The organism is Pseudomonas fluorescens (assembly GCF_902497995.1).
GTDB classification, from domain to species: domain Bacteria; phylum Pseudomonadota; class Gammaproteobacteria; order Pseudomonadales; family Pseudomonadaceae; genus Aquipseudomonas; species Aquipseudomonas fluorescens_BK.
Genome location: NZ_CABVII010000001.1, coordinates 1 through 56649, shown reverse-complemented (window position 1 = coordinate 56649; position 56649 = coordinate 1). Strand labels below are relative to the sequence as shown.

Annotated in this window: 48 protein-coding genes and 9 pseudogenes; 20 read left to right on the top strand and 37 right to left on the bottom strand. The window is 57.4% G+C overall.

The features are described from left to right. Nucleotides 1-357: 357 nt before the first annotated feature. From acuI to F8N80_RS00285, 3 genes are all read right to left on the bottom strand, one after another. Nucleotides 358-1341, bottom strand: coding sequence for an acrylyl-CoA reductase (NADPH) (gene acuI, locus F8N80_RS00295; RefSeq protein ID WP_150782923.1), 984 nt, complete (start codon nt 1339-1341; stop codon nt 358-360). Nucleotides 1342-1388: 47 nt separating this feature from the next. Next, on the bottom strand, nt 1389-2015 hold the full coding sequence (gene acuR, locus F8N80_RS00290; protein ID WP_128871409.1) for an acrylate utilization transcriptional regulator AcuR: 627 nt from the start codon (nt 2013-2015) through the stop codon (nt 1389-1391). Nucleotides 2016-2079: 64 nt separating this feature from the next. After that, complete coding sequence (locus F8N80_RS00285; protein WP_150782922.1) at nt 2080-3030, bottom strand: LysR family transcriptional regulator; 951 nt, start codon at nt 3028-3030, stop codon at nt 2080-2082. Between the two features lie 132 nt (nt 3031-3162). On the opposite strand from F8N80_RS00285, the gene F8N80_RS00280 reads away from it, so the two are divergent. Together F8N80_RS00280 and F8N80_RS00275 are read left to right on the top strand one after the other, a co-directional pair. Further along, nucleotides 3163-4401, top strand: coding sequence for a CaiB/BaiF CoA transferase family protein (locus tag F8N80_RS00280; protein WP_150782921.1), 1239 nt, complete (start codon nt 3163-3165; stop codon nt 4399-4401). A gap of 85 nt (nt 4402-4486) precedes the next feature. Beyond that, on the top strand, nt 4487-5821 hold the full coding sequence (locus F8N80_RS00275; RefSeq protein ID WP_150782920.1) for an MFS transporter: 1335 nt from the start codon (nt 4487-4489) through the stop codon (nt 5819-5821). An 85-nt stretch (nt 5822-5906) separates the two neighbouring features. Here the strand turns inward: F8N80_RS00275 and F8N80_RS00270 are convergent, their stop codons facing one another. Next, a complete protein-coding gene (locus F8N80_RS00270) occupies nt 5907-6794 on the bottom strand; it encodes an IclR family transcriptional regulator (RefSeq protein WP_224790610.1) in 888 nt (295 codons plus the stop codon). A 153-nt stretch (nt 6795-6947) separates the two neighbouring features. On the opposite strand from F8N80_RS00270, the gene F8N80_RS00265 reads away from it, so the two are divergent. The 6 genes from F8N80_RS00265 (at nt 6948) to F8N80_RS00240 (ending at nt 14065) form a co-directional block, all read left to right on the top strand. Beyond that, on the top strand, nt 6948-8102 hold the full coding sequence (locus F8N80_RS00265; protein ID WP_150782919.1) for an acyl-CoA dehydrogenase family protein: 1155 nt from the start codon (nt 6948-6950) through the stop codon (nt 8100-8102). 40 nt (nt 8103-8142) lie between these two features. Then, nucleotides 8143-10320 (top strand): acetate--CoA ligase family protein, encoded by a 2178-nt coding sequence (locus F8N80_RS00260; protein ID WP_191632831.1) that lies wholly within the window; start codon nt 8143-8145, stop codon nt 10318-10320. 86 nt (nt 10321-10406) lie between these two features. Further along, complete coding sequence (locus F8N80_RS00255; RefSeq protein ID WP_150782917.1) at nt 10407-11738, top strand: MFS transporter; 1332 nt, start codon at nt 10407-10409, stop codon at nt 11736-11738. A gap of 85 nt (nt 11739-11823) precedes the next feature. After that, nucleotides 11824-12183, top strand: a complete 360-nt coding sequence (locus F8N80_RS00250) for a YidH family protein (RefSeq protein WP_150782916.1) — start codon at nt 11824-11826, stop codon at nt 12181-12183. Beyond that, nucleotides 12180-12515 carry a DUF202 domain-containing protein gene (locus F8N80_RS00245; RefSeq protein WP_150782915.1) on the top strand — a complete coding sequence of 112 codons (336 nt, stop codon included), beginning with the start codon at nt 12180-12182 and terminating at the stop codon, nt 12513-12515. Before F8N80_RS00250 ends, F8N80_RS00245 begins: the two co-directional genes overlap by 4 nt. Nucleotides 12516-12739: 224 nt before the next feature. Further along, on the top strand, nt 12740-14065 hold the full coding sequence (locus F8N80_RS00240) for an OprD family porin (RefSeq protein ID WP_150782914.1): 1326 nt from the start codon (nt 12740-12742) through the stop codon (nt 14063-14065). Between the two features lie 469 nt (nt 14066-14534). Here the strand turns inward: F8N80_RS00240 and F8N80_RS00235 are convergent, their stop codons facing one another. Next, complete coding sequence (locus tag F8N80_RS00235) at nt 14535-14798, bottom strand: hypothetical protein (protein WP_150782913.1); 264 nt, start codon at nt 14796-14798, stop codon at nt 14535-14537. A gap of 351 nt (nt 14799-15149) precedes the next feature. Between F8N80_RS00235 and F8N80_RS00230 the strand changes: the two genes are divergently transcribed. Beyond that, nucleotides 15150-16172, top strand: a complete 1023-nt coding sequence (locus F8N80_RS00230; protein ID WP_191632830.1) for a DUF4238 domain-containing protein — start codon at nt 15150-15152, stop codon at nt 16170-16172. Between the two features lie 201 nt (nt 16173-16373). Here the strand turns inward: F8N80_RS00230 and F8N80_RS00220 are convergent. Continuing rightward, nucleotides 16374-16595, bottom strand: a pseudogene (locus tag F8N80_RS00220) (transposase domain-containing protein); the annotation flags it as partial. Between the two features lie 104 nt (nt 16596-16699). Further along, nucleotides 16700-17638, bottom strand: a complete 939-nt coding sequence (locus tag F8N80_RS00215; protein WP_263596938.1) for a group II intron reverse transcriptase — start codon at nt 17636-17638, stop codon at nt 16700-16702. Between F8N80_RS00215 and F8N80_RS00210 the strand changes: the two genes are divergently transcribed. Both F8N80_RS00210 and F8N80_RS00205 read left to right on the top strand, forming a co-directional pair. Then, the gene (locus F8N80_RS00210; protein WP_150782910.1) at nt 17637-18356 is read left to right on the top strand and encodes a reverse transcriptase domain-containing protein; all 720 of its coding nucleotides are present in this window, start codon (nt 17637-17639) and stop codon (nt 18354-18356) included. The two genes, F8N80_RS00215 and F8N80_RS00210, sit on opposite strands and share 2 nt — an antisense overlap. Before the next feature lie 110 nt (nt 18357-18466). Beyond that, entirely contained in the window at nt 18467-19495 is a 1029-nt protein-coding gene (locus tag F8N80_RS00205; RefSeq protein ID WP_150782909.1) for an IS110 family transposase, read from the top strand. A 735-nt stretch (nt 19496-20230) separates the two neighbouring features. Here the strand turns inward: F8N80_RS00205 and mobH are convergent. Then, complete coding sequence (gene mobH, locus F8N80_RS00200) at nt 20231-21958, bottom strand: MobH family relaxase (RefSeq protein ID WP_150782908.1); 1728 nt, start codon at nt 21956-21958, stop codon at nt 20231-20233. A 225-nt stretch (nt 21959-22183) separates the two neighbouring features. Between mobH and F8N80_RS00195 the strand changes: the two genes are divergently transcribed. After that, nucleotides 22184-22378, top strand: a complete 195-nt coding sequence (locus tag F8N80_RS00195; protein ID WP_150782907.1) for a DUF7740 domain-containing protein — start codon at nt 22184-22186, stop codon at nt 22376-22378. A gap of 128 nt (nt 22379-22506) precedes the next feature. Here the strand turns inward: F8N80_RS00195 and F8N80_RS00190 are convergent. Continuing rightward, nucleotides 22507-23468 (bottom strand): annotated as a pseudogene (locus tag F8N80_RS00190) (ArdC family protein). A gap of 536 nt (nt 23469-24004) precedes the next feature. Between F8N80_RS00190 and F8N80_RS00185 the strand changes: the two are divergent. After that, complete coding sequence (locus tag F8N80_RS00185; protein ID WP_150782906.1) at nt 24005-24388, top strand: DUF3742 family protein; 384 nt, start codon at nt 24005-24007, stop codon at nt 24386-24388. Nucleotides 24389-24397: 9 nt separating this feature from the next. Here F8N80_RS00185 and F8N80_RS00180 read toward each other — a convergent pair whose 3' ends face one another. The 19 genes and pseudogenes from F8N80_RS00180 to F8N80_RS00090 form a co-directional block, all read right to left on the bottom strand. Beyond that, the gene (locus F8N80_RS00180) at nt 24398-25942 is read right to left on the bottom strand and encodes a conjugal transfer protein TraG N-terminal domain-containing protein (protein ID WP_150782905.1); all 1545 of its coding nucleotides are present in this window, start codon (nt 25940-25942) and stop codon (nt 24398-24400) included. Nucleotides 25943-25952: 10 nt separating this feature from the next. Further along, nucleotides 25953-26261 (bottom strand): hypothetical protein, encoded by a 309-nt coding sequence (locus F8N80_RS00175; RefSeq protein ID WP_150782904.1) that lies wholly within the window; start codon nt 26259-26261, stop codon nt 25953-25955. After that, nucleotides 26258-26641: pseudogene (locus F8N80_RS00170) on the bottom strand (integrating conjugative element protein); the annotation flags it as partial. The gene F8N80_RS00175 and the pseudogene F8N80_RS00170, both read right to left, overlap by 4 nt. Next, nucleotides 26622-26852 (bottom strand): annotated as a pseudogene (locus tag F8N80_RS00165) (TIGR03752 family integrating conjugative element protein); the annotation flags it as partial. The pseudogenes F8N80_RS00165 and F8N80_RS00170, both read right to left, overlap by 20 nt. Beyond that, nucleotides 26842-27657 carry a TIGR03749 family integrating conjugative element protein gene (locus tag F8N80_RS00160; RefSeq protein WP_150782903.1) on the bottom strand — a complete coding sequence of 272 codons (816 nt, stop codon included), beginning with the start codon at nt 27655-27657 and terminating at the stop codon, nt 26842-26844. The gene F8N80_RS00160 and the pseudogene F8N80_RS00165, both read right to left, overlap by 11 nt. Further along, nucleotides 27654-28091, bottom strand: a pseudogene (locus F8N80_RS00155) (PFL_4703 family integrating conjugative element protein); the annotation flags it as partial. The gene F8N80_RS00160 and the pseudogene F8N80_RS00155, both read right to left, overlap by 4 nt. Beyond that, a pseudogene (locus F8N80_RS31325) lies at nt 28088-28183 on the bottom strand (TIGR03745 family integrating conjugative element membrane protein); the annotation flags it as partial. The pseudogenes F8N80_RS31325 and F8N80_RS00155, both read right to left, overlap by 4 nt. 17 nt (nt 28184-28200) lie before the next feature. Beyond that, entirely contained in the window at nt 28201-28440 is a 240-nt protein-coding gene (locus F8N80_RS00145) for a TIGR03758 family integrating conjugative element protein (RefSeq protein ID WP_150782902.1), read from the bottom strand. Next, nucleotides 28437-28772 carry an RAQPRD family integrative conjugative element protein gene (locus F8N80_RS00140; protein WP_150782901.1) on the bottom strand — a complete coding sequence of 112 codons (336 nt, stop codon included), beginning with the start codon at nt 28770-28772 and terminating at the stop codon, nt 28437-28439. Before F8N80_RS00140 ends, F8N80_RS00145 begins: the two co-directional genes overlap by 4 nt. 506 nt (nt 28773-29278) lie before the next feature. Further along, on the bottom strand, nt 29279-29611 hold the full coding sequence (locus F8N80_RS00135; RefSeq protein ID WP_150782900.1) for a hypothetical protein: 333 nt from the start codon (nt 29609-29611) through the stop codon (nt 29279-29281). 974 nt (nt 29612-30585) lie between these two features. Continuing rightward, nucleotides 30586-31155 (bottom strand): annotated as a pseudogene (locus F8N80_RS00130) (transposase); the annotation flags it as partial. Nucleotides 31156-31287: 132 nt separating this feature from the next. Further along, a complete protein-coding gene (locus tag F8N80_RS00125; protein WP_150782899.1) occupies nt 31288-32415 on the bottom strand; it encodes a sensor histidine kinase in 1128 nt (375 codons plus the stop codon). A gap of 145 nt (nt 32416-32560) precedes the next feature. Next, complete coding sequence (locus F8N80_RS00120) at nt 32561-32818, bottom strand: DUF1652 domain-containing protein (RefSeq protein WP_150782898.1); 258 nt, start codon at nt 32816-32818, stop codon at nt 32561-32563. A 493-nt stretch (nt 32819-33311) separates the two neighbouring features. After that, nucleotides 33312-33701 carry a DUF1850 domain-containing protein gene (locus F8N80_RS00115; protein ID WP_150782897.1) on the bottom strand — a complete coding sequence of 130 codons (390 nt, stop codon included), beginning with the start codon at nt 33699-33701 and terminating at the stop codon, nt 33312-33314. Beyond that, the gene (locus F8N80_RS00110) at nt 33698-35725 is read right to left on the bottom strand and encodes a TRAP transporter permease (RefSeq protein WP_150782896.1); all 2028 of its coding nucleotides are present in this window, start codon (nt 35723-35725) and stop codon (nt 33698-33700) included. The genes F8N80_RS00115 and F8N80_RS00110 overlap by 4 nt, the downstream gene beginning before the upstream one ends. An 84-nt stretch (nt 35726-35809) precedes the next feature. Beyond that, nucleotides 35810-36760: a TAXI family TRAP transporter solute-binding subunit gene (locus F8N80_RS00105; protein WP_150782895.1), complete on the bottom strand. Its 951-nt coding sequence runs from the start codon at nt 36758-36760 to the stop codon at nt 35810-35812. 85 nt (nt 36761-36845) lie between these two features. After that, complete coding sequence (gene dctM, locus F8N80_RS00100) at nt 36846-38129, bottom strand: C4-dicarboxylate TRAP transporter large permease protein DctM (RefSeq protein WP_150782894.1); 1284 nt, start codon at nt 38127-38129, stop codon at nt 36846-36848. Next, nucleotides 38126-38758 carry a TRAP transporter small permease gene (locus tag F8N80_RS00095; RefSeq protein WP_150782893.1) on the bottom strand — a complete coding sequence of 211 codons (633 nt, stop codon included), beginning with the start codon at nt 38756-38758 and terminating at the stop codon, nt 38126-38128. Before F8N80_RS00095 ends, dctM begins: the two co-directional genes overlap by 4 nt. A 61-nt stretch (nt 38759-38819) precedes the next feature. Next, entirely contained in the window at nt 38820-39815 is a 996-nt protein-coding gene (locus F8N80_RS00090) for a TRAP transporter substrate-binding protein (RefSeq protein ID WP_150782892.1), read from the bottom strand. A gap of 282 nt (nt 39816-40097) precedes the next feature. Between F8N80_RS00090 and F8N80_RS00085 the strand changes: the two genes are divergently transcribed. Further along, a complete protein-coding gene (locus F8N80_RS00085; RefSeq protein ID WP_150782891.1) occupies nt 40098-41528 on the top strand; it encodes an IS1182 family transposase in 1431 nt (476 codons plus the stop codon). Between the two features lie 268 nt (nt 41529-41796). Here the strand turns inward: F8N80_RS00085 and F8N80_RS00080 are convergent, their stop codons facing one another. The 4 genes and pseudogenes from F8N80_RS00080 to F8N80_RS31320 form a co-directional block, all read right to left on the bottom strand. Beyond that, nucleotides 41797-43512, bottom strand: a complete 1716-nt coding sequence (locus F8N80_RS00080) for an FAD-dependent oxidoreductase (RefSeq protein WP_224790608.1) — start codon at nt 43510-43512, stop codon at nt 41797-41799. 73 nt (nt 43513-43585) lie between these two features. Further along, nucleotides 43586-43906, bottom strand: coding sequence for an NIPSNAP family protein (locus F8N80_RS00075; protein ID WP_150782890.1), 321 nt, complete (start codon nt 43904-43906; stop codon nt 43586-43588). After that, entirely contained in the window at nt 43875-45650 is a 1776-nt protein-coding gene (locus F8N80_RS00070; RefSeq protein ID WP_150782889.1) for an FAD-dependent oxidoreductase, read from the bottom strand. Before F8N80_RS00070 ends, F8N80_RS00075 begins: the two co-directional genes overlap by 32 nt. A 33-nt stretch (nt 45651-45683) precedes the next feature. Next, a pseudogene (locus F8N80_RS31320) lies at nt 45684-46133 on the bottom strand (shikimate dehydrogenase family protein); the annotation flags it as partial. Here F8N80_RS31320 and F8N80_RS31315 point away from each other — a divergent pair. Further along, nucleotides 46125-46670 (top strand): annotated as a pseudogene (locus tag F8N80_RS31315) (2,3-bisphosphoglycerate-independent phosphoglycerate mutase); the annotation flags it as partial. The pseudogenes F8N80_RS31320 and F8N80_RS31315 overlap by 9 nt on opposite strands. 41 nt (nt 46671-46711) lie before the next feature. On the opposite strand, the gene F8N80_RS00060 reads toward F8N80_RS31315, so the two are convergent. Both F8N80_RS00060 and F8N80_RS00055 read right to left on the bottom strand, forming a co-directional pair. Then, complete coding sequence (locus tag F8N80_RS00060; RefSeq protein ID WP_150782887.1) at nt 46712-46921, bottom strand: hypothetical protein; 210 nt, start codon at nt 46919-46921, stop codon at nt 46712-46714. 443 nt (nt 46922-47364) lie between these two features. Then, nucleotides 47365-48144 (bottom strand): IclR family transcriptional regulator, encoded by a 780-nt coding sequence (locus F8N80_RS00055; RefSeq protein WP_090455766.1) that lies wholly within the window; start codon nt 48142-48144, stop codon nt 47365-47367. Nucleotides 48145-48358: 214 nt separating this feature from the next. On the opposite strand from F8N80_RS00055, the gene F8N80_RS00050 reads away from it, so the two are divergent. From F8N80_RS00050 to F8N80_RS00035, 4 genes are read left to right on the top strand one after another with little or no spacing between them, the layout of a single operon-like run. After that, nucleotides 48359-49141 (top strand): ABC transporter substrate-binding protein, encoded by a 783-nt coding sequence (locus tag F8N80_RS00050; protein WP_150782886.1) that lies wholly within the window; start codon nt 48359-48361, stop codon nt 49139-49141. Beyond that, nucleotides 49138-49806 carry an amino acid ABC transporter permease gene (locus tag F8N80_RS00045; RefSeq protein WP_090455762.1) on the top strand — a complete coding sequence of 223 codons (669 nt, stop codon included), beginning with the start codon at nt 49138-49140 and terminating at the stop codon, nt 49804-49806. The genes F8N80_RS00050 and F8N80_RS00045 overlap by 4 nt, the downstream gene beginning before the upstream one ends. After that, nucleotides 49803-50555, top strand: a complete 753-nt coding sequence (locus F8N80_RS00040; RefSeq protein ID WP_150782885.1) for an amino acid ABC transporter ATP-binding protein — start codon at nt 49803-49805, stop codon at nt 50553-50555. The genes F8N80_RS00045 and F8N80_RS00040 overlap by 4 nt, the downstream gene beginning before the upstream one ends. Then, a complete protein-coding gene (locus F8N80_RS00035) occupies nt 50552-51820 on the top strand; it encodes an NAD(P)/FAD-dependent oxidoreductase (protein WP_150782884.1) in 1269 nt (422 codons plus the stop codon). The genes F8N80_RS00040 and F8N80_RS00035 overlap by 4 nt, the downstream gene beginning before the upstream one ends. A gap of 943 nt (nt 51821-52763) precedes the next feature. Here F8N80_RS00035 and F8N80_RS00020 read toward each other — a convergent pair. Further along, nucleotides 52764-54110, bottom strand: a complete 1347-nt coding sequence (locus F8N80_RS00020) for a 2-hydroxycarboxylate transporter family protein (RefSeq protein ID WP_150782882.1) — start codon at nt 54108-54110, stop codon at nt 52764-52766. 130 nt (nt 54111-54240) lie between these two features. Here F8N80_RS00020 and F8N80_RS00015 point away from each other — a divergent pair, with 130 nt between their 5' ends. Next, complete coding sequence (locus tag F8N80_RS00015) at nt 54241-55158, top strand: LysR substrate-binding domain-containing protein (RefSeq protein WP_150782881.1); 918 nt, start codon at nt 54241-54243, stop codon at nt 55156-55158. Nucleotides 55159-55195: 37 nt separating this feature from the next. Here the strand turns inward: F8N80_RS00015 and leuD are convergent, their stop codons facing one another. Further along, nucleotides 55196-55804 carry a 3-isopropylmalate dehydratase small subunit gene (gene leuD, locus F8N80_RS00010; protein WP_150782880.1) on the bottom strand — a complete coding sequence of 203 codons (609 nt, stop codon included), beginning with the start codon at nt 55802-55804 and terminating at the stop codon, nt 55196-55198. Between the two features lie 3 nt (nt 55805-55807). After that, the coding region (locus F8N80_RS00005; RefSeq protein WP_263596937.1) for an aconitase family protein at nt 55808-56649 on the bottom strand (842 nt) is incomplete at its 5' end.

Sequence of the window (56649 nt, the reverse complement as noted above, 5' to 3'; positions counted from 1 at the left end):
GCAGTGCTTTGGAGAGTGGTTTTTCAGTTTCCCCTACGAGTGGCAACCGGCTGAGTCTCACCTGGTAGGTGACAGGTGGGTCGCGATATCAGGTATTGAATCGCTGTGTTGCGATATTCTGCACCAGACAGTCGCCTCGAGTGCGTGGTACAGCGCCACCCCGGCCAGCAGGCTGCTCCAGGCATTCACAAAAGCGCCACTCAATAAAGTGGCGCTTTTGTTGTGCGTCCAGCATCGGCGCGAACAGGGTTGAACGCTCGGATGCGCGATGTTCGCAACCACTGCAGCCCTGAAAAAGGCCGGCGGTGGCGTCATTGTGTCTGAGCACGTATTCACTGCCAGTTGATCGGCGTTTCCTTAGTTATCCAGAGCAACCACTAGACGCCCACGTACCTGGCCCGCCAAGAGTTGTTGCGCCATCGGGATAATGTCTTTGAGCGCGACAGTCCGGGTGATCTGCTCAAGCAGCTTGCGGTCCAGATCGCGATCCAGCCGATTCCAGGCGTCGATCCGGTCCTGTCGAGGGCGCATCACGCTATCGATCCCGGCCAGGGTGATCCCGCGCAGAATGAACGGTGCCACGCTGGCAGGGAAGTCCATCCCCTGGGCCAGTCCGCACGCGGCCACCACACCACCGTAACGGGTCGCGGCACAGGCATTGGCCAGGGTGTGGCTGCCCACGGAGTCGATCACGCCCGCCCAACGTTCCTTGACCATGGGCTTGCCCGGCTCGCTCAAGCTGGCGCGGTCGATGATGTCGCTGGCGCCCAGCGCCTTGAGGTAGTCCGATTCCTGTGGTCGGCCGGTGGACGCGACGACCTGATAACCCAGGCCGCTCAACAGTGCGATGGCGAAACTGCCGACCCCGCCATTGGCGCCGGTCACCAGGATCTCGCCGCTTTCGGGCGTGACGCCGTGGCGTTCCAGGGCCATCACGCAGAGCATGGCGGTGTAGCCGGCGGTACCGATGGCCATGGCCTGTGCCGCAGTGAATCCGGCGGGGAGGGGGATCAGCCAGTCGCCTTTGAGTCGTGCCTTTTGCGCCAGGCCACCCCAATGGTTTTCACCCACGCCCCAGCCATTGAGCAGGACCTGGTCGCCGGCTTTGTAGGCCGGGTTGTCGCTGTGCTCGACGGTGCCCGCCAGGTCGATGCCCGGGACCATCGGAAACTTGCGCACTACCGGGCCTTTGCCGGTGATGGCCAAGGCATCCTTGTAGTTCAGCGTGCTGTAGTGCACGCGCACCGTGACGTCACCCTCGGGCAACTGAGTCTCTTGCAGGCTCTGCAGGGTGGCGCGATAGCCCGTGTCGTCTTTCTCAATCAGAACTGCGTCAAACATCGCTCTTCTCCTTTTAGACTGATCGTCTATAAACAGTGCAAAAAAAGTCAGGCTTTGAGTCCTGACAAGAAACCGCGCAGGAAAATATCCAACGGATGCGTGTTGCCAGTCAGCCGCGCACGCAGTACCGCACCCTCCCAACCGATCCAGAAAAACGCCGCCTGGTCCTCGCAATCCACCGCCGGGTTCAGTTCACCGCAGGCCTTGGCCGTTTGCAGGCAACTGCTCAAGCGCGCTTGCCAGGAATTGATCACGGCGTCCAGGCGTTGTTTGAAGCTGGCCGGCAGCAAGGTCACTTCCTGGCCCAGGTTGCCCACCAGGCAGCCACGCTTGAATTCATACTTGGTCATGCCGCGTTTGGCGTCTTCGACGAAGGCGGTTATGCGTTGCAGCGGCGGCAGGTCTTCGTTGAGGAAATGCCGATCGAGGCGCCGTGCGAAATAGTCGGCGTAGTTGTCCAGCACGGCATGCCCGAAGGCCTCCTTGCTTTCGAAATAATAGTAGAACGAGCCTTTGGGCACGCCGACCTGGGTCAACAGCAAATCGATGCCGGTACTCATGAAGCCCTGTTCGGTCAGCAGCGCGGTACCGCTGCGAATCAACGCATTGCGGGTGTCGGGATTGGTGCGGGGGCTTTTCGGCGGACGCCCGCGGCGTTTAGGCAAGTCGGTCATGGCATGAATATAGACCGATCGTTTATTAATGCAAGCTGAAAAAATGATCCACGTCTGATGAAGGTCAAATGTGTCCAGCCAGACGTCCGGAAGCAATGAGCGTGGCGACTAACCGGCGAACCACTTTGGCGACCTCGGCACTGGCACGGCTTCGCGGCCGTTGGGTCGAAGAGGCAAGGAAGACTTGCCGGGTAATGGTCGGTTCGACGATGCGCGATGCTTGCAGTACCCCCGCATCCAGTTCCTGAGCGACGGCGTGCAAGGGGAGAATGCTGTAGCGCTTGCCGGAGCTGACGAGGTCCTTGATGGTTTGGATGGAATCGAGCTCATAGGAAACGTGCAGGCCGATATCGTGGTCGCTACAGGCCCGTTCGATCGAAAGCCTCCAGCGGTTCGGCAACGCCGGCAAAATCATCGGCAGGGACGAGATGCCGCTCAGTTTGAACTCGGGGCTGCTCACGACCGGATCATCTGTTCGGCCGATGAGATACAGGTCGGCAGTCATCAATAACTCGTCGATGTCCGACGGCGCACGGCGATGGCCGTAAAGCACGCCCAGGTCGGCACGCCCGGTCGCCAGCCACTCTTCGACGTGATCGGTCAAACCTTCCATCACGTGCATTTCAATCCCGGGAAAACGGTCGCTGATTTCAATCAGCAGCGGCGTCAGGAGCAGGCTGCTTAACGACCTAAGCATCGCCAGCCGGACCTGGCCTTGAGGGGCTCCCTGGGCGGCCATGATGTCGTCGGTCAATTGTTGCGACTGCAAAATGAGCGCATGGGCACGCGGGATTATTTGCTGGGCGAAATCGGTAGGAATGACACCCCGTCCGGTGCGATGAAACAGCGCCTGACCGAATTGTTGCTCGAGTTCGCGGACGTGACGGCTCAATGCCGATTGCGCCACGTCAAGCACGATGGCGGCTTTGGTAAAGCTTCCAAGCTCCGCAACATGCAGAAAGTATTGAAGTTTCACCAGATCGAGCAGGGCCGTCTGAGGGTTCTGATATCTCATCTTGATATACCTGATAGCGCAGCTAGCCACTACTATAGCGTCAGCCTCAAGAATACGCTCCTGGTCAAGTGAGCTGGATTAGCAAGGGTTTTGACTGCTTCCAGTGACTCACTCGTCAAGGGAGGTTTAACGATGCGTGCACCAGAAAGCAGAACAGGCGACGAGAAAAACATCCCGTCCGGGCCGCTGGTCGGGGTCAAGGTGCTGGATCTTTCAACGGTGGTGGCAGCGCCCTTTGCGGCCGCACTATTGGGCGACTTCGGGGCTGAAGTCATCAAGGTGGAAATTCCAGGGCCCGGGGATCATCTGCGTTATCTCCCCCCGCACAAGGACGGTGTATCGCTGTGGTCCAAGGTGGCAAACCGCAACAAGAAAGGCATAACGCTGGACTTGCGCACGGCTGAAGGCAAGGTGCTGGTAGAACGTCTCATCGCGGAGCAGGACGTGCTGGTCGAAAACTTCCGCCCCGGCACGCTTGAACGATGGGGCTTGAGCTTCGAGCGTCTCATGGAAATCAACCCGCACTTGATCATTTTGCGGGTCACCGGCTTCGGTCAGACCGGCCCTTATTGCAACCGTACCGGGTTCGCCCGGATATTCGAAGCCATGTCCGGCTTTGCCTATATCTGCGGTTCGCCAGAGGGCGCACCGTCATTTTCCGGTTACCCCATATCGGATGCGCTCGCCGGGGTATTTGGTGCCTTTTCCATCTGTGCGGCCCTGACGTGTCGCAACGCGACCCCAGGTCGGCCAGGGCAGGAAATCGATCTGTCGGCCACCGAAGCGATGCTGCGTTCGCTGGACTTCCTGGCGATCGAATACGACCAGTTGGGCGTGGTGCGCGAGCGCACCGGCAACCTCAATGCCTATTCCGCTCCGAGCGATGTCTACCCGACCCGCGACGGACAATGGATCGCCCTGGCCGTCAGTGCGCCACCGGTATTTGCGCGATTCGCCCATGCATTGGAGCGGCCGGATCTGCTGACAGACCCGCGGTTCAGCACCAATGTCGCCCGCTTGAGTCACCGCGCTGAAATCGAATCCATCGTTCGCGCCTGGTTTATCGAACGCACCGAGGCGCAAGTCAGCAGCGTCTTGAGTGAGCACGGGGTGAGTTTCAATCGGGTCAATTCGATTCGCGATGTATTCGAAGACGAACACTTCAAGGCCAGGGACGCCATTGTCTCGGTCGCTGATGGCGACTTCGGTTCGGTTCGCATGCAGAACGTCGTGCCGCGTTTCTCCGCCACACCGGGCGGCGTCTGGCGCACAGGGCCAGGGCAGGGTGAGCACAACCAGGAGATCTTCGGCTCGAAAATGGGACTGTCGAACGAGGAGATTGCCGAGCTGCAGGAGAAAAAAATCATCTAGACACGAACAAGCCAATCCCGTCCTGCCTGATCAGTGCGAGTCACTAGCGTTGATACAAAAATAACAATAAGGATAAGGAAAAGACATGAAAGTAACCTATGACGTACCTGCCGCCATCGGTGATGCAGAGTCGGCGACTCAGCGGGTTTATCGAAAGATAATCTGGCGGGTCGTTCCGTTCATTTTCGTTTGCTACATCGTCAATCAACTGGATCGACTGAACATCAGTTTTGCCAAGCTGCGCTTCATGCATGACATCGGTTTGAGCGACATGGCCTACGGTTTTGGCGCAGGTCTGTTCTTCATCGGCTATGTGATATTCGAGGTGCCGAGCAACCTGTACCTGCAACGTGTCGGTGGTCGAGCGACGTTCATTCGAATCCTTCTGCTATGGGGGAGCGTGTCAGCGGCGATGGCTTTCGTACGGACCCCCGGCGAGTTGTACCTGGCTCGCTTCGTTCTGGGGGCGGCCGAGGCCGGTTTTGTTCCAGGCGTGATTCTCTATTTGACCTATTGGTTTCCGTCAGCCTACCGGGCGCGGATCATGTCCATGTTCTTCATGGCGATCACCTTCGCGGGCATGTTGGGTGGGCCATTGTCGGGTTGGATTCTCAATAGTTTTACCGATGTCGGGGGTTTGAAGGATTGGCAGTGGCTGTTCATCATCGAAGGGCTGCCAGCGGTCCTGCTCGGCTGCATCGCCTATTTTTGCCTCGCTGATCGTCCGGATGACGCAAAGTGGCTCACGGATAACGAAAAGCAGATCGTGCGCGATGACTTGCTCGCTGACACCAAGGCCCGACCTGTCGCTGCAGAGCACGCACTGATGGGGGCGGTACGCAATCCCAAGGTGTACATCGCCGGGCTGGTCTATTTTTCGATTATTGCCGGCAATAACGCGATGCAGATATGGATGCCGACCGTGATCAAAGACTTTGGCGTCGACAATATGCTCACGATCGGGATGGTGTCGAGTTTGCCGTATGTGGTGGGTGCAATCGCCATGTACCTGATGTCACGGCACTCGGACCGGCGCATGGAGCGCAGGTGGCATGTAGCAATAGCGTTGCTGGTAGCGGCCGCCAGCTACGCATTGCTCGGAAACTTCAGCACATCGCCGGTCGTGGCCATCGGTTTGCTTGCCGTGTCGGCAGCGGGCGTGTTGAGCGCCATGAGTATCTTCTGGACGATCCCGCCGGCTTATCTCACCGGCGCGGCGGCGGCAGGCGGAATCGCCCTGGTGAGTAGCATCGGGATGATGGGCGGTTTTGTCAGCCCGATCCTGATGGGCTGGGCAAAGACGGCGACGGGAAGCTTGCAGGCGGGCTTCTGGGCAATGGCTGCGATATTGGCGCTAGGGGCGCTGACATTACTGCTGGGTATTCCAAAGTCCACGCTGGCCAGTCGGGATAAACCATAAATCCAGGGCCGCGATTTGCCAGAAACCCCAGGCGGCATGCCGTGAGCCTGGGGTTCTCCGTGGAGGGCCGGTCCTGCCTCAGCGACTAATAAATGCCCATCATCCCTTCAATGCTCCGCACCATGGACACCAGGCGCGGGCCGATGTCGTTTTTCAGCTGTCCTTCGTTCAGCATAAAGGCCGGAACGCCGCAGTTGAAGACCAGAATTTCACCATCGGCCATGGCCCGCATCGGGACGGCGACGGCATGTATTTCACGCCGCAGATCGCCGTATGACACGCAAAAACCACAGTCATGAAACTCCTGGATACTCTCTTCGATACGGGTATGGAAAGTAGTCCAGTCGTCGGGCGTCCTGACTTTGATTTCGTTGAGCAGCGCTGTGCGCTCTTCACGGGAAGAGGCGGCGATGATGGCGCGCCCCATCGCCGTGCGGGCCACCGGATAACTCAGGCCGACGTCCGGCGGATGGCTCATCGGTCCGGCACTGCGGCTGCTTTCCAGGTACACCACGCTGAGCCGGTCACGCATGCCCAGCGACACCGAGCCGCGAATATGGTCCGCCAGTTCCTTCATGAAGGGCCTGGCGATCTGGCGGATATTGAGGCTGGCGAGCAGCGGGTAGCCCAGGGACAGCACGGCCGGGCCCAACTGATATTTGTTGTTCAGGCGGTTGATGCGCAGATAGCCCAGTCGAACCAGGGTGTAGGTGAAACGCGAGATCGTCGCTTTCGGCATCCCGGTCCGTGCGACTAGCTCCGCGTTGCCCAGTTGGGTCACGCGGGCGGTGAAGCAATGCAGGATTTCAAGGCCACGGGCGAGTGTCGCGGCGAACTGCCGATCATCGGCGAACTCATCCGACAGGTAATGCCTGGCCGGAGAGTGCCAATCCTGCGGTGCGAGATGACTGCCGGGCTCTCCCGGGCGCAACGCCGCCCGGCTCGAGGGTTTGGGCTTTTCATTCTGGTCCATGGCTTAGCTCCAACGATTCAACAATCTAAGCAGATACTGTCATTGCTGTTCCAACTATTCAAACTGTGTTCCGCAGAGCCGAACAATGCTTGTGTGGTCGCTGTATTCGTTGCCATATGTTTATCAACAAATATAAAAAAGCAGGAGATAAAAATGGTACGCGATCAGCAATCGTTCGACATTTTTTTGAGTGACGTTCGCCGCTTCGTGCGCGATCAGGCGATTCCGCGAGAAGCGGAGATCGAACGGCTCGACGAAGTCCCCGCCGATCTGGTGCAGGCCATGCGCGAGAACGGTTTTTTTGGCTGGAGCATCCCCCAGGCGTATGGCGGTGCAGGCTTGACCACCGAAGAACTGGTGCTCGGCGCACTCGAGCTGTCCCAAAGTTCGGTGGCGGTGCGTGCCCGTGTCGGCACCAATACCGGTATCGGCTCCGAAGGGATAGTCGTCGACGGCACTGAAGAGCAGAAGCTGCGTTATTTGCCACGCCTGGCCAGCGGTGAATGGACCGGTTGCCTGGCGGTCACGGAACCCGAGGCCGGTTCCGAAGCGACCAACGTGCAAACCAGCGCCAGGCGCGAGGGTGATGACTACATCCTCAATGGCCAGAAGTGCTATATCACCAACGGCCCGATCGCCGATGTGTTCACGGTCACTGCCCGTACCGAGCCGGGCAGTAAGGGCGCCAAAGGCGTGTCGGCGTTTATCGTCGAACGTGGCATGCCCGGGCTGTCCACCGGCGAGCCCTACCGCAAGATGGGGCAGGCCGGTTCGCCCGTCGGCGAGGTGTACTTCAATGAGTGCCGGGTGCCGGCAGCCAATCTGATCGGCGGCGTTGAAGGCAACGGCTTCAAGACCGTGATGAAAACCCTCAACAAACAACGCATCCATCTGGCGGCCCTGTCCACGGGACCGGCCATGCGGATGCTGGAGATGGCCATCGAGCACACGACGCAACGTGTGCAGTTTGGCCAGCCGGTCGCGAACTTCCAGTTGGTCCAGGCCATGATCGCCGACTGCCGGACCGAGATCTTCGCCGCCCGTTCCATGATCCTCGAGACCGCCCGCAAGCGCGATCGCGGCGAGGATGTGGTGCTTGAAGCCTCGATGTGCAAGTACTTCGCCACCGAGATGTGTGGGCGAGTCGCCGATCGCTGCGTGCAGATGTTCGGCGGGGCAGGATACGTCGCCGACTATGCGTCCATTGAGCGCTGGTATCGGGATGTCCGACTGTTTCGCCTCTACGAGGGGACCAGTCAGATCCATCAGCTCAACATCGCCAAGCACGTACTTGCCGCCCATCGCTAAGGCGAGCGCTGGCCATTCTCCTTTGTTGCAGGAAGTCGTCATGTCTACTTTCGATTTGTTCTTCAAGCCGCGTTCCATCGCCGTGATCGGCGCTTCGCAGGATCTCGCCTCCATCAGCGGGCAACCCATCGCCCACCTCAAGGCCAAGGGCTTTTGCGGCCGGATTCTGCCGGTCAACCCGCGCTACGATGAGGTTGCCGGTTATACCTGCTACCCCGATGTGGCATCGCTCCCGGTCGCCCCCGACGTCGCCGTGATTGCGGTCGGCGCCAAACGTGTGCCCGATGCGCTCACCGAACTGGGCAAGAAAGGCTGCCGATTCGCGGTCATTCTGTCTTCAGGCTTTGCCGAGGCCGGCGAAGAAGGCGCCGAGGCGCAACGCCATATCACGGCCATTGCCCGTTCGTTCGGCATGCACGTGATCGGTCCGAACTGCCAGGGTTACATGAACATCAGTGAGGGTATCCATGTCGGCTTCGGTGCACCCTATGGGCTGACTTACCCTAAAGGCCATCTGAGCCTCACCTCGCAGAGCGGTGCCTTCGGCAACTCGATCGTGATGCTGGCCAGCCAGGAAGGCATCGGCTTCAGGCACTACGTCTCCACCGGCAACGAATCGGTGACCACCTCGCTGGACTTCATGGACGCCATGATCGACGATCCCGAAACCCGGGTGATCGCCGGTTACGTGGAGGGCTTCCAGGATGCTCACCGATTGCTGTCGATCGGTCGTCGCGCACTGGCCGCAGGCAAGCCGATGCTGGTCTGGAAGGTCGGCACTTCGGAAGCGGGAGCCAGGGCTGCCGCATCGCATACCGCCAATCTGGGCGGGTCCATGGCGCTGTATCGCGCCGCGTTCGGGCAAAGCGGGATCATCGAAGTCAATGATGTGGGCGATCTGGCCGACTGCGCCAAGGCGCTGCTGCCCGGACGTTTGCCCAAGGGCAATCGCCTGGCCATCGTCACGATCTCCGGCGGTGCCGGTATCGCCATGGCGGACGGTGCAGCCATCGGGGGCCTGGAGCTGCCTGAACTCGCCCCGCAAACCGTGAGCGCGCTCAAGGAAGTCCTGCCGTCGTTTGCGGCAGTTGCCAATCCGCTGGATGTGACGGCGAGTCTGCTCAACGATGCCAGCCTGCTTCGGGTGACCCTGGAAAAACTGGCCGATGATCCGAACGTCGACATGATCGGGCTCGCCCTGGCGGCGGCCAGCGGCAAGTTGGCGACCGAGCTGGCCAACGAAATCGTGCGCATCTCCGAGGAGCGAGGTATTGCGGTGCTCGTCGCCTGGAACGCCGATCCCGCCAGCGTCCAGGAGGCGTATGACATTCTCGATGCCGCGGGCATCCCGCGCTATCAGTCGCCGGTTCGTTGTGCCCGTGGGGCCAGTGCGTTGTGGGCCTTCGCCGAGGCGCGCGGCCGTGTGGCGCAGGTATTGAGCGAGGAGCCGCTGGTGCTGGCGCGTCCCTTGATGCGCCAGTTGATGCAGGGTCGCCGCACCGACCTGACCGAGTTCGAGGCCAAGAAGGTGCTGGATGCCTACGGCATCGGCGTGACTCAAGAGGCGCTGGCGACCGACGCCGGGGCGGCGTCGCGCATCGCTTGCGCCATGCACCTGCCGGTGGTCATGAAGATCCAGTCGGCTGACATTCCTCATAAAACCGAAGCCGGCGGCGTGCGCGTCGGCGTGCAAGGTGCCGTCGCCGTCGAGGCAGCGTTCGATGAAATCATCGGCAACGCGCGGGCCTATGCTCCGGATGCGGTGCTGGACGGCGTGCTGGTGCAGGAAATGGTCAGCGGCGCAACCGAACTGATCCTCGGCATCAACAACGATCCCTTGTTCGGCCCGGCGGTCATGGTGGGTTTTGGCGGCATCTTTGCCGAGGTGATGAAGGACGTCAGCTTCCGTCTGGCACCGATCACCCGGTCCGAAGCGCAGGCGATGGTGCGCGAGTTGCGTTCGTTCCCGATGCTGGATGGCGCTCGCGGGCGTCCCAAGGCCGATTTGAACGCCGTGATCGATACCTTGATGCGCTTGTCGGCGATGGCGATAGACCTGCGAGAGGTCGTGCAGGAATTCGATATCAATCCGTTGTTCGTGTTGAAAGCTGGAGAGGGAGTGAGAGCAGGGGATGCGCTCGCGAAGCCGTTTTCGAATGGCAGTGAGGTGGCGATCGAGCGTCACCTGACGCGCGAGGATGCCCTCGTCAATCCATGACGGTGGGCCTGCCTGGAATTCTGGCGATCAAGCGCTTTTGATCGCTCCTTTGCATCGACTCCACACTTGCAGTCATCGAGGGTCACATGAATATCACTCAAGAGCATCCTGGTCTTGTAGAGCAGTACTCATCCGACGAGGTTGAGCGGACATACCGAAAGCTGACGCTTCGGCTCATGCCGTTTCTGATCATCTGCTACATCGTTTCCTATCTTGACCGTGCCAATATCAGTTTCGCCAAACTCCAGTTCATGAACGACCTGGGATTTTCCGAGGCGGCCTATGGCTTGGGCGCGGGGCTCTTCTTCATTGGTTATGTGTTGTTTGAAGTCCCGAGCAACCTCTGGATGCAACGGATCGGCGTACGCCGCACATTGTTGCGCATCATGATCCTCTGGGGCTTGATCTCCAGCGCCATGATGTTCGTCAACACGCCGATGCAATTCTATGTCATGCGATTTTTCCTGGGGGCCGCTGAAGCGGGCTTTTTTCCGGGGGTCATCTTGTATCTGACCTATTGGTTTCCGGCCACGCGCCGAGGGCGTGTGACCGGCTTCTTTATGATGGGGGCCGCCACCGCGGGCATCATTGGCGGACCAGTGTCGACCTGGATCATGGTGCATCTGGCCGGCCTGCATGGCCTGCACGGCTGGCAATGGCTGTTCTTGCTCGAAGGCATGCCCGCCGTCCTGCTGGGGGTTGCTGCGTTCTATTTCCTGTGTGACCAGCCCCGCGATGCGACCTGGCTCAGCGAGCGTGAAAAGGCGATCGTGCTGGGCGACCTAGCAGCCGAGGAAACGGATGGACCCAAGGGCAAAGGCCACGGCCTGCGCGAAGCGTTGCGCAATCCAAAACTCTACGTCGGGATGGTCGGTTACTTCTGCGTACTGGTGTCGTTCAACGCCATAGGTTTCTGGGCGCCAACCATCATCAGGGATGTCGGCGTGAAGGATCTGGTCGAGGTCGGGTTACTGTCCAGCGTGGTGTTTTTGGCCGGCGCGGCCGGTACCTATATCGTGGGATACAGTTCTGATATCAGGATGGAGCGGCGCTGGCACCTTGTCGCCTGCGGCGCCGTCATCGCCCTGTGTTTTGCACTCTTGCCACTGGTCGCTCACAGCGTACCGTTTGCCATTACGCTGCTTTCAATTGCAGCCGCGGCATCGTACGGCGGTTTTGTGGTGTTCTGGACCATTCCGGCCTCTTTCCTGACCGGTAATACCAAAGCCAGCGGCATCGCCTTGATTACCAGTCTGGGAGGCATCGGGGCCTTTGTGAGCCCGACCCTGGTTGGCTGGATGAAGTCCAGTACGGGCAGCATTTACGCAGGGCTAGGGATCCTGGGGGCAATCACCTTGATCGGTGCTCTGGTCATCTTGATTGCGATTCCGGCACGCAAGGTACCGGTTGGGGAGTAAGCCTGGAGCCAAGTTGCCGTGATCGCTGGAATCGGCTTTCTGCGATCACGGCCCCCTACCCAGAACGATTAAACAGGAGCATTCGATGCGTGTACCACGATGGCGTCAACAAGGTGAGGAGCCGGATTACCGGTTTTCGCTGGCCAACGAACGGACCTTTCTGGCATGGATTCGCACGGCCCTCGGGCTATTGGCCGGCGGCGTCATGCTCGACCAGTTCTCCACCAAGCTTGGCCCGCCGATCCTTGTCATGACCCTGGCCATTGTCTTCGGCACGCTGGCGGCCATGCTCTGCACAATGGCCTATGTGCGCTGGCGCGCCAACGAAATCGCAATGCGCCACTCACGCAAGTTGCCCGGCACGCTGGCCATCCCGCTGATCGCTACGGCCACGTTGGGCATCGCGGCGGCGATGGTGCTGTTGTTGGTGGTGCAACTCGCGTGATCCAGCATGACGTCGAAGGGGCAGGGCCACGAGATCCTGGCCTGCAAGCCGAACGCACGGCGCTGTCATGGAGCCGAACCGGATGGGCGGTCTTGGCCAATGCCTTGCTGGCACTGCGCTCGGGTTGGGCGAACCAGCAAGTCCCGATCACCCTCCTGGCATGCGCGTTGTTGGTCGCTTCGGGAGCAGTCGTCCTGTATGGCGCGCGGCGGCGTCGGCAGTTGTTGAGTGGTCAAGCGGTGATTGCGCCGTCTGCCTTTGCCATCGCCGCTATGACAGTCGTCACGCTGACAGCCTGTGTCACCGGAGTCGCCTCCATTGTGGCGCAGTAATGACCTGCAGCTGACAAAGTAAACAGAGCAACTAACCGTCGTAGGGATATGAGCTGAAAGCGCTGCTTTGCATGAGTGCCCAGCTTATTGCTTGGCGGATGTATGTGTAGGTGCGCAACAGTTTTACTGACAAGTGTGAGCGGGCAACCGTCCGCCGCACGGCTACAACACCCTTGAGCAAACAATAAAAAAGGGCGTGCAAGCGCCCATGGGGAACCTTTGCCATGAAAAAACCTTCAAGCCTGACATGCCTGGTCCTGGGCATCTTGAGCAGCGCCGTCGGTCAGGCAGCGCGAGCAGACTTTATCAGCGATAGTAAAGCCACCTTGGGCCTGCGCAATTTTTACTTCAACAACGATTACCGCGACCGGCCCGGCCCTGCCGGACAAAGCAAAACCGAGGAGTGGGCCCAAGGATTCATGCTCAATTACAGCTCCGGATTTACCGCCGGCACCCTGGGGTTCGGCGTAGATGCCTTGGGCTTGATGGGCGTGACCCTTGATAGTGGGGGTGGCAATCATCGTGGTAGCAGCATGATTCCGGATGACGGCACGGGTGCTACCGACCAGTGGAGCCGCCTGGGCCTGACCGGCAAGGTGCGCTTGGGCAAAACCGAGGCCCGTCTGGGGACACTGCAGCCGAAATTGCCGATCCTGGTGTCAAACGACGGTCGCCTGCTGCCGCAGACATTCCAGGGTGGACAAGTTACCAGCAACGACATCGACAACCTGACCTTGACCGCTGGCCGTCTGGATCAAGCCACCGGGCGCGCCTCAACGGATCGCACGGGCTTGGCGGTCAATGGCGGAACCCGCCAGAGCAATGATTTCGTGTTCGCCGGGGCAGACTACAAAGTGACCAAGAACCTGCTCGCCCAGTACTACGTGGCCAACCTCGAGGACTACTACACCCAGCAGTTCTTCGGTTTGCAGCATGTACTGGCCTTGGGCGCAGGCCAGTCGTTCAAGACCGACCTGCGCTACTTCGACACCGGTGCCAGTGGTGCTAATGGCAGCGCGAGCGGACGTGCCGAGGGTCACCGTGTGGGTGGCTATACCCGTCATGGTTCCGGCGAGATTGACAACCGTACCTGGAGCGCGATGTTCACCTATACCCTTGGTGGTCATGCGCTGACGGGCGGTTACCAAAGCGTTTCCGACGACAGCAATTTCGTTCAGCTCAACCAGGGCACCTTGCCGGATAAGGGGGCTGCTGGCAGCAGTGTCTACCTGTTTACCGACCGCATGCTGGCCAGCTTCACCCGCGTCGGCGAACGCACCTGGTTCGGTCAGTACGCTTATGACTTCGCCGCGCTGGGTGTGCCCGGCCTGCGAGCGTCGATGGTTTATCTCAAGGGGGACGGCATCCAAACAGTTGCCGGCGCTGAAAAACAGGAGTGGGAGCGCGACCTGGCGTTGGACTACGTTATCCAGAGTGGTGCGTTCAAGAATGTGGGCATTGGCTGGCGTCATGCTGCACTGCGCTCGCAGATCGATCCCGATCAAGACCAGACTCGCCTGATCGTCAGCTACACATTGGCACTGTTCTGACTTCCCGGCCTGCCACCCCGTGTAGGTGAGTAGGCCGTAGGTTCTGTACGAAGCACCGGCCTTTGATAGGGTGTTATTGACGCCGACGCCGAATCGACTCATGTGCGGACGCAAGACTGACCCACCTCCAATCGGCACAAATCCAGCACAGACAATAGTTCGCAAGAATTCAGGCTGCGTCAGTGGCATCTCGGCAACTGGGTCAAGTCGGCGTCGGGGCCAACACTTCGCTTAATATAAGCGGCATTGATGCCGGCTTTACGGTCCTAAGAGACGTGCGAAGGGCCTCGAACCCCAATCTACACGTCTCGCACGTAGCCGCTTTGGCCCCTTAATGTGTTCGTTAGCTCTTTGGCTGGGATTGACCAGAATTGAGCGATCGCAGCCAGCCAAAAACCATTCGTTGCTAAAGAATGATAATGATCCCCTGGGCATGATGAGTCTGCTTCAGCTAGTTAAATCAGCAAAGTTATCTGGCTTGCTGTAGCTCATAAATATTAATCAACTCATGATGATCGATGCTATCGCCTGGCCATGGTGCGTGGATCTCAACAAGGTCAAACTCTAGCTCCCCGGCTTTTGCTAGCTCCAATATTTCTTCGTCAGACATTGCCAAGTACTCGGGCCATTGATCAATGAGTTCTCTTGCTCTTGCTACAACCTCTTCGCCAGTTCTGCCAATATATAATTCTTCAACTTGGGTTGATCCGTAGGTGATCATAAAAAAAGACATTATGTATCCTTATCGAGCGCAGGGGGAGAGTGTAGGGCGCGCGGGTGGTGCGTAAGCAGCATCCGCAGCGTAACTAGATAGCATGTACAACCTACGTTTTCTGAGCTGAAAGGTCGAGAAATACCTGCTAGCAGTGAACCCTGCAAATCCAACTCGGTAGAGTGAAGCGTTCATAACGGCCTTCCGTTTCTAGCTGTGAGCAGTCGGTGATCAGGCGCTGCAACCGACCTATTGCCTTCAACAGCGGCCACAAAAAATTGTCGTGATTAGTTGAATGACCTGGTCACTGGAGACGAGCTTATGCTAAGAAAGCTGCCAATGACCGTGAGACAATCCGTAAGGGACTTAACGATGCAACAGCTCCATAAGGACAATCACTATGTGCCTAAGCTGTACCTAAAGCAGTGGGCCCAAGACGGGGGAATTTCTACTTATCGTCTGCTGGTTCCCAATGAAAAGCTTCCGCTCTGGAGAATGCACTCGCTGAAAGGCATCGCCTATCAGGAGCACCTTTACAATTATGTCGTGAGTGGTCATCAGACCGATGAGTTTGAGCGGTGGCTTGACAGTGAGTTTGAGGCACCCGCCGAAGAAGTGATTAGTCGTGTGGTCCGTGATGAGAAGCTATTGCCGGACCAGTGGCGGACACTGATTCGTTTTGCCATGGCTCAAGATGTGAGAACACCCGCTCGCTATAGAGAGTTTGTTGCCCGTCAGTCTACGACACTACAGCCGCTGTTGAACGAGACGCTGGAGCGATCAATCACTGAACTAGAACTCGCCGTCTCTGATGGACGTTCGCTTCGAAGGTGTCAAGCTACTGAGTTAGAGAAGTTTCCGTTCAATTTGGTGATTGAACCTCAGCCCAATGGCGATGGAATGTTGCAAGCCCACACGATCGTTGGGCGTCGATTGTGGGTGTGGAACGCGCGACGCTTGCTGACAGACACTATCAAAAAAATACCCATGAAAGGCTGGGTGATTCTAAATGCGCCGCCTGGCTTGAGTTGGCCGACCAGTGATAATCCACTTATTCGGCTCAATTTTCATGGACCTGAAAAGTATGATTTTAAGGGCGGCTGGGGTGTAAAAAATGAGGATATTCTTCTCCCTTTGAGCCCTAAGCACTTGCTTTACACCTGCATTGGTAGCCGGCCCAAGATATGTGCGGCCACGTTGGATCTTCAAACTGCCCAATTTATGCGACGGATCATCATCGAGCATGCCGATCGCTATGTATTTTCCACAGAACCGAGTGACGTGCACTTAATTCGTCCTAGGACGATATGTGCCGAGCAGTTCATGGCGGAGCGGAGGGCTTGGGGGGATTGGAATCGTGAGCAGTCTGAGGCTGAAGCGAAGCTAGCCAGGTAAAAGCTTGACTGTTGTCTCTACCAGTTGATTCCACATCCGAAAGGCGCCACCTGCTTTCACTCTGGCGTCATCAGTACGGCGAGTGTCATCTTAATGAAGTCTTCGTTGCGGTCGATCGTGGCCAAGGCGCCGGGGACGTTGTCCGCGATCTCGGCCGATCCGCGTTGCTCCGTAAGCGTCTGCCCAACACACCTTTTGTGATTAAACGGGCGCCCACCTGTGCGGCAACAGCTCGGTTATCTCACTCGCACGCTGCGTCGGCAGGCGTGTAAGAACATCCTTCAAGTAAGCATACGGATCATGTCCGTTGAGCCGCGCCGACTGGATCAAACTCATGATCGCCGCCGCACGTTTACCGCTGCGTAACGAGCCCGCGAACAGCCAGTTCGAGCGCCCAAGAGCCCACGGCCGGATTTGATTGTCGGGTAGTCAGACGCGGTTACCCGCGCCCAACCCCCTAAGAACCGTGCATGCGAGTTTCCCAGCACACGGCTCAAGCCTCTGCTAAGGCGCTACTGGGCACCCGGTTATACATCGTCGACATTGGCAAATTGCACATCCCTTGGGCACCGCAGGTGGTAGATCTCAAGATTGGCGGCCGCATCCGTCCCTCCGTGACTCAGCTTCACAACATGGCGGCTATGCCATGGTGTGTCTTTGGTGACCGGTTTACTGCATGCGCAGCAGCGGCCGCCTTGCTGTAGCCACACCCTATACAGCTTGGCTCGACCCTTTGGGGAGATAAGCATTCTTTTGCCCCATCGGGATTCGAAGTACTCATCCCATTCAGGGTCGTGAGGGTTGGCAGCAGCCTTGATCTTGATATGTCGCACAATTGGCGTGTCCGAGGCGTCCAATAACGTGTACTGACGCTTCCGACCATCGGCGGATTTTTCAGTACACGAGAACACCCAACGGCGCGCCCCTTGTACTTTAAAATACCGATCCTTCACCCATCGGCGTGTCTTGCGAGGGTGGCGACGTACCGCCCATCGCCAGAGCATTTCCCACACTGCGCTGTCCACCTGGTTGAAGACCTTCTTGGCGACGACATGACTGTGATAGTTCGCCCAGCCCCGTAGAACCGGGTTGAGCAAACCTATCAAGTTAGCCTGTCGTATCGTTTTGTTGGTCTTGATCAACTCTCGCAGCTTGGCAAGTAGAGCCCCGATGTTCGCCTTGGACGGCTTGATCAGGAGCTTGCCGTTGTACTTGCGTAGGTTCCATCCGAGGAAGTCGAACCCGTCCCCTATGTGCGTTATCTTGGTTTTTTCCGGAGAGAGGACAAGTCCACGCTCTGCCAGAAATTCAGCCACGGCGGGCCTGACTTCATTCTCCAGCCATTCTTTCGAACAACCAGTGATGATGAAATCATCTGCATAACGCACCACGCGCATTTTTCGGGCTGTCCACTTCGCGTTGGGAAATCTCTTCGCCAGCATCGCTTCCAACCCATCCAGCGTCATGTTCGCCAACACCGGGGATATCTCGCCGTTGCTGGCGAATATCTATCTTCACTACGTGCTGGATTTGTGGGCAAGGCAGTGGCGCCAGCGGCATGCCCGTGGCGATGTGATTGTTGTGCGCTACGCGGACGACAGCGTGGTGGGTTTCAGGACGCAATGGCAGGCTCAGCAGTTTCTGGTGCGGTTGCAGGAACGCTTGGCCAGGTTCGGTTTATCCCTAAACGCCTCGAAGACACGGCTGATTGAGTTTGGTCGTTTTGCTGCGAGAAATCGTAGGAAGCGAGGGTTAGGTAAACCGGAGACGTTTGACTTCCTGGGCTTCACGCACTGTTGCAGTTCCAATAGAAGCGGTGGTTTTCAAATACTGCGACTGACGGTCAAGAAGCGAATGCGTGCGACGCTGCTGGCTATTCGGGATGAGCTGAAGCGCCGACGGCATGAACCCATCCGGGCTCAAGGGCAATGGCTCACTCGGGTGGTGAGTGGTTACTTCAACTACCACGCGGTGCCGGGAAATCTGATACGTCTGGGTGGTTTTCGTCTGGCGGTATGCCGTCTATGGCGGCAAGCCCTCAAACGTCGCAGCCAGCGTAATCGGCTTCAATGGTCACGCTACGGACGCCTTGCTGACCTCTACATACCTAGACCCAGAAATGCACATCCTTACCCTGAGGATCGCTTCGCGTCACATACCCGAGGCAGGAGCCGTATGCGGTAGTTCCGCACGTACGGATCTATTGGTATGGACGCCCCCATCCACAAACCAGAGGTCTCAACATGCCATAGTGGAAGGGCTTCAGAAACCACAAACCAAGAGGAGCGTCCGGTATGAAAATTATGACCGTTGGTATCGACTTGGCGAAAAATGTATTTCAGGTACACGGTGTTAATGAACATGGCAAGACCGTTCTGAGGAAGCAACTCAAGCGCGACCAGGTCGCCACCTTTTTTGCCATCATGCCGCAATGTCTGATCGGTATGGAGGCCTGTGGAAGCGCCCACCATTGGGCTCGCAAGTTGCGCAGCTTGGGTCACGATGTGAGGCTGATGGCCCCACAATTCGTAAAGCCATACGTGAAAACGAACAAAAACGATGTAGCTGATGCTGAGGCTATCTGCGAAGCAGTGGGTCGGCCAAACATGCGTTTTGTGCCGATCAAGGACATTGAGCAACAGGCCGTGCTGTCGCTGCATCGGGTTCGTCAAGGATTCGTGAAGGCGCGGACAGCGCAAGCTAATCAGATCCGTGGGCTGCTAGCCGAATTTGGTCTTGTAATCCCACAAGGCATCGCACATATCGCCAAGCGCGTACCGGAGTTTATTGAGGATGAGCGCAATGAGTTGCCGGGCTCGTTTCGTATGCTTGTGCAGCGTCTACTGGAACAATTGAAGGGGTTCGATCATCAGGTTCATGAGATCGAGAATCAAATTGTTGCCTGGCATCGCGCAAACGAAAACAGCCGCAAGCTGGCCAAGATGCCAGGCATCGGGCCGATCACTGCCAGTGCGATGGTAGCCTCTCTTGGCGATGCCAAGAGTTTCAAGAATGGCCGACAGGTGAGTGCTTGGCTTGGGCTGGTGCCGAAGCAGAATTCCACTGGAGGTAAGACGGTGCTGTTGGGGATGAGTAAGCGGGGGGACTCCTATTTACGGACGCTACTGATCCAGGGGGCGCGGTCGATGATCTGCGCAGCACAGCGAAAAGAGATCTCTGACAGCTGGCTTGGCCGGCTACTTAAGCGGCGTAACGCCAATGTGGCAGCCGTTGCACTGGCTAATAAAAACGCCCGAATTATCTGGGCCTTGTTGGCCGGTGACCGAGAGTTCCGCTCCGATTACACGACCGTCGTCGCGTAATCGGAGCGGCTTGAAGACGTCAACTTAACCCTGCAGCAGACCAGCTCTATTGATTGCTCAGGTGATCATGAATTGATGGCAAAACTGGTAAGACCGTGGCCAAGAAAATCTGACCCGCACAGCGTGCCCTGAGCACACGGATCTATTGAGAACTCGGCCAGCGGATTCCATCAGGGACAGCGGCAACGCCGCACCGAAAGTCCGGATGTATGAGTGCAATCTCTACCATCGAGCCGTCACAGATTGAAAGCTTGGCAACCCGGGGGCGTCCATGTATGTGCGGGGGGCGGCAGGTAACTGCCGTCCCTACCGCGACCGTTGCTCCACCCAGTTTGAAAGTTCCATGATGGCTGCCTCAAGGGCTAGCTGGTTTTCGTTGATCTTGAATAGCAGGGAAGGGAGCAGTTCTGAATTTGGCATCGTGAATCCTCCGTGAAGAATTCAGCGTAGCAGTCGAATGAAGAGCGGGTGACTTATTGCGCTCCCCCAGACGCCAAACCAAGAACCGGCAGTGCCCGTGACAGGCCTGACTTAAACACTGCTAAAAAATTGCTACGAGGCGAAGAAATAAAACAGTATTGGCTAGGTGGGCCGGGGCTGCGGTCGATGGCTACATCCAACGCCTCATGGGACGATGCTCCGGAAAAAGCAGTGTAACGGAGCAATGAAATGCCAAGTGAACTCAAGAGTCGACTCTGTGCGTTTAGATCCCAATCAATGAGACGTTGCGGAAATTCAATACTTTTCGATTTTAAGAAAAGGATTATCGGATGGCATCAATTCAAAAAATAGCTTCGATTCCTCAATCAGATATCCCTTCAAGATGGTTTTCTTTCTAGGACCTCGCACTTGGCAGGCCCAGATATTCAGACCGTCCTCACGCTTCCGATGGATCTTCAATTTCTCGAACTGCTTCTGCACCCAGCGCCACTCATCCGCGCCTTCGTTGGCACTATGGGAGATGCCAGGAAACTCCTGGACATAGAGTTGGAAAATTCCGGGGGTAACCAGGAAAACGGTACCGTCCACCGTGTGAATCTTGGCCTTGCTGTCGTTGATGATGAGCTTGTGACTCTGGATACCTTCCCTGACCCAATTCAGAAATACCTGACCGGGGTTGTCCGAAGGAGGGCTTAAGCTGTTGAGGGGGCTTCCAGAAAGTGAAATATGGGCCTCAGGTTCTGCCGGTTCGAAAATATCTAGCAGTGTTCCAAGGTAGTCATCAGCATCTTCCATCGCCAGTGGGGCAGGCGGCGATGGACTTTGAGTCAAGCTTTGGCTGACAACCTCGGACGATACTGGCGATGCGGGTGCTGTTGTCGGCTGCTCATCGACGGCCACGCTCACCATTCCGTTGAAAGCCTCGGGCCGATCTTTATTTGCCCAGATCAACGCCGGCTGGAGGCGCAAAAAAGTGAAGCTCTGTTGCCAACTTCCCTGGGCCACGCGAGCACTCCAGATGGCTTTGCCTGCCGGAGTCGACTCGACCAACCCATGGGATTGCAGCTCGTCGAACACCGCGATATTGGATGAAGGAATGCCCTCGATCGATTGCGACAGCAGATAAGCGCGCAACTTGTCGGTAACGATCTTGCTCACCAGCCACAAAGCGTCCTGGGTCAACCAGCCGGCGGCGCCCGGCTGGTTGAGTTTCAGCTCGTGTTGGACCAGGTGTCGCAGTCCAGTGATCAAGTGATGTTGCAGTGAATGGATCGGCGCTTGCAGCGCCTTGCTCGGATTGCCCCCGATGTTCTGCGCGGTGGAGACCCGATCGGCCTGGATCACTAGTTCGCCGAGCACGCTGGCATGTTCGTACTGGCCCGCCAGGACATACAGCAGGCTGGCCCACAATGACGGAAAGCCACTGAGCCAATCGAGGATCGGGCGGTCGAGAATTTGGGTGTAGAGCAACCCTGCGGCGGCGCCATGCAAGTGGTAGTCACGACCCTTGATATAGCGAAAGCGGTAGGGTTGATCCAGCGGTCCCTGCCAAGGGTGCCAAGGGCTGCCATCCTGGCGTTCGACCCGCAGGTCGACGGCGATCTTGCCAATGTCATGCAGCAGCGCGCCATAGGCGATTGCCGCGGACCAAGCGTCGGTCTGGGCGGCTTGGTCTTCGGGGGCGGCACCGGTGAGCAGCAGATACGACTGGCGCAGTTTCAGACTGCAGGCAACGAGCTCCAAGCCATGGTCGAGCATGCCGCCGAGGTACGCATGGTGGTGCGTTTCGCTGGCCGGAAGTTGCTGGACCTGTTCGGCGTAGCGTTGGATCGGCAGTAAGTAGAGCTGAGTGAATTGCGCGTGAGAGAGGGCGGTGGACTGCCAGATACGCTCGAGCAACTGGCGGCGGTGCTCCGCGGCTAACAGGGTATGGGCGGATTCGATGGGCAGGTACCCTTCGGCAACGCTCACGCTCAGTGGCGGAGGGGGCTTTGGCCCTTTGCGGTGAAACAGACTGAACATCGTGACCTCCGGCAGGTGGTGGGCCAGTGGCCTTTTAGCCTTTTCGGGTAGTGCTCTTACCCTTGAGGCCCCATTCCCTTCCAACCTTTACCTGTCCTTTTGGCGTGTGGCCTTTTGCGCGGCAAGGGGAATAGCGATACCGCTGGGCATCGTTTTGTTGAGGCGCGTGCTGGTGCGGCAAAGGCAAGAGTCGGTACACTGCGCTGCATATTTTTGGGGCGAACGATGAACCTCACTGACGCGACATTGGTGCTGCTCTTGGCGGCCCGTATTCATAGAACGGACGAGGCTGTCCGGGCTTCGGCGAAGAGCGTGGTCAAGAAGTTGCCACGCAGCAAGCGCGATCTGATCTATAAAGTGATCGACAGCCAAAGCCCGCTGGAACTTGTGGGTTTTCTGGCGCAAAACCTGGATACGTAACAGTTTGCCGCTGGGTTGCGACCACCTCCTGCACAGTCTCGCAGCGTGAGGCCTTCTGTTGTTCAGGGCCGAAAAAAGGCCCAACTCGCGTTGGGCCCTCTGAAGCGGTTGCAGCGGAGAGATAATGATTAAGCGCCATCGTTCACGCCCAGCGGGTCATCCAAGACCGCTGACTTCGATGGCCGCTCCAGGTTGAGCAGATACTCTGATGCCGTTCCGGCTTGGCCACTGGCCCGAAAGATTGCGCGTTTGTCTGCCTTGAGCAGGCCGAGCCAGGACTCAAGGTAACCCGCATGGCGCAACTCGCCCTGAATGCCGCAATGAGCGCACAAGAATGCCGCGCCTATTTCAGCCACTAGCTCCTCGAAGGCATAACCCGGCGTACCGAATGGGCTAGGTAAAACCACCCCTTCGCGGTGTAGACGCGAGGGGCCCCCGACCCAATGGGTCAGTTCATGTAGCGCCGTGGCGTAATAGCCACTTTCGTAGTGAAATTGCGCCTTTGTCGGCAGTTGGATGAAATCTCTGAGCGGGTGGTAAAGGCTTGGTCGGCCGGCCGATGAACAATCTTTGCTCCAGAGCTGAGCAGCAGATGTTCCGCAGCGCTGTTGGCCTGAAAGGGATCGCTCGGTTCCGTTTCGATCAGGAATTCATTGAGTGCATCGAGTCCCTCCGTTTGTTCGATATTGAACAGGAAGTGCGTCCGGAGAATGCCAAAGTGAGTGACCTTGGGCTGGCCGTTCTCATCGAGAACGGGTTGCCCTGATTCGCTCTGTTCTTCGCGTTCCATCGGCTTGTAGAGAACTGCCAGGGTGCTGTGTTCACCCTTGCGGATGTGCCCACCGGCTTTTTTGGCTTGGTTGTAGGTCAGCCAACGATCTTGCGTGAAGCCCTGCAATCGGGCCTCGGCCCAAAGCAGGGGGAGATTAATGCCGGAATAGGCACGCCGAGTGATCGCATTGATGGGGAAGGGTTGGTGAGGACCGTGGTTCGATGAGCCAGTTGAGGTCCAGGGTTTGATCCAGGGAGCAACGCCTTGGCCTAAAGCGGTCACGATCTTGTCGGTCACGTCTTGGTAGATATCGCGCATGGCAGTTTCCTCGAGAGAAAGCGGAGGAACGCCTTGCCCGTCGGGGAGGGTTCCCCGGTGGGTGATGAATTGGATAGGTGCCTTTGGAGGCCATCCGACTGTGGAAATGAGGCTGAGCGGTACAGGAAAAAAATCCCTGCCGGGGGTTGAAAAAAAAGCGTGGGCGTACCTGACGAGCAGGGCTCGACAGACGCTTTGGAGAACAGTGGGCGTTCATCATCGTGGAAGCGGTGACCGTGCGAGCTACCGAACGCTAATCGCACTTGGGGAGAACCATCACCAAGGTGACGTAGTCTCGAAGGTCTCGACTACCTGGGCAGGTGCTGTCGATAACAGCAGTCCGTACTGAGGTTTTTAGCTGCGCGGTTTATGCGGGTCAACCCCTTCAGCAACGCTGTTGCACGCGGCTTGTCTGCTGGCTTCCAGTGAGAGGTTTTCGGCTGGGTAAACTGATAAACGGTCAAGCGCGGACCATTTTCAGTAGTAGGCTGGAACTGCAGTATCCATCATGAAAACGCTCAGCAGAGGGCGAAACCATGCCGACGCAAGCCCCCATTCACGTTTCCCGCGCCCATCGATGGGCCTATGCCTGTGGCATGTCGCTAAAACGTGGGTATCGCTGGTTGAAAGAGTTCGAGTCCCGTGTGGCTGAGCGGGCGGTGTCGGCAGGTATACCTGCAGGTAAAGGCATTGTTCGTGGAAGCTTTCTGGTTGCAAAACTGGCGTTGATCGGAGGATTGCTCTTTGTCAGTTTGTGGCTGGCGATATCGATTGTGATCCTTATTGTTTTATTTGGGTCATTGGTCAACGCTGCTCCGATTCCGTCTAAGAATGCTCTTCGGTACAAGGCATACGGTGATCCATACGGCGAATATGAGTTCGGCCGCGCTCCGGGGCAACCCGACCTGAAAGATCTGTAACCAAGGGGGTTAGCCCCTTTTCAAAGTCTTGCCGGCAGACATCAGAGCTTCTGAACCTCTTGCTCCTGCATCTTGGGCTTGGGCGCCTCCTTTGGAGAGCATACCTTCTGCAATTGATCCGATTCGGTATCCAGCCCAGCTCATCGCCGTAAAGAACAACATAGGCAGCACAATAAACATCGTTCCCATCACATACTCAATCACCTGTGCCGTGACCGTTCCATCCATGACACCAGAGGTCGGCAGCGATAACAGCACTTTGTTGGACGCCGACACCTGGCTGTACAGGGTATTGAGCATGCTGGAGTCTACCCAGCGTGCCAGCTCCCACCAAAAGGTCAGCATGTGCAAAGTGAACAGCGCGAAGGTCACGGTCATGACGGTCTTCAACTGGTAGGTACTGACCAGCAGCACCAGTGGCAAGCTGATGATGACGCCCATGGTCAGAAACGCCTGCACCATCGGCAGGGCGGCGCGCAGTGCATTCATAGCCGGGAAGTTGCTGAAGGAACCGAGGGCCAGCCCGGTGTTGGTCGCCAGGTTGTTGAGCCCTTGATTGATCGAGCCGCCGCGCGCGCTGGAGCCATAATCCTGAAACACCTGTCCGGGCGACATGGCCCTCGACTGCTGGCGCGGACTGACCAGCTCGCGCAGGGTAGCATCCTCGATCTCGTTGTTGGAGCGGCCCGTCAGCCAGCCCTTCAGCTGCGTCAGCAACGAAGGATCGATCTCCTTGATCAAGCGCTCGCGTAATCCGATACCGCTATCGCTCCACCATTGCTTGCAGGTGGGATAGCCCGCGCCATTCTCCAGTCGCGGCAAGGACACATCGCGGCGCGCGTCATAGGGCCAACTGACCCGTGGCGTGCGCGAACGATCGGTATCGTAGTAGCCGGGCGTCTCGAGGAAATAGCTCGAGCCGATCCAGGCAGTATCGTGACTCTGGGCCTTGTTCAACTGCGGACGGTGGGTGAACAGTCTAGAGCGGGAATAGCCATAGCAGTCGCGGGTGAAGTCGGCGACTTCCTGCAGCAGCACTTGGCTGTCAATCCGCGAGCTGTCGATCTCCATACGCATCTGCCGGATATCCGGGGCGCAGGGGATGGCGGCGGTGGCCGCCGCGCTCACGCCTTTGCTCACTGCATGCACCAGAAACCACCAGACCGGCACGTTGGCCGAGCGTTCGCCGAGGGTGTTGAAGGTGGTCCCCCAGGCGGTGTCCGCCGGATTGGCCACACTGACCCCGCAGCGCTGGCTGGCCGCCGCATCCAAGGTCATGGAGGCGAGGCTCAATGGAAAGACCGGTGCGCAGCCGAACAGCACCACGATGTAGGCCAGCCACAGCCGATTCTCGATCCGTGGCACCGAGAACAGTCCCTTGTTACCTTCATCCGCGCCTTGCTGACGGGCCGACAGCCATTCCTGCAGGATGATGGCACCGAAGGGCGCGGCGAACAGCCCGGTGTCGGACAAGATGCTCCAGAGGCCGTTGTTGATGATCCAGGCCAGCAAGGAGAGGTAAAACTCCAAGTAGCTGTTGGTGCTCATGAGCATGGCCGTGGCCTCACAGTCGGGTGAGTTCGACAAAGGTAACGAGCACGAGCCCCATGGTCCCGATGCGCTGCACCCGCAGTCGATCTGCTGGTCGATGGCGGTAGCGCCGAAGCAGGTCCCACCAGAGGGCAAACAGGGCGCCGTAGAGCAGAACCCGCCATACCCGTAAATAAGGTCGCGTCGCTTCGAACGCGTGTTGCCAGGTATCAACACTGCCCAGCGCCATGCTGCCGAGCTGTGTGACCAGGGAGGCGACCAGAAGCATCACCGCGGCAACTCCCAACGCCGAGAGCAGCGTGAGCAGCCGTGAGCGGTTCATGGTGTCACTGCCGCTTCGGCGTCGGCGTGATTGAGCCGGCCCGGCTCGGGATCACCTTGCTCGATGGTGCGTGAGGCCTCGGCCCCCCCGGCATGCCGATCGAGGACCAGGCTGGCGGTGTTGGTGGCCAACATCTGTCGGACCTGCAGTTCGGTTTGCAGCAGGCGAATTTCGCGTTCTAGGGCGTCGATGTTTTTCGTCAAGGCGTTCTGGGCCGGCTCGGCGGCAGCGATGTTCGGTTAGTGACTACCGGCCAACAGGGTGCGTAGCAGTAGGAGGGCTTTGTCGAGCACGCTGGATAAGGCCGTCTCGCTGGCCAAGCGTCGGGCCAGTAGATCCTGATCGGGATCGTCACGCAGGGCTTCGATGACACGGCGGGTGGCCGACCAGAGTGGCGACGGTATCGCGCGGGGTATCGCCGGCGATGCCCAGCGACTTGGCTTGTTCGGCGGACAGTTGGAGGTTGCCCTGATCAAGCGAACTCTCCGGAGCGGACGTGCTACCTCCGGCGACCCAGGTTTTCAGGATGATCAACACCATGGCCAGCATTGCTCCCGGCACCAGCCACTTGAGCAGCGCATTAGCTTTCATTGTCATCACCTCGCGCCGCGGGTGAGGGCACCAGAATGGCGTGTTCGAGGCCTGCGCCGCGGGTGATGAGGTAGGCGACCGTGGTGTCCTCGGCACTGCCGAGCGGTCCGAGGAAGGCATGCTGAAAGGCGGCGGCAAACAGCTGGGCCTGCAGCCAGCGGGGATCGAGTTGCACGGTTGCTGACCTACGGTTGCGTAACTTCACCGCGGTCACCCAGTAATCACCGAGTCGCCAGGCGGCGAGGGGTGTGCTAGACACGTGTTCGCTTGGCAGCAAGGTCGGCAGCTCGGTACGTAGCTTGAGCGGCACCCGCCGTACGCCGGGCAGGGACTCGACGGTGCGCAACGGCGAGTAGAGACTTTGTGCGGCATAGCGGGTCAAGGCGACCGGGATCGGTGTGCGTTCTGCAATGGGGGCGGTGTTCGGTTCAGCCTCGGTGGACTGCACCGGAGAATTTCTGAGGATCCGCACTGGCTCCAGCGCTTGATCGCCGGGAGCTGCTGCGATATCCAGCAGGATGATCTCGCCCGTCGCCACCGACTGCAGTTGTAATCGGGTAGGGGTAATCGCCTCCGCTGCTCGCAGGTACAGCGTGCCCCCGGTGGATTGCACGCGCAGTTTGCCGGTGAGTGATGAGGGCAGGCCGACGCGAACGTCCTCGTCGACAAAGACCACCCGTTCCTGACCAATCACCAATGGAATGGCGAGGGGCAGGCGCTCCCAGCGCATCAGCTCGACGGCCTGCGCCAGTGCCCCACTCAGCGATAAAACCACGGTTGTCCCGATCACTAACATTCGCCTCATGGCTCACCTCCGGGTAGGGCCAGTTTTTGCGGCGTGCCCTGGTAGCAATCCAGCGCCAGCCCCCACTTGTTGCGTTCGGGATCCAGGTCAAAACGCACCACGCGCAATGGGTAACGCACCACCACCCGTTTCACCGGTTCCGCGGCGTAATACTCGTCGGCATTAAGGTCGAGTTTGACCAGCCAGCTGTCGTGGTCGAGTTGTTTGACCCGTAAGGCCGGATCTTCGCTGTAGCCGCGGCCCAGCACTTCGTAGACTCCACGTACCCGTTGACGCAGCTCGCCGGCGGCCTTGCGGTACTCGTAGTCGTCGTCGAGGAAAATCTTGCAGGACGGTGTCAGGTAGGACTGCAAACTGTAGATCGCGCGACGATAATCCTGCTCGCCATCCGAAGGCCAGCGGTTAAGCTGGCCAAAGATGTAGAGGGCAAGGCTAGGCTTGGACCGAGCACCAGCAACAGACCGATCAGACGCTGGCTGGCACGGTCACGCAGGTTGTGTTTCAGGGGGGCAAAGCACTTAAGCATGACGGCGATCTCCTGGGTTAGGACAGGGTGAAGAACATCAGGACCAGCAACACCAGCACCACCCGCGCGGCACTACCACCAAACGCACCGAAGCGCACACTGCCAGTCGCCCAACCCCGATACGCCGTCCACATCACCCAGGTGCACCAGAGCAACGCCAGGACGAGCGTCAGGGAGAGCCAGAGTGACGAACTGCTCTGTGCTGAGAAACCGGAGGCGATTTGGAACGCGGCGGTCTGTGCAGCCGTCATGCTCATGGCGAGGGCTCCGAGGGCAGAGTGTCGAGGCGGTAGTTGCCGACCAGTTCCGCGGGATCGCGCGGTTGGGCGCGGGAAGGGGACAGGTAGCCCTGTATCCCTTGGCGGATGCGCTGGAGATCCTGAGCCAGGCGGGGGTAGTCGAAGCGATAGCGTTTGTTGGGGGCAGATGTGCTGGCTTCCTCGGCACGCGTGGCAAGGTGTTCGATCGTGTCGAGTTGCTGCAGGATCAGACTGAGCTGATCCTGTTCTTGAGCGGAGGCGGCGTAGACGCTGCTATGGACGATGGCCAGTGAGAGCAGTAACCAGCAGCGAAAGGCGGTAGTCGGCATGATTCTGCCCCATGTGGATATGGGGTCAGAATTGAGCTAACGGTGGGGGTTGTTCAGTAAGAAAAGCGAGTGACGGTGGATCGCTTTTTCTGGGGGAGCGCTGGAGATGTTTACTTGCAGCTATGTGGCCCTTCAGCCTTTGGTGAAAAATGGTCGGGGATTTTGGGCGACTCCACTCTTCTCAATGAGCTTCGTCGAACGGGGAACGAAAGATGATGATCGCGTGGCTCAGGCTGTGTGAAAACGCATACACCGGTTTGTAGTCTGCGTTGCTACGTGAAATCTGCCAGCGTCTGGTTAATCCGCGGACCTAAAATTTTCGTGGGACCGCGACTTTCGTTCCAGTCCTGACGGTCAAACCTGTCCTAAAACGTTTTCACACTACCTCGATCGTTTTCCGCCGGTCGCGACAGGCAGAAACTGGCCGATTATCGCCAGTGACGTTAGGCTGGACCACCAAAAGCAGGCCTTTCAGCGCCTAGCCCACTAGCCTCGTGAAAAACCACCTACATCGACTTGATCGAAACCACTTCCACAAATCGGAATTTTTTCCTAGCTGCCTTAGTCGCTTCCTGCTCAGCCAGGAGGGTACTCAACGTATCGGCCTCATGGACCATCTCGTGCGTCTTGCCTTCAAATTCATTGCCCACCCGAAGCATGACTTTCAGCCTAGGTGTAAATGCTTTCGCGACCTTCTTTTTTTCTGCCACCTTCGCTGACTGCGTGTTCACGATTTCCGGGAGAGGCTTTTGCACTGGAGGCGCATTGCCCTGCGCAACTGGCTCGTCAGCACCGAACAGCGCCCGGCGCATCTCTTCTTCAGTTAGTTCTGGGTTCATGCCAAATCTCAGAGGGATATTTGAGTAGCTAGTACGATTCTATCAGCATGACGAATTTCTCCAGTAGCGATTCCCCTCTGATCAGCTCTAAACCCTTGGCGACCGCTGCTGGAGAATTTATGTTCGCTGTGTATCGATACGGCGACCTGAGATCGAACCACAGCTAATTGCAGCGACATGCATCAATTGGCTAAAGAGGTTGGCCGTGGGTACTACCAGCACTCTCAAAGATCCGAACACGGAGCGGGCCTACCAAATATAGGAAAATCTAGCTATGTCTAGTGATGTCTAGCGATTGTGCTGGATATCACTAGACTCGCGCATTAGCCGATCGCAGCCATGACCGAGTATTTACACGTGCTGACACCCAGGCCAAAGGCTTGGTCGCAGACGGCTGTAAATTTTTGAGTGGATCGCAGTCCATCGTTACTGGCAAGTATCGGCCGATTCTGTTGAAAAAGTCGGCCGTGTTTTCTAACGCAGAAAAGTACGCGTTGGAGATTGAAACCCTGAATGTCCGCAGAGCCTTTCAGGCTGAGATTTCACGTAGACGCGTGCTGAAGAGGCGTTTTCACTGATCCATCCTCCGGCATTCTAAAAATCCGACTTTTCAACAGAATTGGCCAGAAGGGGTCACCCACGACCGGCTCCCATCGACCCAGATTGTGTGAAAACGCTTACGCCGTTTTGAAATCTGCATCGCTACGTAAAATCTACCAGTGATTGACAGCTCAGTGGACTTGAACTTTGTGCAGGAGCGCGATTTTCGTTCCGATTCAGACCGTCAAATTTGCTCTAAACCGTTTTTACACAGCCTCGACCCAAACCGGTCAGTCGTGACAGGCAGCAATCAACCATAGCGGACCTTCCCATCACTCGGGCGTCATGGGGGGGGGAAGGTCTCTGGTGGTCGATTTTTACGCTGCGGCGCCTAGGGGGAGACTGTCCTTTATAGGCAGTAGTCAACCGCACCCGACTTCGGGCGTTGCCCGATCCGCCGAATCCATCGCCGCCAGATATCGATCAATGCTCTGCTCGATCTGCTGCATGCGTGCCTTCACCTTGCCCTGAGTGAAGTTGCGGTCGCGATTATTGACGGCTTTGAATTTGCTGCCGTCGATGGCGATGATCGATTGGGAGAAGAGGTTAAGGTTGCGACAAAGCACCACAAACTGCCGGCAGACACTGCGAATAGCCTTGCCATTGTCCTTACGAAAGTCGGCGATGGTTTTGAAATCTGGAGCCAAACGGCCCGTCAGCCACATCAACTCGACGTTGCGCTCGGCCTCACGCTCAAGCCGGCGGCTGGACTGAATCCGATTGAGATAGCCGTAGATATAGATCTTCAGCAAGATCGCTGGGTGGTAGGCCGGACGACCCGTTGCAGCAGGATCGACACCCTCAAACCCAAGTGTACCTAGGTCAAGTTCATCGACGAAAACGTCGACCACGCGCACTGGATTTTCTTCAGCTACGTAATCGTCCAAGCACTCCGGCAGCAACGTGACTTGCGTCCGAGCCTCACCTTCAATGAATCGCTTCATGATCGCCCCCGATACGATCTCGACGATCAGAAGATTAGACAATCACTGGGGTTTTCACACAGCCTGGACCCATAGCTGTCATTCACCGCAGAGGTCGAGAGCATTTGATTTTCATTTTCATTTTCAATAGGGTTACTGCTGAACAGGTAAAGTCACACGAAAAATGGTGCCCTGCTCCAGCGTCGACTCGACCTCTATCTTTCCCCCATGCCCTTCAACAATCTGAGCTGCGATGAATAATCCAAGACCCAGTCCGGAGGAAACTCCGGGTTCGCCCTCGGAATATCTGGAATAACGTCCCTCCGGATCGAAGAGAGAGGGCAACGCGCTGGAGGGAATGGGATCTCCATGATTCTGCACACAAAATAAGGCAGTGCCGCCATCCCCTTTTAACGTGACGTTTATTGGATACTGGGAGTTGCCATGTCGCGCGGCGTTGCCGATGAGATTTGAGAAAACTTGCGCCATGCGTGATGAGTCGTACTGGCCCGTAATTAGGCCTGTATTGGTGAACACGATACGCGCTGTGGGATGGGCGACTGCAATCTCGTCCACGACTGATTGGCAAACAGCAGTCAGGTCAGTGCTTTCTGGTCTTACCGGGATACCAGTGCCGAGGTTACAGCGCGCAAGGTCGAGCAGGTCATTCACCATCTGATTGGCACTCTGAACACTTGTGGAAATTTGCGAGATTATTTTCTTTCCACGGCTGCCCAGTTCTTCGGTCTGCTTCAGTAAATCGGTGCCCAACGTCACGGCGCCTAAGGGTGTGCGAAGGTCGTGGCCTAACACTCCCAACACAGTTTTTCGGGTGGTCTCCACCGCTTGCCCATAAGCTGTAATCGATTCACCAAGCGCTTGATCTATCGCCTCGTTGAATCGAATCATGTCCACAATATGATCGTCGTCACTGGCGTGTCCTTTAGCCAACCAAAGCCTGAGTACGCTGGACCTGAGAGCGCGATACTCAGAGACCACCTGGTTTAAAGTGAAACCGGCTACCAGGCGCGTCAGTGCGTGGCTTTGAGCTGCTGACTCATCCTCCGACGCCGGGGTGAGGCCATGGGACTTAGCAATCTGTTGCTGCTCGGTTTGATCGGTGCGCAGATCGAGCGCGACCGCTTTCAATATGTGCTCGGCATCGTTTCTCAGGCCTTGAGCGTCCATAGCAGGCATCGGGGTGTCCACAGCTCTGGCGTAGTCTTCCCACGCTTGCAGAACAGGTTCAAGGTTTTCGAGGATGAAATCTGAAAGTCGCATGGCGATCCTATTAGCCCGCTTCTGATGGGGTATCAGCCAGACAAGTTTGGCCGATAGAATCAGACTAGCGGAATGGTGTGAATCGGTAATCCATCTTGCGCCATGAGGCCCGTAATGCGGGGCAAAGAGGGGTGGTGCTACTGGACTACCTTCTAGCAGAGTGACGAGGACCTAAACTGACTCGTTCGAGGTCGCTGCGCAGGTCCGCAATAAGAGTTGCGATGGAATAGCTGCTGTTGAGTGGGACAACCGAGATCCCTGTGACAGTGAGAATTTCTTGATTCGACATACTTTGAAAAAAACGAACAGTCAGAGTTTCTGATGAGCTGACAGTGCATTCACAGCGGGTCGGGAGAAAGCTTTGCTCCACCAGGTGGCGTAGTTCGAGAGTTGATAAAAGCATGGCGACTTACCTTGACGGAAGTCAACCAAAATGACTTTTGTCAGATGTGAGTGAAAAAGCTCCTAAAAAGTAGCTGCTGGTTAGGCTCCCTCAACACATTGGCCAAGAACCCATTATTAAGTTTAGTCCTGAGCCCCTGAAGCGTTAGACCCTTTTTCTCCGGCCGCGCTGAATGACTGCGCATTGACTCGATCAATCGCTTGATGACGCTTTTTCCGAGGCGCGGTGGGTATGGCCCCGTGAGCATGAGCCCAGGTTTCATTGTTTTCTAAAGAGGTTGTCTGACGGCATCAATCAGAACCCCTGCAAGCGCCTCCGATCTCACCAAACAGGCTGGAGGAGCGTTCTCGATAGCCTGCATTGGCATGCTTGGTACTACAGCATCACCTGGAAACCCAATGACTGCTGATGGCTGTGGATTCAACCGGTCGATGCAACAGATTGGCGGGATTTTTCAGTAGGGATTGCTTGGTTGAATGTTGCCCTGTGGCGGCTATCTGACAGCCTCGCAACTCCACAGCTGTATAAAAGGCTGGCTGCTGGAGGGTGATCCGAGCCATCGGTTCATGAATTGACACGCCCCGTCAACGCACAGCTGGTAGTCGCCCGCCTCGGGGGTTCGTCCCAGTTTCAGGGGGTGCAAGGGCGGCAAACGGCGCTGATAGTGCCACGTTCCGTTCTCCAGTCGAGCATCATCAGGTATCTCCATTCCCGCACCGTTACCTCGGACCCTGGCTTCTTCCAGGACCAGGCCTTCGCGGGTGACGCGATAGTCTTCCTCCCAACGAATCTTTTCGATGCTGTGATTCCACGCCAGGGTGAAATGGGACACCGGCAACTGGGCCAAAACGCTGCCGGCTAGGCCCAGGCACAAACCGATCATGCATTGGCCAACCCGGCGCGCCTGGACCGCCAGACGTGCTGAAATATGACCAGAACCCCCAGCGCGAAGCCAACTTCATCGGTCAGCGGCAATGCCACGACCAACAGGGCTCCCGCGCCAAAACTCAGCAAACGCTCCCAGATGGCCATTTTCTGTTGCAGGTAACCGGTGGACGCCACTCCCCAGAGACCGACCGCCAGAATGGTCTTGATCAGCATGTATGCCGTCATCCACATATTGTCACCTTGCAGCATCAATGCCGGGTTATAGACCGCCATGAACGGAATGACGAAGCCGGCCAGTGCGATGCGCACTGCCCACAGGCTGATCTTGAACCCGCTTTCTTTGGCGATGGGGGCGGCGGCAAAGCAGGCGAGGGCGACCGGAGGAGTCAGGTCGGCGAGGATGCCGAAATAGAACACGAACATGTGGGATACAATCAAAGGCACACCCAGTTCCAGCAGGGCTGGTGCTGCGATCGAACTGGTGATGATGTAGTTGGGGATGGTCGGAATGCCCATGCCCAGCACCAGGCAGGTGATCATCGTCAATATCAGAGACAGCAGCAGGTTGTCCCGGCCGATTGCCAGGATGTAACCGGCAAAGGTAGAGGCAACGCCCGTGAGCGAAACGATACCGATGATCACGCCCACCAACGCACAGGCGATCCCCACCGGAACCGCATGGCGCGCGCCCTCGACCAGTGCATGGAGGCAGATGATCAGCGTTTCCCGCCCCCCCTTGATGAACCAGCAGACCAACACCAGCACGGCAATGACCGCAAAAATCACCGCGATGCCGAGTTGAAAAAAACCTGTGCACAGCACACCCAGCGCAACCCAGAACGCACAACGCAGGCCGAAGCTTTGCACCCTGAAAATGATCGCCGAGCCGAGAATCACAATGGCGGTCAATGCCAGGCCGACCATGCCGGAGAACAGCGGGGTGCGCCCGGAAAACAGCAGGTAAACCAGCACCAGCAAGGGAATCAGCAGATACCAGCTTTCCTTGACGGCGCCAAAGGCGCTGGGGCATTGGTCTTTGGGCAATCCCTTGAGGTTGGAGCGCTTGGCTTCCAGATGAACCATCCAGAACACTGAGCCGAAATACAGGATGGCGGGGATCAAGGCGGCCTTGGCAATTTCCACGAATGGTACATTGATGGTTTCAGCCATGATGAAGGCCACTGCGCCCATCACCGGCGGCATGATCTGGCTGCCCATGCTGGAGGTGGCTTCTACGCCGCCGGCAAACGCGGCTCGATAACCAAAGCACTTCATCAGCGGAATAGTGAATTGCCCCGTTGTCACAACGTTGGCAATCCCCGAGCCGGTAATGGTCCCCATCAACGCTGACGAGGCGACGGCGACCTTGGCCGGCCCTCCCAGTTTGTGGCCGAACAATCCCATGGCGAAGTCGGTGAACAGCTTGATCATACCGGCCTGTTCGAGGAAAGCGCCGAACAGGATAAACAAGAAGATGTAAGTCGCCGACACATAGGTCGGTGTCCCGTACAGCCCTTCGGTGCCAAAGGACAGTTGATTGATGATCTGGTCGAAGCCATAGCCTCGATGGGCCAGTTCGCCGGGCAGGTACTCACCGAACAAGCCGTAGGCCAGGAACAGGCCACAGATGATTGGCAACGCAATCCCCATCACCCGTCGAGCGGCTTCGAAGACCAAGGCAATCAGCAGAAGACCCATCACCATGTCTGCTGGAGTCAGGTCGCCGGAGCGCTGGATCAGGTCCGCCTCGAATACCCATTGATACAACGCGGTGGCGATGCCTGCCAGGCTGAGCAGCCAGGCCAGCGGTTGCCAGGGACGAGCCTTACCCTGTGCCGGGTAACTCAGAAAGACCATCCAGAGCAGGAAGCCGATGTGTACCGCGCGCAGCACCTGACTTGAGATGGGCGAAAAGGCCGCTGTGACGATCTGAAAAATCGAAAACAGCAACGCAACGTAAAACAGGGTTTTTGGCCAGTCCCGCGGGTTCGCGGAAATGCCCTGATGCTCGTCACTCATTGGCTGCCTGCCTTATGACCCCACTGGATAGAATCGATGGCGCAGTAGCAAACAGGCCAATCAGGCCCACTGCGCCTCGCGCGGTTACAGCGCGCCCTTTTCCTTGTAGTAGCGCTCGGCGCCTGGATGCAGTGCGATCGGCAGGTTTTTGGCGGCGCTTTCCAGTTTGATGTCCTTGGCTGCCGAATGTGAGTTACCCAGACGCGGCAGGTTATCGAACAACAGTTTGGTCATCTCATAGGCGACTTCATCCGGGACATCGGCGCGGGTCACCAGAATGTTGGTGATCGCCACCGTTGGCACGGCTTCGGCTTGCCCGTCATACGTGTTGGCCGGAATCATTGCACTCTGGTAGGCCGGGTTGCCAATTTTCGCGACCACCTCAGTCGGGATCGCGATGTAGTTCAGTGGCATGACTGACGACAGATCGCGAATGGCCGCCATGCCCAACCCAGACGACTGCAATGTCGCATCCAGTTGTCTGTTCTTGATCAGTTCGACCGATTCGGCGAAGGGCAAGTATTGCACTTTGCCCATGTCCTCATAGGTCAGTCCGGCCGCTTTGAAGATCGCGCGCGCGTTGAGTTCGGTACCCGACTTGGGCGCGCCGACCGAAATGGTTTTGCCCTTGAGATCCGCGAGCGTCTTGATCCCCGACTCTTTGCTGGCAACGATCTGAATGTAATTGGGGTAGGCCCCGCCAATGGCCCGCAACTTGGTCAGCGGTGCCTTGAAACCGGCGTCTTCCACGCCGTTTTTGGCATCGGCAACCGAGTCGCCCAGTGCCAGCGCCAACTCGCCTCGACCGGCTTGCAACAGGTTGAGATTTTCCACCGAGGCTTTGGTGGCCTGGACCGAGGTCTTCGAGCCCGCAATGCCATCGCTGTAGATCTGCGACAAGCCGACACCAATCGGGTAGTAAACCCCGCTGGTTCCCCCGGTCAGGATGTTGATGAACACCGGCGCGGCTTGCGCTGCGGTGCTGATTGCCAGCGTGGCGGCGGCCAGCAGGGCGAAGCGTGTTTTTACTCGCATGGGGGACCTCTCCGTCTTGTTATGGCTGATGCAGAGTGATTCCACTCTAGTTGATTGAGGCGCAGTAGGCGGTGGGCGGGCGAAATCAACTCATGCCCAGCCACGCCGGCAGCACCAGCGAAATCCATGGCACATAGGTAATCAACACCAGGAACAGCAGCAAAATCATCAACCAGGGCATGGCCGCTTTTACGGTGGCGGGTAATGACATACCGGTCACCGCCGAAGTGACGAACAGGTTCAAGCCCACCGGCGGGGTGATCAGGCCGATTTCGAGGTTGACCACCATGATGATGCCGAGGTGAATCGGGTCGATGCCCAGTTTCATGGCAATAGGGAAAAGAATCGGCGCCAGGATCAGGATGATCGCCGACGGCTCCATGAATGCACCGGCAATCAGCAGCACGATGTTGACCACCAGCAGGAAAGTCACGGGCGTCAAGCCTGCGTCAATCACCCAGGCAGTAATCTGTTGCGGGAGCTGTTCGGTGGTCAGGACGTGGGCGAACAGCATGGCGTTGGCAATGATGAACATCAGCATGATGCTCAGCTTGGCGGATTCCAGCAGGACTTTTGGCGTTTCACGAAACGTCAGATCCTTGTAGACAAACAAGGCGATGAACGCCGAGTAAACGGCCGCCACCGCTGCCGCCTCGGTCGGGGTGAACATCCCGGAATAGATGCCACCCAAGATGATGGCCATCAGCAACAGGCCCCATATTGCCTGGCGCGCGGTTCCCATCAATTCCCGAAATGTTGCGCGCGGCAAGGCGGGCAGGTTCTTCTTGATGGCAACAATATAGATCACCACCATCAGCGCTGTACCCAAAAGCAGGCCTGGCACTACACCGGCCATGAACAGCTTGCCGACGGAGGTTTCGGTGGCGGCGGCATAGACCACCATCACGATTGACGGCGGGATCAGAATGCCAAGCGTCCCGGCGTTGCAAATGATCCCCGCGCCAAAGGCTTGCGGATAACCGGAGCGGACCATGCCGGCAATGGCGATTGAACCCACGGCAGCCACCGTCGCCGGACTGGAGCCCGAGAGGGCGGCGAACAGCATGCAGGCTAATACCGCAGCGATAGCTAGGCCGCCGCGAATATGCCCGACACAGGCATTGGCGAAGTCAATCAACCGGCGGGCAACACCCCCGGTGGTCATGAAGGCGCCGGCGAGCAGGAAAAACGGAATGGCCAGCAGCGTGTAATGCTCCGAGGTCTCGAACAGCTTGATCGACAGCGACCGCACCGAATCGGGACTGAAGAAAATGATGGTCAAGGAACCGGCCAACCCGAGGGAAATGGCGATGGGAACGCCGATGAACATCAGGACGAACAGGGCCACGAACAAGAAAGCGATGGTCATGACTTGTCATCCTCGTGCTCGGCGAGTTTCAACGCGTCGGCGGCTTCGTCGGCCAGGCCCAGGCCGGTCTGGCGGTTCTGAAGGATGCGCAGGAGAATTTCAGCGAAGCGGATGAAAACCAGAGCGAAACCCAAAGGCACGATCAGCCCGATATGCCATTGCATGATCCCGAAATGGCCCAGGTCCTCGGCACCGATACCGGCAATCATCAACGTCTGAATCCATTCGAAGCTGGCGATGCTCAGCAGGCCGGCATAGGCTAGGCAGCACAGGCAGGCCACGATCCCTATGTACTTTTGCGTCGATCGGCTGGTCAGCCTGACAAGTGCGTCAACGCCGATATGCCCAGCCGTGCGCACGCCGTAGGCCAGCCCGAAAAAGATCAACCAGCCAAACAGGGCCTTGGTCAGGGCTGTGCTCCAGGTCATCGCCTGAGCCATGCCCATGATTTCGTCGCCAACGGCGAACAGCGGGGCGCTTGCACCTGGCCAATGATCGGCAAGCCAGTAGAAAAGGCTGTAGAAGTTGTTGAGGATCACATAAACGAATGTGACCAGGGTCATGGCAGCCAGAAGGAAGACGATAAAGCCCTCCTCGAAGTGTTCCCAGATTCGCCGAAGCGCTTTCATGGTGGCATCTCACGTCGAGTGACGACTGGCAGGCACCGCCCCGGCGGCACCTGCCTTGCGCTTATTGAACCTTGTTGGCGGCTTCGGCTGCGGAGATCAGTTCAGGGCCGATATCGCCTTCGAACTTCTTCCATACCGGCTTCATCGCTTCACGCCATTGCTCGCGCTCCTCGGGTGTCAGGGTGATGATTTCAGTAGTTTTGGCCGCGAGTATGCGTTGTTTGTCACCCTCGTTCAGTTGCTCCGCTTCCTTGTTCACCTGAGCGGTGACTTCCACAACGATCTTGTCCAGTTCGCTGCGAAGGTCCGGCGGCAAGCCGTTCCAGAACTTGGTGTTAGTGATCAGCATGTAGTCCAGTACACCGTGGTTGGATTCAGTGATGTACTTCTGCACTTCGTGCATTTTCTGGCTGTAGATGTTCGAGTAAGGGTTCTCCGCACCGTTCACGACACCCGTCTGCAGGCCCTGATACACCTCGGCAAAACTCATCTTGCGCGGATTGGCGCGCACAGCCTTGAACTGCTCTTCGAGCACGGCAGACGCCTGCACCCGGAACTTCAGGCCACGGGCATCGGCGGGCACGCGCAGTGCCTTGTTGGCCGACAGCTGCTTCATCCCGTTGTGCCAATAGGCCAGGCCGGTGATATTTTTACTTTCCATGGCCTTGAGCAGCCCCTGGCCCTGCGGGCTCAACTGGAAGCGGTTGACCGCGGCGATGTCATCGAACAGGAAGGGCAGATCGAAGAGCTGGAGGGTCTTTGTGTACTGTTCGAACTTGGCCAGGGACGGTGCAATCATCTGCACATCACCCAGCAACAGCGCTTCCATTTCCTTGCCGTCACCAAACAGCGAAGAGTTGGGATAGACCTCGACCTTGACCTTGCCAGGCAAACGTTCCTCGACCAGTTTCTTGAACATCAAGGCGCCTTGGCCCTTGGGCGTCTGTTCGGCGACCACGTGCGAGAACTTGATAATCACCGGATCTGCCGCCATGGCCGCGTTCATTGTGCTTAACGCAAGAGCGCAGGCGAGTGCTGTGTATAGAGATCTGAACATCGGGGGGACTCCTCTTGTTTTTGTTCTTTATTTGGCTCGATGCTTTGAGCGCATTCGTATGTCAGGACACGAGCAAGTCTAGGCAGAAAACCATCAGTTGGAGGGTAATAACCGGGAAGGTAAAAAAGCTGGGATATGGCCAGAATCTCAAACCTGACGTCATCGGATTTTTTACCGCCGATTGGACGCCTGAATGGGTGACTGCTTTTGGCCGAGAGTGTGTAAAAACGCCTTCGCGAACCCTTGCTATGATTTCTGAGGAATTCATCGCAGGGATCGCCCATGAAGCGCTTCATCCATGGTGAACATCGAGGCCAAAGCACCTTACTTCCCGAGAGCCTCGATGACTACGTCAGCGATACCAATCCGGTGCGCGTAGTCGACGTCTTCGTCGACGAACTCGACCTGGTCAATCTGGGTTTTGAAGGTGCCATTCCAGCCGATACTGGCCGGCCTGCTTACCACCCCGCGATCCTGTTGAAGATCTCCATCTACGGCTATCTCAACCGCATTCAGTCGAGCCGACGTCTGGAGCGAGAAGCCCAACGCAATGTCGAGCTGATGTGGTTGACCGGGCGTTTGATCCCGGACTTCAAGACCATCGCCAACTTTCGAAAAGACAACAGCAAGGCTATCCGGGGCGTCTGCCGCCAGTTCGTTGTGCTCTGTCAGCAGTTGGGATTATTCGGAGAGAATCTGGTCGCCATCGATGGCAGCAAGTTCAAGGCAGTCAACAACCGCGACCGCAATTTCACCAGTGCCAAACTGAAGCGGCGCATGGAAGAAATTGAATCGAGCATCAGCCGTTACCTGACCGCGCTCGATGCTGCCGATCGGCAAGAACCCACATCCTCTGAGCCCAAAGCCGTACGGTTGGAAGAGAAAATCGCCAAGCTGAAAATGCAAATGAGGGAGCTTCAAGCGATTGAAATCCAGCTCAACGAATCGCCGGATAAACAGGTCTCACTGACCGATCCAGATGCCCGATCCATGATGACGCGCGGCACGGGAATCGTCGGCTACAACGTGCAGACAGCGGTCGATACCCAGCATCATTTGATCGTTGCGCATGAGGTGACCAACGTCGGTTCCGACCGCGATCAACTCAGCTCGATGGCCAAGCAGGCCCGCGAGGCGATGGCGTCAAAAACGCTGTCGGTAGCGGCTGACCGAGGTTACTTCAAAAGTGAAGAAATCCTGGCTTGTCACGATGCAGGCATCACCGCCTATGTGCCCAAGCCGATGACCTCTGGAGCCAAAGCAGACGGGCGTTTCAATAACGATGCCTTCATCTATAACGCGGCAAAAAACGAATACGTTTGCCCGGCTGGAGAGGCGCTAATCTGGCGCTATACCAACGTTGAAAAAGGCCTGACGTTGCACCGTTACTGGAGTTCGAAATGCCGGGGCTGCGCAATGAAACCGCAGTGCACCCCGAGCACGCAACGGCGGGTTCGACGCTGGGAGTATGAGTCTGTGTTGGAGGAAATGCAGAACCGGCTGAGCAACGCGCCGGAGATGATGCGAATCCGAAAACGGACGGTTGAGCATCCCTTCGGGACGCTCAAACAATGGATGGGTGCAACGCATTTCCTGACGCGAAAGCTGGCAGGGGTGAGTGCGGAGATGAGCTTGAATGTGCTCGCCTACAACTTGAAACGGGTCATGAAAATCATCGGAGCCAACGGTTTGATGAAAGCGCTGTCGGCCTAAAAAAAGCCGGTTTTGACCCTTCCAAGAGGCTGTAAAACAGCGTTGATGTGTTCCAGGTCGCTACCGATGCAATCCGTGGCATTGACCGTGCGGTGGCTAAGCCAACAAGCGTCGATGCTCCAAGAAGATGAGCCCCATGAGCGTTTTTACACACTCTGGGCCGATTACTGCCTATCGCAGAAGGGCTGCAGCCGACCGATTGTTGCCTATCACGATCTATCCAAGTTGACTCCTTACAAAATCAGTTCGTTGCGCTCGTCTACTGTTACTAATCTGTCTGACCTGCAAGTGTCCTTCCTGCAATGAAACCGAACGTCATACCCGGCCCGAGGGTGATGCCACCACTGGGGTAGTAACCGTTCATGATGCTGTTCATGTCATTGCCCACGGCGAACAATCCTGGAATCGGTGCTTCATCGTTGTCCAGTACCCGGGCACAGGCATCAGTCTTCAGTCCGGCGAAAGTACCGAGGCTGCCGGGAACCAGCTTCACGGCATAGAAAGGTCCTTGGCGCAGGCTGCCAAGGGAGGGGTTGGGACCATGGAGGGCTTCCCCCTGGTTTTTGTTGTACAGCGACTCACCGCGCCCAAATTCCGGATCGCAGCCTTTCTCTGCGAACTGATTGAAAGTATTGACCGTGGTTTCCAGTTGCGGCGCATCAATCCCGCACTGGCGTGCCAGTCCTGCCAGGGTCGCGTCCTTGAACAGATAACCCCTGCGAACGTAGGACGCTGTCGGAAATGGAAAGGGTCTGGACCAGCCAAGGCCATAGCGCCGCTGGGCACGGTGGTCGCAAATCAGCCACGACACTGGGGGTTCTGCCGGTCCGCAGGCATCGAACAGTGCACACATATAGTCATGGTAGGAGTCAGCCTCGTTGACGAAGCGCCGACCATCCTGGCGTACCGCGAGAAAGCCCGGTTTCGCTCGCTCCATCAAATGTGGAAAGCCACTGAAGCCACCGTCCTCCCGCGGTACGCGAGAGACCGGTGCCCACGCAGCGGCATGCGGCAGGTCGGATGCAATGCGAGCCCCGACGCTTTCACCCAGCCGCAGACCATCGCCGGTATTGCCCTTGGGAGCAGCGCTCAAGTGACCGTTGCCATCAGGCGCATGGGCGAAGTGGCGGGCGATACGCTGCCGGTCATGGGGAAAACCGCCGCAAGCCAGCACCACCCCCCGTCCCGCACGGATCTCGACCATGCGGCCGGCGCGTTCGATACGCGCGCCGACTACACGCTGATCTTCATGCAGCAGCTCATGTACCGGTGTATCGGTCAGCAGCCGGACGTTGCGATCCAGCGCGCTTTTCAGCAGTCGGGCGACCAGTGCATTGCCGTTCACCAGATGCATGCCCCGGCCGTGGCAGATCAGGTCACGGGCATGGCGCAGCAGGCGTTTGCCGGCGTACAGCATTGATCGTGCAGATCGGGTCGCATTGAGAAAATGATTGAGGTCGGCGCCACCGGCAATGCCCATGCCGGCGAGGCTGATGATGTCCAGCGGACGCCGCAGTTTTTTGATCCACGGCCCCAGGCGACGACCATCGAATGGCAGCGCGCAGACCGAGCGACCGCCTCTGGCGAAGCCTTCGCTGGCGTGAAAGTCAGGCATCTTGCTACCGGAAAAAAACCGCACTTCGGTATGGTGCTGAAAAAACTCGACCATCTTCGGGCCGTGTTCAAGGAACGTCTCCATGCGTGGGTCGAGCACATCGCTGTGCAGTTCATGACGCAGGTAGGTTCGCGCTTGTTCGAGTTCTTCAACAATCCCTTCGGCGACGGCCAACGGGTTGCGGGGAATCCACAGCCAGCCGCCGGACCAGGCGCTGGCGCCACCTAATACAGGTTCTTTTTCCACCACAATGACATTGAGGCCAAGCTCGGCGCAGGTGACGGCAGTCGCCAGGCCCGAAGCGCCGGAACCGATGACCAGGACATCACAAATAAGAGGGTCGACGTTCATCGACGGCAGGGCGCTCATGGCGACCTCCATAATTGTTTTTTATCGGCGGTGCTGGCCGCTCCCCGATGGAAGCGGCGCAACGGGACAACGGTTATTTCAATGGTGAAAAATCGGTTGGGCGCAGCAGACGCGATTCCAGGGTCACCACGGCGTCGAGTTCCTTGTTCTGCCGGGCAAAGTCCTGCCAGCGCGGATCGGCGGCCATGGCATTGCGCCGGGCCATGCGATCGTCGAGGCTGGTGTAAGCCCAGATGTGCACCACCTGGTTGACCTCGCCGATTTCAGTGGTGAAGAAGCCGACCAGGTTGCCCAGGTGTTCCTGTTGCACGGCCAGCGCTGCGCTTTTGTACAGGCTCAGCCAGTCGCCGAGGCGGGTCGGTTTAATCGTGTAGGTGCGCAGTTCGTAATACATGCGGTTCTCCAGTGCGGGGTTCATGAGTGGTGCTGTGGTCGAGGCGGGCGGCGATATCACTGGCGGCGAGGTAGCCGAATGTGATGCCCGGGCCGAGCGTGATGCCGGGGCCGGGGTAGGTGCCGTCCATGATTGAATTCATTTCGTTGCCGGCGGCGTACAAACTAGGGATTGGTGCGCCGCTGCGGTCCAGCACATTGGCCTGGGCGTTGGTGACCAGCCCACGGGCGGAACCGAGGTCACCGGTAAACAGGCGAACGGCATAAAACGGCGCCTTGTGCAGCGGTTTCAGGCACGGGTTGGGACCGTGCTGCGGGTCGCCCATGTAGCGGTTGTAGGCGCTGCTGCCTTTGCCGAATTGATGATCGACGCCTTGGGCGGCATCGGCGTTGAATTGCTTCAGTGTCTGCTGCAGAGTCGTGGCGTCGATGCCCGCGATGAGGGCCAGTTCGTCGAGGCTGTCTGCGCGCAACAGATAGCCGGCGTCGATCAATGCGCTGTTGTCGACCGGTCGCGGGCGGGCCAGGCCCATGCCGTAGCGGTTCAAGGCTTCGCTGTCACAGATCAGCCAGCAGGGCGCATTGGCGCCGCCGTTGGCGAACATGCCTTCGACAAAGCAGTGGTAGGAATCCGACTCATTGACGAAGCGCCGCCCGGCGCGGTTGACCGCGATCACGCCGGGTTTGGCGCGGTCGGTCACCAGATGCGGAAAGCGCTCGACGCTGCCGTCGGCCTTGTGCAACACCGAGACCGGCGCCCAGAAAAAGTTCGCCGAAAGGTTGTCGCCAATGGCGGCGTTGACCGAGGCGGCCAGCCGTTGTCCGTCACCGACGTTGGCGGGCGGCGACATGCTCCAGTGCTCCGACTCGCTGGCTGGCCGCTGTTCTGCGGCGTTTGCGCCGGCGGCAAAACCACCCATGGCCAACACCACGCCACCCCGGGCGAACACCTTGCGGGTGTGTCCGCGCCAAGTGATCTGCACGCCTTTGATCAAACCCTGCTCAATCAGCAGCGCCTCGGGCGTCGCTTGCAGCCACACATCGACGCCATTGGCGAACGCGGTGGTGGCCAGCCGCGCGATCAAGGCATTGCCTACGGTCAGGCGAGTGCCGCGTGGATGGTTGAGACGGTCGACGGCATAGCGGCCCATCAGTCTCAGGCAGTGCCAGAGAGACTTCGGCGAGCGCTTGAAGCTGAGGAAGTGCTGGATGTCGACACGATTGACCATCATGCCACCGAACAGCAGCATGCCGTCCGGTGGCCGTTTCAGGTCTTTGAAGTGTTCACCGAGCTTGTGCCCGTCGTACTCGTCGATTTCCAGTGCGCGGCCGGCCTGGGTGCCACCGGGCAAGTCCGGGTAATAGTCAGGCGACAGCGGCCGCAGGCTGTATTTGAGTTCGCTGTGGGTCTCCAGATAACGCAGGGCTTCGCGGCCGTTGTCGATGAAGGCATCGATCAACGCCGGGTTATAACCGGCGCCGATCAATTCCTTGAGATAGCGGCGCATCTGTTCGGAGCTCAGCTGATGCCCGGCGGCCCGGGCCTGATCGGTGTCGTGCAGCCAGACCGCGCCGCCGGAGATCGCCGAGGTGCCGCCGAAGGCTTCGGTCTTTTCCACCAGCAAGACCTTGAGGCCGCGGCAACTGGCAGTCACCGCGGCGGCGAAACCGGCGGCGCCGCTGCCGAGGACGATAACGTCATAGCCTGGGTCGGCATCGGCGGGCTGGGTAGTCGTCATGTTCATTGTCTATCGCCTGTTGTGGACATGGCCGCAAGATCAGATCTGCAGCGGTGTCACGCCCATGAAGTGGCCGAGTTTGCCCAGTTGTGCCAAGGCCATTTCCGGCCCGGTCTGGATCGCGCAACCCCGGTGTCGGGCGAAGGCGAGAAACGGCGTTACGGCCGGCGAAGTCACGACATCGGCGACCAGCGTCGACCTTTGCAGGGTTTGCATCAGAGCTGGCGGCAACGGCATCGGGCCGTCATCGGTGGTGGCACCCATGCCCACCGGCGAGGCGTTGACGATCAAGTCAAAGTATTCGAGCGAGGCGGGGTCGGCGCTGATCACGATCTCGGGAAAAGCCCCGCACAACAGTTCTCCAAGTACCTCGACACGCTCCGCGCTCAAGTCACTGATGACCAGATGACTGACCCCGGCCTGACACAGCGAGTAAGCAATCGCGCTGCCGACACCGCCGGTGCCGATCACCAGCGCCTGTTTGTCTTTGTTACGTTCTTCTTCAACGGTGGTCGGGAGGAGCCTTTCGAGAACGAGCGCAGGACGCTAGTTCAATCGCCGTTGGTAGACTCGTACGACTTGCAGCCAGAAATGAGTGCTTTCGAACTGACTGATAGTTTGGTAGCAGAAATCCTGAGCCGGAAGAATGATCTTATCGTGTGTAACTACGCGAACGGGGACATGGTAGGGCATACCGGATCCTTCGACGCAGCCGTCAAGGCAGTGGAAGCCGTAGATGAATGTCTCGCTAGAGTTGTCGAAGCAACATTGAGTTCGGGAGGCCGCTGCCTGATTACAGCCGACCACGGCAATGTGGAGCAGATGCTCGACCCGGCAACCCAGCAGGCGCACACTGCACATACTCTCAATCCTGTTCCGCTTATCTACGTTGGCTCTATCGCGTCAGATACGAGTCTGAAGGACGGTCGCCTGTGTGACATCGCCCCAACTGTGCTCAAGATTATGGGGCTTCCCGTACCAAGAGAGATGACTGGTGAGATTCTGATTCGGAATGAGTTTGGCTAGCTCAGATATTAAGCAACAGTTCTCGAGCGGCAGAAGGTTTGTTACTCCGGCGCCATCAGCACAGCAAGCGTCAAATTGATGAACTCCTCGTTCTTGCTGATTGTGTCCAAAGCACCGCGTACGTTGCCGGCGACTTCCGCTGATCCACGCTGCTCAACCCAAAGCGTCAGCTCCATGATTGCGGCTTCGAGCGCGATTTGGTTCTGATTGATCTTGAAGAGTAGGGAAGGGAGTAGGTCTGAATCCGACATGGGGATACCTCCATGGAAAGAGGTCAGCGTAGCAGGCTGGTGCTATTCCCGTTCTAGCTACCGGGCGATTAAGATCACCGCTTCCATTTTAGAAATCAGCTCTCTAAGCATCTGCATAAGGGCGAGCGAGATGCTCTGTCGGCAAAGTAGGAACATCCATGCACCAACGGTATCGAGTGTTCAGCACTGAGGAAACAGCGTCCACCTCTGTCCTGACCCGGAACACATCATGCTTTCTAGCTGAACCTCCCTCTACAAAATCAACGACCTCTATCGCGTGGTGTCATCGCCTAGTGTGGTGGTCAATCACCTTAAATCTTGACTGTGTGGTGCGATCTCTGCTGAAAGCGCAGTTTTAAAGAAGCCGGCAACACGTACCGACTTAAACTTCGTAACTGGCTTCATTAAAAACGCAGAAACGATCCCTCCCTGCCGCTTTGAGATCAATCTAAATTCCGCGCGGAGTTGGTCAACGCACGAGAGCATTGCAACAGCGCCGGTGCCAGTTGCCGCTCGGCATCCGCGCGGCTCCAGCGACTGGTAGGTGCTACCACATGCACCGCAGCTACCGGTCGGCCATTAGCGCCCAGCACGGGTGCACCGATGGTCATATCACCGAGAAAAAGTTCTTGGGTATTGACCGCATAACCTTGCTCGCGCACTTCCTCAAGAGACTCCAGGATCTTGTCGACCTGCGTCAACGTATGGCTGGTGTGAGCGATTCGCTGGCTATTTTCAATCAACACCAACGCTTCATCCTGTGGCAGCGCGCTTAAGTAAGCCCTGCCGGACGCAGTGCAATACATCGGCACGCGCGACCCAATCGGCATATGCACCGGCACAAAACCTGAGCTGACAAATCGCGCAATGTAGGTCATGTCGTAGCCCGCTGGCTCAGTAAGGCAGGAGGTCTCCCCAGTCAGGCGCGTCAGTTCGGAAAGGAACGGGTTGGCCACTTCAATCAGCGAATGGGCATCCAGGTAACTGAAGCCGAGTTCCAGCACACGTGGTGTCAGTTGGTAATGGCGTGTGCGGGAGTGTTTCCGAAGGTAACCAAGGCTTTCCAGAGTAAACACCATGCGCTGCGCGGAGCTTTTGGTCATGCCAGCGGCGTCAGCCACCTCTGCAAGGCTCATGCTACGGCGCTGTGCGCTGAATGCCTTGAGTACCGACAGGCCTTTTTCCAGGGATTGATTATGCAAACTGTTGCGTTCTTCGGTCATGGCCCACTCATTGTCAGTTGGATCAACTCTCAGGAGATTTCTACACCACAAAGCAAAAATTGACCATTAAATATCGCATATCGATACGAATGATTCATTTAACGCAATTTATCAATCGATATGCACTCATGATTAATCGGAATGGCATGAGGCTTGCGATTGTTCTCTTGCCGCTAGCGGTACTGACAATCCGTTTTCCTTCTGGAGTAACCCGATGAACAGTCTTTCACACGTGTTTCGCCGCCTTGCCTTCGGCCTATGCGCCACCCTTTGCGTGTCCACCGTGCACGCGGCCAGTGCGACCTCGTACAAAGTTGGTGCAACCGCCAGCGGTTCGCCGTTTACCTTCCTTGATATCAAGAGCAACAGCATTCAGGGGGTGATGGTCGATGTTGCGCAGGCGGTAGGCAAGGCTGGGGGCTTCACCAGCCAGATCGAACAGACCAACTTCGCCGCGCTTATTCCTTCGCTAACGTCCGAAAAGCTCGACTTCATTTCCGCCGGCATGCTGAAAACCGAAGAGCGTAAAAAAGTCGTCGACTTCAGTAGCCCGGTCTACGCCTACGGTGAAGGCCTGATCATCAGCGCCGATGACAATGCCGCATACCCCGACCTAAGCCCGCTCAAAGATCAGGTCGTTGGTGTACAGGCCGGCACCATTTTTTACGACCAGCTCAACAAGCTCGGCATCTTCAAGGAGATCCGCACCTACGACTCCATTGGCGAAATGATCCGTGACCTGTCCCTGGGTCGCATCAAGGCTGCCGTGGGTGACCAGCCGGTGGTGGCCTACCAGATCCGGCAGAACCTGTTCAAAGGCGTGAAACTGGTCGCCGACTACAAACCCACCAATGTCGGCGAGGTTTGCCTGGTGGTGCGCAAGGGCGATACCGAAACCCTCGAGCGATTGAACCAGGCCATCGCCAGCATCAAGGCTGACGGAACCCTGGCAAGTATCCTCAAGAAGTGGGGGCTTGATGCCCAGGTGAACCTATGAGCCCCACTGAATTCCTGCAAAGCGCCGTGGATTTTTTACCCATCCTGCTTCAGGGCGCCTGGGTGACTATCCAAATCACCGTGCTGTCGTTCCTCCTCAGCAGCGCGATCGGGCTGGTGTTGGCGCTGCTCAAGCTGTCACCGATCCGTGTGCTGTCGGTAACGGCGAGTACGGTGATCAACGTGATTCGCGGGCTGCCGATCATCGTGCAGCTGTTTTACATTTACTTCGTGCTGCCGGACATGGGGGTTCACCTGACCGCCTTCCAGGCCGGGGTGATCGGCATGGGCATCGCCTATTCCGCCTATCAGGCCGAGAACTTTCGCACCGGCATCATCGCCGTGGAGCAAGGACAGCGCGAAGCCGCCGAAGCCTTGGGCATGCGCTCGGTACTGATGATGCGCCGCGTGATTCTGCCCCAGGCATTCCGTATCGCCTTGCCACCCTATGGCAACACCTTGGTGATGATGCTCAAGGACTCATCACTGGTTTCCACCATTACCGTCGCCGAGATGACGCGCCAAGGGCAATTGATTGCCTCATCCACCTTTCAGAACATGACTGTTTATACCCTGGTGGCTCTGCTCTACCTGCTGATGAGCCTGCCTTTGGTGTATGGCCTGCGTCGCATGGAACAGCACCTGAGCCGGAGGAAAAAAGCATGATCGAGATTCGCCAGCTGCAAAAACAATACGGCAGCCACCGGGTGCTGCACGGCGTAGACCTTGACGTCGCCAAAGGGGAGGTGGTGTGCCTGATCGGCCCCTCCGGCTCGGGCAAGTCCACGTTGCTGCGCTGCATCAATGCACTGGAAACCTACGAAGGCGGTGTTATCACCGCGTTCGGCGAAACCGTGCAACGGGGCAGTAAAACCGTGCATGCGCTGCGAAGCCGCATGGGCATGGTGTTCCAGCGTTTCAACCTGTTTCCCCATCGCACTGTGTTGGAAAATGTCATGGAAGGCCCGGTATACGTCAAGGGTGAGTCACCCAATCAAGCGCGTGCAGAAGCCTTGGCCTTACTGGAAAAGGTTGGTCTCTCGGCAAAGGCGGACGCCTATCCGGAACAACTTTCCGGTGGCCAGCAACAGCGGGTGGCCATCGCGCGCGCCTTGGCGATGAAGCCCGCAGCCATGCTGTTCGACGAACCTACCTCGGCCCTCGACCCTGAACTGGTGGGTGATGTACTGGCAGTCATGCGTACCCTGGCAGATGAAGGCATGACCATGATCGTGGTCACCCATGAAATGGGTTTTGCCCGCGAAGTGGCTGACCGCGTGTGCTTCCTCCATGGCGGTTACATCGTTGAAAGCGGCCTGGCGGAGCAAGTCCTGGGCAATCCGCAGCAGCCGCGAACCCAAGACTTTTTGCGCCGGGTACTGCATCCGACCGCCAGCACCCGGAGCCTGTCATGAAGTCACTTTGGGCAGCGACGGCACCACCAGGCGTACCAACGCCAGCGTTAAGCGAGTCGTTGAAGGTGGATGTGGCGATTGTGGGGGCAGGGTACACCGGTTTGTCGACGGCCCTGCATCTGGCTGAGAAGGGTGTAAGTGTCTGCGTCCTGGAAGCCAACGAACCTGGCTGGGGCGCTTCGGGCCGTAATGGTGGGCAGGTCAACCCGACGTTGAAATACGATCCGGATCAACTGGTGCAAATGTACGGCGCTGAGCGCGCTGAACCGCTGATCGATACTGTGTCGAATTCTGCTGACCTGGTGTTCGATCTGATCAAGCGGCATGAGATAGATTGCTCGCCGGTACGAAAGGGATGGATGCAGGTTTCCTATTCGGATAAAGGCGTGGCCGGGCTGCATGCCCGGGCGGATCAGTGGGCCCGGCGTGGCGTGCCAGTGCAGCGTCTGGATGCAAGGGCAGTGGCTACGCGCATGGGCAGTGAAGCCTTTGCCGGCGGTTGGCTGGACGGTCGAGCGGGGGCGATTCAGCCTTTGGCTTACGCACGCGGATTAGTGCGTGCGGCGCTGACGGCGGGTGTGCGGATTCATGGCCAGAGCGCGGTAACTGAGTTGCAGCGCCAGGGCTCTGGGTGGCAAGTGCAGACTGCCTGCGGCGCACAAGTCACGGCGGATCAGGTGGTACTGGCAACCAACGGCTACAGCAGCAACCTGTGGCCTGGTATGGCGCAGAGCATATTGGCTGCCAATAGTTTTATCGTCGCTACCAAACCGTTGAGTGGGTCAGTTGCCGACAGTATTTTGCCAGGGCAGGAAACGGTTTCTACGGCGCAACGATTACTACTGTATTTCCGTAAGGATGCCTACGGTCGTCTGTTGATGGGCGGGCGCGGGTTGTTCAACGATCCCACCGGGCCGACGGACTTTGCTCACTTGGAGCGTTCTCTGGCCTTGCTGTTTCCGCAGTTGGGGCCACTAGAATTTGAGTATCACTGGGCTGGCCGGATCGCGATTACTCGGGACTTCATGCCCCATGTTCACGAACCGGCGCCGGGGCTCACCTTGGCGCTGGGGTGCAATGGGCGGGGGATTGCCTTGTGTACCAGCCTTGGGCAGCAGTTGGCAGGACGCTTGTGTGACCGCCATGCGGCTTTTGCTTATCCGGTGTCGCCATTGCAACGGTTACCATTACATGGACTGCAGCGCTTCTACATTGGCGCGGGGGTGGCTTGGTATAGTCTGTTGGATCGGTTGAATGTGAGCTGAAGAAATCTCAGATTTCAGCGTAAGAAGCTGCGTGAATCATGCCGCGCGATGTAAGGCAATCGGCAGTCGGAACATGAGATAAAAGCTCAGAAGCAAAAGCCAATGTAGCCCGTGTCGTGGGAGTGCCTAGGGGAGAGCTCCCACTGCTCAAATTTGAATGATTGGCTTCTGCGTCGTCATTCAAGTTTGGCGGAAAATAAGCCATTGCATATGAGATGCCGTATCTGTTCACACTAGGTGCTATGCAATGCCCGCGTTACCAACTGAATAGGATGATCAGCATTCAATGTCGAACAAACAGCCTCCGCCTCTGTTCTAGCTTTGAACACACCATGCTTGCTGGCTGAGCCTCCCTGTACAAGATCGACGACCCTGTATCGCTTGCTACCATCGTCCAGTGCGGTGGTCTCAATCACTCTGAATCTTGATTGCATGGTTGCTTTCCCTGCATGAGATTGGTGTCCTACAAGTACCGGCAAAAGGAGACGATTTCAAGAACGGGTCGGGCTTAAGCTGAGACAATTTATGACGGTGCACCATACCTCTCATCGCATGAAGTGCGACTTGGCAGTAGGTGCCGTGTTGAGCCATTTTTCCTCGAATCGATGCTTCGGGCCAGCAGGGCCCGGCTATTGCAACTTCGGGTAGGGCCCCGCTGAAGCGGAGTGTTAGAGATGGGCGCACCCTTGATCGAGCCTGCTCTCTCTCCATCACTGAAAGCAGGTGGCCTTCCCTGAGTGCGTCGAGGAAGCGCGCATTGCTGCCTCATTTCTCCTGGGCGTTACCAAGCTGTCCGCTATCCCAGGCTTCGGTGAGTTCGTCTATTCGATCCGCGATGAGCATTCGCTCGCATTTAAACGTTAAGCAAAAAAAGATGCTCACTTGAGAGTGAGCACCGAGATGTTAATTGAACCGTCGATGGGTATGTATCAAGCGTTTTGCATCAAGCGAAAGCTTTCAAAAGTATGGTCGCCAAGATCACTGTTGACGCACCACCGATGCGAGTGGAGATTTGCGCGAAGGGCATCAACGACATCCGGTTCGAGGCCGATAAGATTGCCACGTCGCCGGTTCCACCCAGGCCGCTGTGGCAGCAGGTGACGATGGCTGACTCGATAGGGTACATCTTCATTAGATTGCCGATGAAAAAGCCCGCGATTGTCATCGATATCACTACCGAAACGCAGACCAGCACATAGCCCACTGAGAACACCTTGACCACGCTGTCGAGCGGTACATAGAGCATGCCCAAGCCGATCATTACCGGCCAGATGAAGGCAGCGGAAACCAGCTTGTAGAACGATTGCGCACCTTTCTCCAGTTTTTCCGGTAGAACGCGAACGTACTTAAACAGTACGGCGGCGAGGATCATCATGACCGGGCCGGGAATGCCGGCAACTTTTTCCAGCAGACCGCCCAGGACGAAGAACGCGCAGATGATCAGCACGCCAGCACCCATCACACGGAAGTCGACGCTGGTGTTGGCGTCTTCCTTTACTTGGAATTTGTCATTCTCATCCTTGGCGCGAATCAAAGAACCTTCGCCATTGATATTGGGGCGTTTCAGCGCCAGACGTGCCAGGTAACCAGCGCAAATGATTGCGGCAATGTTACCTACCACGGCGGCAGGCGCCAATTGAGCAACATAGATATCCGGCGTACCGCCAAGAATTGCCGAGTAAGCTAGCGACAACGGCAGAATCCCCTCGCCGATACCGCCACCTATGATCGGCACGATGATAAAGAAGAAGGTGTGGTAGAAGCTGTAGCCGACCAGCTTACCTACAATCAGCCCGCTGCCAACGGCGGCCAAGGTGCCGACGAGCAGGGGAATGAACATCCGGATCATGCCCTGAACGAGGATAAAGCGACTCATCCCCAAAATGCTGCCGACAACCAGGCTGGCAATCACGAAGTAGAGAAAGTTAGCCTCCTTCATCAGCATCTTGGTCGCATCAATCGTTGCCGGCCCGAAGAAGCCGTAGAACACCAATACAGACGGAAGCATGAGACAGAGAATGGCACCTCCACCGATTTCCTTCAGGATCGGCAGTCGGGAGCCTAATTGGCCGAAAAACACACCCATGGTCATAATCACGGCGAGGCCACCGATCATGTTTTTTGGGAGGTAACCCAGGTGGGCTGAGAGGTAAATAATCAGGGCAATGCCAATGAATATTGGCAGAGGGATGACGCCAATTTCGTAAGCGCACAGGTTGCGTAGGCGTTGCATAAATCCGCCTTCACGAGGTGTTTCGACTTTCAGGGACGGCTCATAGGACTGATTCATGTCGCTATTTCCTCATGTTTGTTTTTATCGAGGATTCAAGAACTCACGGTTAACCAAGCATTGGTTACCACTCGGTAGATCGATGGTATGCTTTGAAAATTATGAGATAAATAACGTAACCATGAGGCTTATGAACACGAATCGTGATCAATTTCCACTGCCTGATGACCTGAAGGTTTTTCTCACTGTCATTCGCAAAAATGGCTTTGCTAGTGCCGCCGAGGAGCTAGGCTATTCCCCGGCCTACATCAGCAAACGCATTTCCGTGCTGGAGACGACGCTTTCGACACGTCTCTTACACCGTACCACTAGACGTATCGCCCTGACCGATGACGGCGAGCGCGCAAGAGTTTGGGCCGAAAAGCTGCTCGGCGACCTCGACGATTTTGTTGGGGAAATATCAGAGGCTCGCCATCAGCCGATGGGCTCGCTGCATATTTGCAGCAGCTTCGGTTTTGGTCGCAACCATGTCGCGCCGGCTATTTGCAAACTGTCGCAAACCTACCCAAAACTCGATATTCGCTTGGACGTGTTTGATCGCGTGGTCGATATCGTCGGCGAGGGTTTCGATCTGGAAATTCGTGTTGGTGATGACTTAGCGGGTCAGCATATAGGTCGAAAGCTGGTGAGCAATCGGCGCGTGCTATGCGCGACTCCCGAGTATCTTGAGCGGCGAGGTGTACCTCTTACCCTGGATGACTTAAAGAACCATGATTGCCTGGTTCTCAAAGAGCGCAATAACGCCTTTGGTGTATGGAACCTGACCAAGGATGGGGATGAGGAGTCGGTGCGTGTCAGTGGCCCGCTGTCTTCGAATAGCGGCGAAATAGTATTGAAGTGGGCCTTGAGCGGTGGCGGGATCCTGTTGCGATCTATGTGGGACGTCAAACCTATGCTGGAGCTAGGTCTACTGGTGCAAGTGCTGCACGACTACACGCAGAGTGCAAATGTCTGGGCAGTGTATCCCACGAGACTCAGCGAATCGGCAAAGCTGCGAGTTTGCGTCGAGTTCTTACAAGATTACTTTCGCGATCTGTCAGTTGAGTGAGCTCCTGGCGGTTAATCAACCGCCAGGATGGATCCCGTCAAACCAACCAGGGATTTTCCGCCAGATGCTGAGATTCAAAGCTTCGAATCTGATCGGCCCGCTGCAACGTGGTACCAATCGCATCGAGCCCTAGCAAAAGGGATTGCTTGCGCAGTTGGTCGATCTCGAAAGGAATCACGGTACCGTCCGCCAATTCGATTGTTTGCTCTGGCAAATTCACTTCGATCCGTGCTGTCGACGCGTCACTGATGACGCTTGCAATCTGCTTTAGCTGGGCCTCAGAAAGCTGTATGGCCAACACACCATTGCGCTGGCAGTTGTCATAAAAAATACCGGCAAAACTGGTACCGATGAGTGCTCTGATACCTACTTGCTTCAGACCCCAGACGGCATGTTCTCGACTAGACCCACAACCGAAGTTGGGGCCGACCACCAGGAAGGCTGCGTCATTCCAGGCAGGTTGATTGAGAATGAACTCAGGGTTGGGTTCGCCTGTTTCCAGAAAGCGCAAATCGAAGAACAAACCGCGATCCAGTCCCTGGCGATCAATCCCCTTGAGAAACTGCTTGGGCATGATCACGTCGGTGTCAATGTTGGAAGCCACAAGTGGCGCGGCGCTGCCACTGACCGTATTGAAAGGTTGCATGCTTCAAGCCTCCAGAGCGAATGAGCGAACGTCGGTCAAATGTCCGGTGATCGCTGCAGCTGCGACCATCGCCGGACTCATAAGATGGGTGCGCGCGCCGGCACCTTGGCGACCTTCAAAATTGCGATTTGTACTTGATGCGCAGCGGTCACCTGGAGCGAGAACATCGTCATTCATGGCCAGGCACATAGAGCATCCCGACTGCCGCCATTCAAAGCCGGCATCCAGGAATATCTGCGCAAGGCCTTCCTGTTCGGCTTGATTACGTACCAGTGTTGAGCCGGGAACGATCATTGCTCGTACATGTGCTGCCACGCGCTTGCCGCGCACTACACGGGCAACGTCACGCAAATCTTCAATTCGTGCATTGGTGCAGGAACCGATAAACGCATGACTGATGACTACATCGCTCAGTGGCATGCCCGCTTTCAGGCCCATGTAATCCAGAGCGCGCTGCATGCCTTGGCGAAGAATGAGGTCGGGTTGAGTCGTTGGATCTGGCACATAACCGCCAACCGGTGAGGCTTGATCGGGGCTTGTGCCCCAAGTAACCATCGGTTCCAGATCATCAACGTTGAGTATGACCTCGCGGTCAAATACGGCGCCTGTGTCAGTGTGCAATTCTTTCCATTTGGCAACTGCCTGGTTCCACATTTTGCCTTGAGGCGCACGCGGTTTGGTCTGCAGATAAGCGAACACTTTGTCATCCGGAGCCATGAACGCGCCCCGGGCTCCCGCTTCGACGGCCATGTTGCAGATCGTCATTCTAGCTTCGACACTAAGGTCAGTGATTGCCGGCCCTGCGAATTCGATTGCATAGCCAGTGGCGCCTGAAGCGCCAATAT

Excerpts from the sequence above, each read along its gene's own strand:
- acuI (WP_150782923.1), bottom strand. The coding sequence starts at position 1,341 with ATGTTTGACGCAGTTCTGATTGAGAAAGACGACACGGGCTATCGCGCC.
- acuR (WP_128871409.1), bottom strand. The coding sequence starts at position 2,015 with ATGACCGACTTGCCTAAACGCCGCGGGCGTCCGCCGAAAAGCCCCCGC.
- F8N80_RS00285 (WP_150782922.1), bottom strand. The coding sequence starts at position 3,030 with ATGAGATATCAGAACCCTCAGACGGCCCTGCTCGATCTGGTGAAACTT.
- F8N80_RS00280 (WP_150782921.1), top strand. The coding sequence starts at position 3,163 with ATGCGTGCACCAGAAAGCAGAACAGGCGACGAGAAAAACATCCCGTCC.
- F8N80_RS00275 (WP_150782920.1), top strand. The coding sequence starts at position 4,487 with ATGAAAGTAACCTATGACGTACCTGCCGCCATCGGTGATGCAGAGTCG.
- F8N80_RS00270 (WP_224790610.1), bottom strand. The coding sequence starts at position 6,794 with ATGGACCAGAATGAAAAGCCCAAACCCTCGAGCCGGGCGGCGTTGCGC.
- F8N80_RS00265 (WP_150782919.1), top strand. The coding sequence starts at position 6,948 with ATGGTACGCGATCAGCAATCGTTCGACATTTTTTTGAGTGACGTTCGC.
- F8N80_RS00260 (WP_191632831.1), top strand. The coding sequence starts at position 8,143 with ATGTCTACTTTCGATTTGTTCTTCAAGCCGCGTTCCATCGCCGTGATC.
- F8N80_RS00255 (WP_150782917.1), top strand. The coding sequence starts at position 10,407 with ATGAATATCACTCAAGAGCATCCTGGTCTTGTAGAGCAGTACTCATCC.
- F8N80_RS00250 (WP_150782916.1), top strand. The coding sequence starts at position 11,824 with ATGCGTGTACCACGATGGCGTCAACAAGGTGAGGAGCCGGATTACCGG.
- F8N80_RS00240 (WP_150782914.1), top strand. The coding sequence starts at position 12,740 with ATGAAAAAACCTTCAAGCCTGACATGCCTGGTCCTGGGCATCTTGAGC.
- F8N80_RS00235 (WP_150782913.1), bottom strand. The coding sequence starts at position 14,798 with ATGTCTTTTTTTATGATCACCTACGGATCAACCCAAGTTGAAGAATTA.
- F8N80_RS00230 (WP_191632830.1), top strand. The coding sequence starts at position 15,150 with ATGCAACAGCTCCATAAGGACAATCACTATGTGCCTAAGCTGTACCTA.
- F8N80_RS00210 (WP_150782910.1), top strand. The coding sequence starts at position 17,637 with ATGTTCGCCAACACCGGGGATATCTCGCCGTTGCTGGCGAATATCTAT.
- F8N80_RS00215 (WP_263596938.1), bottom strand. The coding sequence starts at position 17,638 with ATGACGCTGGATGGGTTGGAAGCGATGCTGGCGAAGAGATTTCCCAAC.
- F8N80_RS00205 (WP_150782909.1), top strand. The coding sequence starts at position 18,467 with ATGAAAATTATGACCGTTGGTATCGACTTGGCGAAAAATGTATTTCAG.
- mobH (WP_150782908.1), bottom strand. The coding sequence starts at position 21,958 with ATGTTCAGTCTGTTTCACCGCAAAGGGCCAAAGCCCCCTCCGCCACTG.
- F8N80_RS00195 (WP_150782907.1), top strand. The coding sequence starts at position 22,184 with ATGAACCTCACTGACGCGACATTGGTGCTGCTCTTGGCGGCCCGTATT.
- F8N80_RS00185 (WP_150782906.1), top strand. The coding sequence starts at position 24,005 with ATGCCGACGCAAGCCCCCATTCACGTTTCCCGCGCCCATCGATGGGCC.
- F8N80_RS00180 (WP_150782905.1), bottom strand. The coding sequence starts at position 25,942 with ATGCTCATGAGCACCAACAGCTACTTGGAGTTTTACCTCTCCTTGCTG.
- F8N80_RS00175 (WP_150782904.1), bottom strand. The coding sequence starts at position 26,261 with ATGAACCGCTCACGGCTGCTCACGCTGCTCTCGGCGTTGGGAGTTGCC.
- F8N80_RS00160 (WP_150782903.1), bottom strand. The coding sequence starts at position 27,657 with ATGAGGCGAATGTTAGTGATCGGGACAACCGTGGTTTTATCGCTGAGT.
- F8N80_RS00145 (WP_150782902.1), bottom strand. The coding sequence starts at position 28,440 with ATGAGCATGACGGCTGCACAGACCGCCGCGTTCCAAATCGCCTCCGGT.
- F8N80_RS00140 (WP_150782901.1), bottom strand. The coding sequence starts at position 28,772 with ATGCCGACTACCGCCTTTCGCTGCTGGTTACTGCTCTCACTGGCCATC.
- F8N80_RS00135 (WP_150782900.1), bottom strand. The coding sequence starts at position 29,611 with ATGAACCCAGAACTAACTGAAGAAGAGATGCGCCGGGCGCTGTTCGGT.
- F8N80_RS00125 (WP_150782899.1), bottom strand. The coding sequence starts at position 32,415 with ATGCGACTTTCAGATTTCATCCTCGAAAACCTTGAACCTGTTCTGCAA.
- F8N80_RS00120 (WP_150782898.1), bottom strand. The coding sequence starts at position 32,818 with ATGCTTTTATCAACTCTCGAACTACGCCACCTGGTGGAGCAAAGCTTT.
- F8N80_RS00115 (WP_150782897.1), bottom strand. The coding sequence starts at position 33,701 with ATGATCGGTTTGTGCCTGGGCCTAGCCGGCAGCGTTTTGGCCCAGTTG.
- F8N80_RS00110 (WP_150782896.1), bottom strand. The coding sequence starts at position 35,725 with ATGAGTGACGAGCATCAGGGCATTTCCGCGAACCCGCGGGACTGGCCA.
- F8N80_RS00105 (WP_150782895.1), bottom strand. The coding sequence starts at position 36,760 with ATGCGAGTAAAAACACGCTTCGCCCTGCTGGCCGCCGCCACGCTGGCA.
- dctM (WP_150782894.1), bottom strand. The coding sequence starts at position 38,129 with ATGACCATCGCTTTCTTGTTCGTGGCCCTGTTCGTCCTGATGTTCATC.
- F8N80_RS00095 (WP_150782893.1), bottom strand. The coding sequence starts at position 38,758 with ATGAAAGCGCTTCGGCGAATCTGGGAACACTTCGAGGAGGGCTTTATC.
- F8N80_RS00090 (WP_150782892.1), bottom strand. The coding sequence starts at position 39,815 with ATGTTCAGATCTCTATACACAGCACTCGCCTGCGCTCTTGCGTTAAGC.
- F8N80_RS00085 (WP_150782891.1), top strand. The coding sequence starts at position 40,098 with ATGAAGCGCTTCATCCATGGTGAACATCGAGGCCAAAGCACCTTACTT.
- F8N80_RS00080 (WP_224790608.1), bottom strand. The coding sequence starts at position 43,512 with ATGAGCGCCCTGCCGTCGATGAACGTCGACCCTCTTATTTGTGATGTC.
- F8N80_RS00075 (WP_150782890.1), bottom strand. The coding sequence starts at position 43,906 with ATGTATTACGAACTGCGCACCTACACGATTAAACCGACCCGCCTCGGC.
- F8N80_RS00070 (WP_150782889.1), bottom strand. The coding sequence starts at position 45,650 with ATGAACATGACGACTACCCAGCCCGCCGATGCCGACCCAGGCTATGAC.
- F8N80_RS00060 (WP_150782887.1), bottom strand. The coding sequence starts at position 46,921 with ATGTCGGATTCAGACCTACTCCCTTCCCTACTCTTCAAGATCAATCAG.
- F8N80_RS00055 (WP_090455766.1), bottom strand. The coding sequence starts at position 48,144 with ATGACCGAAGAACGCAACAGTTTGCATAATCAATCCCTGGAAAAAGGC.
- F8N80_RS00050 (WP_150782886.1), top strand. The coding sequence starts at position 48,359 with ATGAACAGTCTTTCACACGTGTTTCGCCGCCTTGCCTTCGGCCTATGC.
- F8N80_RS00045 (WP_090455762.1), top strand. The coding sequence starts at position 49,138 with ATGAGCCCCACTGAATTCCTGCAAAGCGCCGTGGATTTTTTACCCATC.
- F8N80_RS00040 (WP_150782885.1), top strand. The coding sequence starts at position 49,803 with ATGATCGAGATTCGCCAGCTGCAAAAACAATACGGCAGCCACCGGGTG.
- F8N80_RS00035 (WP_150782884.1), top strand. The coding sequence starts at position 50,552 with ATGAAGTCACTTTGGGCAGCGACGGCACCACCAGGCGTACCAACGCCA.
- F8N80_RS00020 (WP_150782882.1), bottom strand. The coding sequence starts at position 54,110 with ATGAATCAGTCCTATGAGCCGTCCCTGAAAGTCGAAACACCTCGTGAA.
- F8N80_RS00015 (WP_150782881.1), top strand. The coding sequence starts at position 54,241 with ATGAACACGAATCGTGATCAATTTCCACTGCCTGATGACCTGAAGGTT.
- leuD (WP_150782880.1), bottom strand. The coding sequence starts at position 55,804 with ATGCAACCTTTCAATACGGTCAGTGGCAGCGCCGCGCCACTTGTGGCT.